This is a genomic window from Polaromonas sp. P1_G2 (assembly GCF_056405515.1).
Map to the genome: position 1 here is coordinate 1 of NZ_JBFUBY010000004.1, position 56612 is coordinate 56612.

Here is a 56612-nt window from a genome sequence, read left to right on the forward strand (position 1 = left end):
GTCATAGCCCTTGGCTTCGCCGCCGAACTTGGACGCCAGAACGGTCGTGATCGCCGCCGTCAGCGTCGTCTTGCCATGGTCCACGTGGCCAATCGTGCCTACGTTGACGTGCGGCTTGGTCCGCTCAAATTTGCCTTTTGCCATTTTTCTCTCCAGATAAAGAACATGCCCGTGTACGGTTTAACGTCTGCACTGTGTTGCTGATTCACTTCGCACGGGTACAAAGTGGCACACAATCGCAGACAAGGAAAAAAGCTGCCAGCCCCACAAGGGACCGGCAGCTGACGTTTTTACTTGGCGCGCGAAGCCATGATGGCTTCCGACACGTTGCGCGGGGCTTCAGAGTAGTGCTTGAACTCCATGGAGTACGTTGCACGGCCCTGCGACATCGAACGCAGCGTCGTCGAATAACCGAACATTTCGGACAGGGGCACTTCTGCCTTGATGGCCTTGCCGCCACCGACCATGTCTTCCATGCCCTGCACCATGCCGCGGCGTGAGGACAGATCGCCCATCACGTTGCCGGCGTAGTCTTCAGGCGTTTCCACCTCAACGGCCATCATGGGCTCCAGGATCACGGGGCTGGCCTTGCGGCAGCCTTCCTTGAAACCGAAGATGGCCGCCATCTTGAACGCGAGTTCGTTCGAGTCCACATCGTGGTACGAACCGAAGTGCAGCGTGACCTTGACGTCGACCACCGGGTAGCCGGCCAGCACGCCGGACGTGACGGCTTCGTTGATGCCCTTTTCCACCGCGGGGATGTATTCACGAGGAACCACACCGCCCTTGATGGCGTCGACAAATTCAATACCCTTGCCGGCTTCGTTGGGTTCAATCTTCAGCACGACGTGGCCGTACTGGCCCTTGCCGCCGGACTGGCGCACAAACTTGCCCTCGGCGTCTTCCACAGTCTTGCGGATGGTTTCGCGGTAAGCCACTTGCGGCTTGCCCACGTTGGCTTCCACGCCGAATTCGCGCTTCATGCGGTCGACAATAATTTCCAGATGCAGCTCGCCCATACCGGCGATCAGGGTCTGGCCGGACTCTTCGTCGGTCTTGACGCGGAAAGAAGGATCTTCCTGTGCCAGACGTTGCAGCGCAATGCCCATTTTTTCCTGGTCGGCCTTGGTCTTGGGTTCCACGGCCTGGGTAATCACAGGCTCAGGGAACACCATGCGCTCGAGCATGACGATGGCATCGGGATCGCACAGGGTTTCGCCGGTGGTCACATCTTTGAGGCCCACGCAGGCCGCAATGTCGCCGGCGCGGATTTCGCTGACTTCTTCACGGTTGTTGGCGTGCATCTGCACGATACGGCCGATACGCTCTTTCTTGCCCTTGATCGGGTTGTAGACGCTGTCGCCCTTTTTCAGGACGCCGGAGTAAACGCGCACGAAGGTCAACTGACCGACAAACGGGTCGGTCATCAGCTTGAAAGCGAGCGCAGAGAACTTCTCTTCGTCGTCAGCCTTGCGGGTAACGGGCGCTTCGTCTTCGTCCATGCCCTTGACGGGTGGAATGTCGATCGGCGACGGCATAAATTCAATCACGGCGTCCAGCATGCGCTGCACGCCCTTGTTCTTGAACGCAGAACCACAGTACATCGGCTGGATTTCGCTGGCGATGGTACGCGTACGGATGCCCAGCTTGATTTCAGCTTCGGTCAGGTCGCCTTCTTCAAGGTACTTGTTCATGAGCTCTTCGGACGACTCGGCGGYGGCTTCGACCATCTTCTCGCGCCACTCCTTGGCCAGCTCGACGAGCTCGGCGGGGATGTCGCTGTAGGTGAACTTCATGCCTTGCGAAGCTTCGTCCCAGATGATGGCCTTCATYTTSASSAGGTCGACCACGCCGGTGAAGTTTTCTTCGGCGCCGATGGGGATGACCATGGGCACGGGGCTGGCCTTCAGGCGCAGCTTCATCTGTTCGACGACCTTGAAGAAGTTCGCACCGGTGCGGTCCATCTTGTTGACGAASGCSAGGCGSGGMACCTTGTACTTGYTGGCCTGGCGCCAGACGGTTTCAGACTGGGGCTGAACGCCGCCCACGGCGCAGTACACCATGCAGGCGCCGTCGAGCACGCGCATGGAACGCTCCACCTCGATGGTGAAGTCCACGTGGCCCGGGGTGTCGATGATGTTGATGCGGTGCTCGGGCAGGGACGTGTCCATGCCTTTCCAGAAGCAGGTCGTGGCGGCGGAGGTAATCGTGATGCCGCGCTCCTGCTCTTGCTCCATCCAGTCCATGGTGGCCGCGCCGTCRTGAACTTCACCAATCTTGTGGTTCACGCCGGTGTAAAAAAGGATCCGCTCGGTGGTGGTGGTYTTGCCGGCATCAATGTGCGCGGAAATGCCGATGTTGCGGTATTGTGAAATGGGGGTAGCGCGGGACATAAATTACTTTCAGTTCGGGGTTACGAACAAAGACTCGTTGAAAGACTGCCCGGCACCCGGGCAGTCTTTCATTTTTTCTACGCGTCTGCCGGCCGGAAGTGATGTTGTGCACGACASCCGGCTGGCAGAAATTGGGGTTGAACCGCCGGCAATCAAGGTGACATCACCTTGAAACCGCCCGGCAACCCGTCAATTCAGCGCAGCAAATACTGCAATCGAAAATTAGAAGCGGAAGTGGCTGAATGCCTTGTTGGCTTCTGCCATGCGGTGAACTTCGTCACGCTTTTTCATGGCACCGCCGCGGCCTTCGGTCGCTTCCATCAGCTCGTTGGCCAGGCGCAGGGACATGGACTTCTCGCCACGCTTCTTGGCGGCTTCCTTCAACCAGCGCATGGCCAGGGCCATACGGCGGACGGGACGCACTTCAACCGGCACCTGGTAGTTGGCGCCGCCGACGCGGCGGGACTTCACTTCAACCATGGGCTTGATGTTGCCGATGGCCATATGGAAGGCCTCGAGCGGATCTTTGCCGGGGTTCTTTTTCTCGATAAAGTCGAGCGCGCCATAAATGATGCGCTCTGCGACGGCCTTTTTGCCGCCTTGCATGATCACGTTCATGAACTTGGCGAGATCAACATCACCAAATTTCGGATCAGGAAGAATTTCACGTTTAGGGACTTCGCGACGACGTGGCATTTTTTCACCTCTTTGCTTCAGTTGGCATTGCCTTTGGCAACACCGCGAGAGTTATCAAAACCCTCACTTACTCGACCGGCACAACTATTTGCGCTTGGGTCACTTCGTTTCAAACACCTGCCAGGGCGAGTGAAACACCTGTTTTTGAAGAACTATCACAGACTTCCGTGACAACTTCTTCTGGCGCGAGCTCTCAGTGAAGAGAAAACCCGAGCCGGTTTGGCTTATTTGGCCTTTGGCTTCTTCGCACCGTACTTGGAGCGCGACTGCTTGCGGTCTTTCACGCCTTGCAAGTCGAGCGAACCACGGACGATGTGGTAACGCACACCGGGCAAGTCCTTGACACGACCGCCGCGAACCAGCACCACGCTGTGTTCCTGCAGGTTGTGGCCTTCGCCGCCGATGTAGGAAATGATTTCAAAACCGTTGGTCAGGCGCACTTTGGCGACCTTACGCAGAGCGGAATTGGGCTTTTTAGGCGTCGTGGTGTACACACGGGTGCACACACCGCGGCGCTGTGGAGAATTCTCCATCGCAGGGCTCTTGGACTTGATCTTTTCGACCTCGCGCCCCTGACGGACTAACTGATTAATGGTTGGCATTGATAACGTCCCTAAACGTCTGAAAACTGATTTACCGTGTTGATACGGCCACAAATATTTCCCGCCGTGAAAGCGGAAAAGCCTTCTAGTATAAACCGGTTAGGGAAAACGCTCAAGCAAAAGGCGACGGGCGCCAAGCCTGTTCGCAGGCAGGCCCTCGCAAACCCAACGCTTTTCCCGGGTTTTGCAGCCCTTACGAGCTCAATCCAGAAGAATGTTAGCGCCCACTCCGATCAAGTTGCCGCAGAAGCTATTTAATCCAGAGCCGGATAGCATCCCAGGCGCGGCCCAGAATGCCGGCCTCTTCCACCGTTTCCAGCGCGACCAGCGGCACTTCGGCCACCGGCGCCGGGTTGTCGCCCAGCATCACCTTGAGTGTGCCGAGTGCCTGCCCTTTGGTGAAAGGCGCCACCAGTGGGTCGGGCCGGGCCACCTGGGTTTTGACCTTGGGCGCGCTGCCGGCGGCGACCGCTACCACGATGGCTTGGGGGCGGCCCAGCTTCACGGTGGACGACTTGCCCTTCCAGACGGACGGCGTAACTACGGCCTGGCCAGCGTCAAACAGCTTCACGGCTTCGTAGGCGGTGTAGCCCCAGTTCAGCAGTTTCTGCGACTCATTGGCGCGGGCGCTGTCGCTGGATGTGCCCAGCACGATGGCCAGCAGGCGCCGCCCGCCCGGCGCGCCGGCAGCGCCCAGGTTGGGAAAGTCGCGCTTGGCCGTGGCGATCATGCAGTAGCCGGCGGCGTCGGTATGGCCGGTTTTGAGGCCGTCCACGGTCGGGTCGCGGAACAGCAGGGTATTGCGGTTGGTGTCATTGGCCACCGGCGTGCCGGGATAGCGGTATTTCTTGATAGCCGAATAGCCGATGTAATCGGGGAAATCCGTCATCAGGCGCGTGGCCAGGATGCTCAAGTCGCGCGCCGTGGTGGTGTGGCCGGGTTCTGTCAGGCCTTCGGGGTTCTTGTAGGAAGTCGATTTCATGCCCAGGGCCTTGGCCTGCTCGTTCATGAGCTGCACGAAATGCTCGGCTGTGCCGCCCACGCCTTCAGCCAGCGCCATGGTGGCGTCATTGCCCGACTGCACCACCATGCCCTTGATGAGGTCCTCGACGGGCACCTGCATTTTCGGGTCGATGAACATGCGCGAGCCCGGCATTTTCCAGGCGCGTTCGCTGACACCGAAGGTCTGCTTGAGGTTGATCTTCTTGGACTTGAGCGCGTCGAACACCAGGTATTCGGTCATCAGCTTGGTCAGCGAAGCCGGTTCGACCGGGGAGTCGATGTCCTTTGCGGCCAGGATCTGGTTGGCCGTGACATCCAGCAGCAAATAGGAGCGCGCGGCGATTTCCGGCGCTTGCGGCACCTGGGCGTGCGCCAGCGGCAGCACCGCGGAGAGAACCAGGAAAACGGCGGTGGTGAAGGCGCGCGGGCCCTGGATGGGTCGGGGAGCCTTGAGGGAAGCTTGCATTGGGGGTATCGCTGAAAAGTAGGAATTGAACGAAAGGACTGGCGGCGCGGGTCAGGCTGGGGGCGAAGACAGGTGGCGAACCACGAGATTTTTCAACAGGGGCAATTGTCCATGAAAGAAATGGCCGCCCCCGGGGACAACCGTAACAGGCAGCGCCTGCGGGCGCGCCCAGTCGAGCACGGCGGAGAGCAGAACGGTGTCGTCCTGCTCTCCATGCACGACCAAGGTCTTGAGGTGCGCAGCCTCGTCGATCGGCGCGGCCGGCGCACGGGTCACGCTGGTACCGACCAGCACCAGCTTTTCGATGTCGCGGCTGGCGGCCAGGCGCTGGAATGCATGGGTGGTGACGAAAGCGCCGAAGGAAAATCCGGCAAGCGCCAGCGGCTGCGCGGCGCTTGCCGGCGCGGCGTGCTCCACCACCGCCAGCAGATCCTCGAGCTCGCCCCGCCCTTCGTCGTGGTTGCCGGCGCTGCCGCCCACACCTCGAAAGTTAAAGCGCACCGCCGTCCATCCGCAGTGCACAAAGGCTCGCGCCAGCGTCTGCACCACCTTGTTGTCCATGGTGCCGGCAAACAGCGGATGCGGATGCGCGATGACCGCCACGCCACGCGAAGCGCCGGCGGGAAGGTCCAGCGCGACTTCAAGCGCGCCCGCCGGGCCTTCGATGAAGGATTTTTGGGTTTGGGAGTTCACGGAAACACTTTCAATCGAGGGGCCTAGCGCCCCAGGTGCGCGGGTGTGAGCAGGCGCTCAACCACCTTGCCGTTCTTGAGATGCGACTCGACGATTTCGTCGATGTCGCTGGCGTCCACATAGGTGTACCAGACTGCTTCCGGGTAGACGACGGCCACCGGGCCGGCGGCGCAGCGGTCCAGGCAGCCGGCCTTGTTGACCCGCACCTTGCCCGGCCCGGCCAGCCCGGCGGCCTTGACCTGCGACTTGCAGCGATCAAAGCCTTCCTGCGCGCGGTGGTCGGCGCAGCAGTCTTCGCCGTTGGCACGCTGGTTCAGGCAAAAGAAGATATGGCGTTCGTAATAGGAATTTTGTTCAGGCATGCAGTGACTTTAGAGGATGTTGTGTTCGATATGTTCCGCAGGCTCAGGCGGCCTCGACGACGAAGGCCGTCGCCTTCCTCACCAGCGGGAGAAGCAGCAGCAAAGTCGGGAAGGCAATGACCCAGGAAATGGCCCAGGCGCCCAGCCAGGTGCGCAGGACGCCGGGCGTGATCCCCACGCCCTTGAGCGTGCTGATGAGGGAGACGATGCAAGTCATGAAAAGCGACAGCAGCAAGGGTGTGACCCAGCGCGCGCTGCGTGCGGGGAGTTTGGAAAAACCGAAAAGGGTACGCGATGAAGATTTCGAAGAGTTCATACATGTTTCCATAAGCCGTCCAGTCAAGGCGCCTTTCCCGCGGCCGGAAGGCCAAAGGGAAAACACACGCCCGGCATGGCCGGCGGTGGTAGGCGCATTGATTGACGTAAACGCTTACGGCAACTCTTGAGGGAGATCGCGCTGCGATAGTAGCAGAAGACGGCGATTGCGRCATCAGGCCCGCGGTTCGCGGCCCGACAGCCGCACCAGCACGTAAAGCAAAGCCGCATACGGCCAGAGCCAGCCCAGCCATTGCACCACCCCGTGAAAACGGATGAAGCGGCCCTGCTCCCAGGTCTGCAGCGTCTGCGCGAAGTAGGGGTCCGCGGGCGCCTGGTTGAGCAGCCCCAGATGGATGGCCAGCGCCAGCAACGTAAGTGCCGCAGCGGCGCGGCGCGGCACTGCCAGCAGCAGCAACGCCAACACGGCCGCCAGGCCAATGCCCGCCTGCACCGGGATGTCCAGCCAGGCCCAGGCGTGGTCAGGCCCGTAACTCAGGGCGGCGGACAGCGCCGACGCGCCAATACCCGCCGCGATCGCCGCCGCCGAGAACGCCGTCCGTTGCCAGAGCGTGCGAATCACGCAATAGCCGAGCAGGCAGGGAATCAGCGCACCCAGCGCCACGCAGATCAGCTCCGCGATGGGCACCAGGGGCTGCAGCTCCACATCGCGCACCGGCATCCACTGCAGGAAAGGCGTGTCCGTCAGAACATCGGCCAGGGCCGCCTCCAGCCGCTCGAACACCTGCCCCAGGCCCATAGGCACGGACGCCGGAAACAGCAGGGCCATCGGCCAGAGCAGCAGCAGCACCAGCGCACCCCGCGCGTCCTGGGCAAACCAGCGCGCCCGAAAGCGGCCCCAGCGGTCCACCACGCCGGTCTTTTCCAGGGCCCAGGCAAAGCACGCGCCCAGCCACGCACCCAGCGTATTGAGCAGCAGGTCGACATTGGAGGGGATACGCGACGGCAGGTAGCTTTGCAGTGTCTCCATCGCCAGCGACAGCAGGCCGCAGGCCAGCACCGCCACCGTCACAGCCCAGGAGACACGCCGGCTGCGCAAGGCCGACAGCGCCAGTAAAAAACCCAGCGGCGCGTAACCCAGCAGGTTGGCGCCCACGTCAAAACCCGTCCAGTACTGCGGCAGCGGCGCCGTCAGGAAGCGAAAGGGAGAAATGCCCTGGTCGCGCCAGTCCGCGAAGGGATAAAGGCTGGCGTAAACAATCAGGCAGATGGCGGCCAGCGCGAGCGGCCAGGCAGTGGTCTTGTGAACACCCCCTGGATGTGGCACACCCCTATCGTTCTCACTGCGCTTCGCTTCGTGTAGTGCCTTTTCCCCTTGCAGGTGACGACGCGAGGCGCCCGGCGAAGCCGGTTCGCCCGCGTCTGCTGGTTTGGGAGGGGCCTTCTTCACTGTTTTGCCCGGTTGTGATCCTAGAAAGGCTTGACCACCACCAGAATGACCGCCGCTAATAACAACAGCACCGGCACTTCATTGAACCAGCGAAACCACTTGTGGCTGCGTGTATTGCGGTTGGCGACGAGCTTTGCCAGCAGGCGGCCGCAGGCGTGGTGGTAGCCGATCACCAGCGCCACCACGGCCAGCTTGGCATGCATCCAGCCGTTGCCCGGCCCGCGGCCTATGCCGTAACCCAGGTACAGCCATAGGCCAAAAGCCAGCGCCGGCACGGCCAGGATGGTCGTGAACCGCATCAGCTTGCGCGCCATCAGGACCAGGCGCTCACGCTCCGCCACACTTTCCGGCGGCACCATCGCCAGGTTCACAAAAATGCGCGGCAAATAAAACAGCCCGGCAAACCAGCTGGCGATAAAAACGATGTGGAGTGATTTGACCCAGAGCATGAGGTAGTTTAGTCCGCAGCTCGTCATCCTCAGTTCCGACGCATCGGAAGTTGAAGCGCAATGTCCGCGCGTTCAGAAATCCGTTTACCGGGATGAAGCGCAAGGCGCCCGGAGCGCAGGACACCGGAATGCACTCCAGTGCATGAGGATTCCGAGCACCGCGCAACGCAGCGATTCGCCCGGCAAACGGATTTATGAATGCGCGGGGGCAAAAAAATGCCCGGGGCGCTGGGCCACCGGGCTGGCAAGCCTTTTTGCTGTCACACGCAAAGGCCCCGCTCAGGGAGGAAAAGCGGGATGTAGCTGCCAAATTGGTAACCACACGTATTAATTCTAACCACCGCCGTCGGCCCTTGGCAATGATTTAATAAGCAACCTAAGAAACTTTCATGTAAAGCTGGGCAAGCGCAACCAAGCAGGGACCGCGCGCCAGGTACTTCATGGCGTTCGTGAAAGCCCTTCCCGGTTTTCACCGGGCCGCGTTTAAACAGTGAACAGCTTGCTAAAGCTTTGGCACAATTTGCCCATGACTTTCCACGCCTCCAACTTCGCCCCCTTTCCGGCGGGCCGCCCCCGTCGCCTGCGTCGCGATGCCTTCACCCGCAATCTGGTGCGCGAGCACACACTTACTCCAAGCGACCTGATTTATCCGGTATTTGTGGTGGACGGCAAACAGCAGCGCCAGCCGGTTGCCTCCATGCCCGGAGTTGAACGCTTGAGCCTGGACTTGCTGCTGCCGGTGGCCGAAGAGTGCGTGAAGCTGGGCATTCCGGTCATGGCGCTGTTTCCGGTGGTGGATGCCTCGCTCAAGACCTATGACGGCAAGGAAGCCACCAACCCGGACGGCTTGATTCCACGCGTGGTGCGCGAACTCAAGAAGAATTTCCCCGGCCTGGGCGTGATGACCGATGTCGCACTGGACCCTTTCACCACGCACGGCCAGGACGGCCTGCCGGACGAAAACGGTTACATCCTGAATGAAGAGACGGTGGCGATGCTGGTCAGGCAGGCGATGTGCCAGGCCGAGGCCGGCGTCGACATGGTCGCGCCCAGCGACATGATGGACGGCCGCATAGGCGCCATTCGCCAGGCACTGGAAGCGAAAAAGCTGATCCACACCCGCATCATGGCCTACAGCGCCAAATACGCGAGCGCCTTCTACGGCCCCTTTCGCGATGCGGTCGGCTCGGCCGGCAACCTCGGCAAGGCCGACAAAAAGGTCTACCAGATGGACCCGGGCAACAGCGACGAAGCCTTGCGCGAGGTGGCCATGGACATCGCCGAAGGCGCCGACATGGTGATGGTCAAGCCCGGCATGCCCTACCTGGACATCGTGCGCCGCGTGAAGGACGAGTTCAAGGTGCCCACCTTCGCCTACCAGGTCAGCGGCGAATACGCCATGATGAAAGCCGCCGCGCAGAACGGCTGGCTGGACCACGACGCCGTCATGATGGAAAGCCTGCTGGCTTTCAAGCGCGCCGGCGCCGACGGCGTGCTGACCTATTTCGCCATCGACGCCGCCCGCAAGCTGCGGCAAGGCTGAGCGGTGCGCGTTTTCACCATCAGCGCCGGCGGCAGCTCGGGGGTCACCGAAACCGACGCCCTGCCGGCCCAGCTGCCCGCCCAGGGCTTTGTCTGGATCGCATGCGCCCGCCGCGAGTTCGAGGTGCTGCAGGCCCAGATCCAGGCCAGCCTGCAACTGCTGTGCGGCACCCAACTGGTGGACCTGCATGTCTCCGACCTGCTGAACAACCAGTTGCCCTCGCACTACGACTACACCTCGCAGTACGACATCCTGGTGTTCCGCCGCCTGGCGGCCGGCCAGACCGAGACCGACCCCAGCCGGCCCGGTGAACCGCTGCAGGAGCGCATGAAACGCGGCGGGCCACCGGTGCTCAAGCGCATAGACACCAGTCCGGTCGGCTTCGCCGTGTTCGACAAGTTGCTGCTGACCGTGCATCCCGCCGATTGCGCGGTGCGCGATGCCTACGCGTCACGGCTGCTGAACGCCACCACGGCCGAGTCCCGCTCCAGCGGCGTCAAGCTGCCCGCCAGCCCCGCCGACATGATGCTGCGCATCGTCAACCAGATCGTGGACGGCTACCTGGAACTCAGGCGCGAACTCACGCGCCAGCTCGACCACTGGCAGTCCGAACTGCTCCGGCCCGGCACGCGCTTTACCAACTGGAGCTCGGTGCTCGACGCGCGGCTGGCCATGCACCAGCTGGACGAAATCTGCGAGGACCAGCGCTCGGCCGTGCAAGACTGGATCGACTCCGTGGAAACCTGGCCCGAGGGTGTGACGCCCGCCGCGGTGCGCGAACGCGAACTGCTCAAGGTGCGCTCGCGCGACGTTCTGGAGCATATCGAGCGCGTGGTCCACCACGTGCGCCGCATGGAGCAGAGCGCCGAGACCGCCGTGCAGATGCATTTTTCGGCGCAAAGCAACCGCACCAACGACATCATGCGCACGCTCACGGCGCTGACCGCCATCTTCCTGCCGCTGAACCTGATCACCGGCTTCTTCGGCATGAATTTCGAATTCATGCCCTTTCTCCACACCAGCAAGGGCTTCTGGTGGACCTTCGGCTTCATGGTCCTGATCGTCGCCGTGGTCGGGACGGTGTTCTGGCGCAAGCAATACATAGCCCGCACCCGCGGCTAGCCGCGCCGCAATCCCCAGTCCATTCGCAGGAGACACCGCCATGCCCGCTGCCTTCATCCGCCTCGTCTTCGCTGGCGCTTCCCTGCCGCGAGCGACCTGGCCGGTCATGCTGGCGGTCTCGGCCCTGCTGGCCGGCTGCGAAAGCCTGAGCCCCGCCGAATGCGCCACCGCCGACTGGCGCCAGCTCGGCGTGCAGGACGGCAGCCGCGGCCGCACCGATCGCGCCGCCGACTACTACGAATCCTGCAGCAAGGCCGGCGTGCCCGTGAATGTGGCGGTCTACCGCGCGGGCCGCACCCAGGGCCTGCAAAGCTACTGCCAGCTGGCCAACGCCCTCAACGAAGGCCTGGCCGGCAACAGTTACGAGGGCGTGTGCCCCGCGCCCATGGACCAGAACTTCCGCAACATCCACGGCATCGCCTGGCGCGACCAGGAGGCCCGGAAAAACCTGGCGCGGCTGCAGCGCGAACAGGACCAGATGGAGGCGGAGCTGCGCGACAGCAAAACCGCCGATGACCGCAAGCGCACGCTGCGCGAGCAGCTCTCACGCTCGGACCGCCGCATTGAAGAAGCCCGCTACGCGGTGCGCGACGCCGGCTACCAACTCGACCGCCTGCGCAGCGACATGCGCCAGCGCGGCCAGTACTGACGCAAGAGTCCCCCATGCAGCCCGGCACCCGGCCCAGCGCAATCGCGGGCGTGCGGGTGGGCTGCGCGGGCTGRAGCCTGCCGCGCGAAACCTGGCCGGAATTTCCCGAACACGGCAGCCACCTGGAGCGCTATGCCGCGCGCTTTAACGCGGTGGAGATCAACTCCTCCTTTTACCGCCCGCACCAGCCGGCCACCTACGCGCGCTGGGCCGGCAGCGTTCCCGCGGATTTCCGCTTTTCCGTCAAGTTGCCCAAGACCCTCACCCATGAAAAACGCCTGCACGGCGGCGAAAGCCTGCTGGATGCCTTCCTCGAGCAGGCCAATTGCCTTGGCGAAAAGCTCGGCTGCCTGCTGGTGCAACTGCCGCCCAGCCTGGCTTTCGACGCAGCCTCGGCCGGCGATTTTCTGGCCGGGCTGCGCCGGCGCCACGCTGGCAACGTCGCGCTGGAGCCGCGCCACGAGAGCTGGTTCACGGCGCCGGTCGACGGTTTGCTGAAAGAACTGAAAATCGCCCGCGTACTGGCCGACCCGGTGCTGTTCGACGCGGGCCGCGCGCCCGGCGGCGACCCGGCCCTGGTCTATGTGCGCTTGCACGGCTCACCGCGCATGTATTACTCGGCCTATGCGCCGGACGTGCTCGATGCGCTGCTTGTCCGGCTCAAACGCGCGGCGGCGTCTGACGCCTCGGCCTGGTGCGTCTTCGACAATACAGCCAGCGGCGCCGCGGTGCCTGACGCCCTGTACCTCGCACGGGGACTGGCGCGGCGCTGATTCCGCCGGCCCGCGCCGCCTGCGAAAGGAGGACACATGAAAAACCGCTTCAGCGGGAAGACCCCGCCCAAGGTCTGCGCGGACGACCTCACCCGCGAAAACGTTCAGTCCATGCGGCGCGTGGAAGAAATGGCGATGGCCAACCGCAGCCGCGCCGACCGCATGGCCGCCTTCATCGCCGGCTTCTGCGGCTCCATGCCTTTTGTCTGGCTGCATGTGGCCGCCTTCGCATGCTGGATTGCCTTCAACACGTGGCCGGGGCTGGGACATTGGGACCCCTACCCCTTCACCTTCCTCACGCTGGTGGTGTCGCTCGAAGCGATTTTCCTGTCGTCCTTCATCCTGATCAGCCAGAACTACGAACTGCGCGTCAGCGACAGGCGCAACCAGCTCGATTTGCAGATCAACTTGCTGACCGAGCAGGAAAACACCAAGATGATCCAGATGCTGGAGCGCATCGCCAAAAAAGTGGGCGCCGACGCCCCCGATCCGGACGTTCGCATCCTCAAGGAAGACACCGACCCGGAAAAGCTGGTGGCCCAGATCGAGCAGGCGCAGAACGAGAACCCGCCGAAGTAGACTCCCCACTCCTAAGAGCCGCTTACAAAATCCAGCGAAGCGGTCCTGGCTAGGCGCGTCGCCGCAGACAGTACACCAGTACGGCAAGGCGGCGCAACAACGCCAGGAGGGTTTTGTGAGTGGCTCCGCCTCAGACCCAGGGCTGGGCCAGCCCTTCGGCCTCGAAGGCCTTGATCACCGCGGGGCGTGCCAGCGCACGCTTCAAATAGGCACCCAGGTGCGTGCGGTCACGCGCCGGCTTGGATGCGAAGTTGCGCGTCCAGCGGCACAAGGTCAGCGTATAGATGTCCACCGCCGAATAGTTCGCGCCTAGCAGCCAGGGCTGGTCCTGCATTTTTTCCAGCCGGGCGAGCTCCGCGTCCAGCTGGTCCAGCATCAGGCCGACCTTGGCCTCGGCATGAGACTTCAGTTCGGCCACGCCCGCGCTGTTGCCCGCATCCATCCAGCGGTCGGTGTAGAAATAAATGATCAAGGTGGATTGCACGGTGTTGGTCAGCCAGACCAGCCACTTGTAGAAATGCGCGCGCTCCGCCGTGCCCAGCGCCGGGGCCAGGCCGGCCTCGGGATGCCTGTCGCACAGGTGCAGGCAGATCGCCGCGGTTTCGTAGAGCACCAGATCGCCATCGACCAGCGTCGGGATCAGGCCATTGGGATTGAGTTTGCGGTAGGCCTCCGAGCGGTGGGCGCCCGTGCTGGTGTCGACCAGGACTTTTTCAAACGGAACGCCCAGTTCCTGAAGCAGGATGTGGGGCGCCATGGCCGCGGAACTTGGAGAGAAGTGGAGTTGGTACATAAACATATTGTGCCCCTAGGGTCGCTCACTTCGTGCAGCGCCCCACCCCCGAGGGGTCGCCCGCCCGCGGCCCGGCCGCCCCCCGGCCCCGCTTGGCTGGAGCCCTCAGGAGCTCTTTAATTTCCAGCCGCCGTCGCAGTCGAGGATGGTGCCGGTGATGAAAGTGTTGGTGGTCAACAGCATTAGCGCTGCCGCCAGGTCTTCGGGCTTGCCGACTCGGCCGGCGGGCACCTTGCTGGCCAGCTCTTCAAACAGTTTGGCTCGTGCGGCCTCCGGCACCCGCGACCACCAGGGGGTATCGACTACGCCAGGCACCAGGGCATTGACACGCAAGGGCCTGAGCTCGGAGGCGAGCACCGGCACCATTGCTTCCAACGCCGCATTGATCGCTGCCAGGCCCGAAGTGCCAGGCTGCAAGGCGCGCGAAGAAATGGCGCCAACGAAGGTGATGGATCCATCCGCTTTCAGGGTCGGCAGGGCAGCCTGGGCGCACTGCAGCTGCGGCCAGAATTTGCCTTCAAAGCCCTTGCGCAACTCGGACAGGTTCAACTCACGGAACAAGCCCGCGCCTGAGGAGCCGGAGACGCTCAGCACCAGATGGTCAAAACCGCCTTCTGCCTTGAAGAACACAGCGCAGGCTGCCGCATCACCGGCATCAAGTTGCCGCGCCTGGACACCCAAGGCCTGCGCGGCGGAAAATTTGGCCGGGTCGCGCCCAGCCACCACCACCTCATGACCGGCGTCCAGCGCCAGCTTCGCGGTCGCCAGGCCGATGCCCGAAGTACCGCCTACAACGATGTATTTCATTCCACTCTCCCTGCGGGCTAGCGCAGCAGTTCGTTGCCGCGCATATTTCCATGAAATTTACAGGCAGCCCAACCACGCCGATAAACCGCCTCTTCAGCCCAGCTTCGCGGCGAAAAAGGCCAGCGAACGCTCACGCGCCAGCTTGGCCGCCGCCTCGTTGTAGGAGCCGCGCTGGTCGCAGTTAAAGCCGTGGTTGGCCGGGTAAACATGCACCTCGACCTCCGGATGCGCCTTGGTGAAAGCCTCAATGCCTTCCATGGGAATCCAGTGGTCCTGGTCACCGAAGTGGGCCATGACGGGGCACTTGGGCTGACGCTCGATTTCTTCCTCGGCCGTGATGCCGCCACCGTAATAGGGGATCGCTGCGGAGAGCCCGTCCAGCAGGCAGGCCGCGCGCCAGGTCAGCAGGCCGCCCCAGCAAAAGCCGATGATGCCGACCTTGCCGCCGCTGGCCTTGGCCGCATGGTCTATCGCCGCCTGCAGGTCTTGCAGCACGCCGGCGCCGGGCAAGGCGCTGACGGCGGTTTTGAGTTCAAAGCCGGCTTTCATGTCTTCTTCGCTGTAGCCCATGTCGACGCCGGGCTTGACGCGTTCAAAGGTGGCGGGCGCCACCGCCAGGTAACCCTGTTCCGCGAAACGGTCGGTGACGGCGCGGATGTGCGAATTGACGCCGAAGATTTCCTGCACCACCACAACACCGCCGCGCGGCTTGCCTTCGGGTTTGGCGACATAGGCCGGCACGGAAAAACCGTCGGCCGCGGTGAGTTGGATGAATTGGCCCATGGCGTGATGCTCCTTCAAGAATGGATGTGCGATAGATGGATGAATCAATCAGCCGGCGAAGCGCCTACGCGCCCGCCATCAGTTTGCGTTCGACGAAATCAAGCCGGTCCTGGCCCCAGAACAGCTCCCCGTCCACGACATAGCTGGGCGCGCCGAACACGCCGGCGTCAATCGCCTGCTGGGTGTTGGCCTCATAGCGCTCCTGTACCGCCTGGCTGAAGGACTGCTCCAGCCGCTCGGCGGGCATGCCGCATTCGGCGAGCAGCTCGGCCAGCACCTTTTCGTCGGCGATGTGGCGTTCACGCACCCAGACGGCGCTGAAGATCGCGCCGCCAATTTTCATCGCGGCCTCGCTGCCGTCATGCATGTCCACCGCGATGATGAGGCGTGAGGCATCGTCGCCGGAGACCGGGAAGTACTTGGGCTTGAGGTTCAGCGGCGCATGCAGGTAGTCCGAATAGCGCTGCAGCTCCAGCAGCCGGTAGGCCTGGCGCTGCGGCGCGCGCTGGCCCAGCGGCAACCCGCCGGAGATCGGGAACACCTTGCCGCCCAGGTCTATGGGCAACACCCGCACGGTGGCGCCCGCCGCGCGGGCAATTTGCGCAAAGCGCTCGTGGCCCAGGTAGGTCCAGGGGCTTTGCGGGGTGAAATAGTAATCAATAGTGGTGCTCAAGTTTGTCTCCGTCAGGGTCTCTGGATGGGGCTCCGCGCCGCCGGGCGGCCGGGCGGCCGGGCGTTGCACAAGGTACGGCTTAGGGTACATTGATCCGCCAAGCCCCTGTTTTTAACCGGGATTGCCATTTTTTGCTGGAGGTGTGGTTTGTCAAAAGTTGTTCTGATCACGGGCGGCTCGCGCGGCATAGGCGCGGCGTCGGCCCTGCTGGCGGCGCGCCAGGGCTGGGCGGTGGCTGTCAACTACGCCAGCAATTCGCTGGCGGCCGATGAAGTGGTGCGGCAGATCCGCCAGGCCGGCGGCCAGGCCATCACGGTCCAGGCCGACGTCGCCGATGAGGCGCAGGTGCTGGCCATGTTCGAGAAAGTGGATGCCAAGCTCGGCCGGCTGGACGGCCTGGTCAACAACGCCGGCGTGGTGGACCGCACCACCCGCGTCGACGCCATGACCCTGGCGCGGCTGCGGCGCATGTTCGAGATCAATGTGTTTGGCTCTTTCCTCTGCGCGCGCGAGGCCGTCAAGCGCATGAGCACCCGCCACGGCGGCGCGGGCGGCTCCATCGTCAACGTCTCCAGCGCGGCGGCGCGGCTGGGCGCCCCGGGCCAGTATGTGGACTACGCGTCCGCCAAGGGGGCCATCGACACCTTCACCGTTGGACTGGCCAAGGAAGTCGCCACCGAGGGCATACGCGTGAACGCCGTGCGCCCCGGCATCATTGACACCGACATCCACGCCTCGGGCGGCCTGCCCGACCGCGCCCGCGAGCTGGCGCCCCAGGTGCCCATGCAGCGGCCGGGTACCGCCGACGAGGTAGCGGAGTCCATTGTCTGGTTGCTCGGCGACAATGCAAGCTATACAACAGGCGCCCTGCTAGACGTAGCAGGGGGCAGGTAGGGATGGCCCCACCGCGCTTGCCACTGAGTTGTCATTAAGGAAGAACGATGGATTTCAAACCGCTTGTCACGCTGCTGGCCATCGTCAACCCGCTGGCCATCGTGCCCTTTTTCATCCACTACACGCAGGATTTTTCCGACGAGCAGCGCCGCCGCACCGTGTTGGTGGCCTCTTTCACGGCCTTTGTCGTGATTGCGATCAGCGCGCTGCTGGGCTTGCAGATCCTCGACTTCTTCAGCATCTCGCTGGCGAGTTTCCAGGTGGGCGGCGGCATGCTGCTGCTGATCAGCTCCATGAACATGCTGAACGCCCAGCCGGCCGAAGCCAAGCCCCAGACCAACGAAATGGAAGACGGCGCGGCCAAGGCGGCGCGCGGTGCCAGCATCGCCGTGGTGCCGCTGACGATCCCGCTGCTGACCGGTCCAGCCACCATGTCCACGGTCGTGATCTATGCCGAAAAAGCCAAGACCGCCCTGCAGCTATCCATGCTGGTCGGCTACGGCATCGTGATCGCCCTGGCCACCGCGATCTGCTTTTCGCTGGCAGAGCCGATTGCCCGCGTGCTGGGCAAGACTGGTATCTGCTTAGCGATGCCCGCGCTCAAATCAGCCGGCAGCCGCCCGACGCCGTGATCCTCGACGTGGGCCTGCCCGACGGCAGCGGCCTGGATTTTTGCCGCGAGCTGCGCGCCGCCGGCAGCCTGCCGGTGCTGATGCTCAGCGCCCAGGGCGAAGAGATTGACCGCGTCCTGGGGCTGGAGCTGGGCGCCGACGACTACGTGAGCAAGCCCTTCAGCCCGCGCGAATTGCTGGCGCGCGTGCGTAGCCTGCTGCGGCGCACGCGCATGCCGGCCCCCGCGCCGGCGCTTGCGGGCAACCCTTTCGAAATCGACCTCGCGGGCCAGCGCGTGAGCCTGCACGGCCGCCCGCTCAACCTGACGCGCCGCGAGTTCGGCCTGCTGGCCGACCTGCTGCGGCATCGTGGCCGCATCCGCTCACGCGATGACTTGCTGGGCGCGGTCTGGGGAACGGACTCGGACAGCACGGACCGCACAGTGGACACCCACATCAAGACCCTGCGGGCCAAACTGCAGGAAATAGCGCCGGGGCATGACTGCATCACAACGCATCGCGGTATGGGCTATTCCTTGGACATAGACCGCGCCAAAGGGAATTGAGATGCGCCTGGGCATACGCCTGCTGTTCGGTTTTTTCCTGGTCACCGGGCTGGCGGCGGTTTTCACGCTGCGCGTCTTTGTGGCTGAAGTGAAACCCAGCGTCCGCGAAGTCATGGAAGACATGATGGTGGACACCGCCAACATCCTGGCCGAGCTGGCCGGCGACGACCTGGCGGCCGGCGCCATTGCCGAAGGCCGCTTTGCCGGCCATGTGCGCAACTACGCCAGGCGGCCGATCGACGCGCAGATCTGGGGCCTGGCCAAGCAGTCGCTGGATTTCCGTGTTTACATCACCGACGCGGGCGGCAAGGTGGTGTTCGATTCCGAGAACGTGGCGACCGGCCAGGATTATTCGCGCTGGCGCGACGTGGCCCTGACCCTGCGCGGCGAATACGGCGCGCGCGCCACCCGCGAGGTGCAGCAGGACGACCGCACCTCGGTGATGTACGYGGCCGCACCGGTGCAGCGGGACGGAAAGATCATCGGCGTGCTGACCGTCGCCAAGCCGATGTCCACCATCCAGGCCTTCATAGACCGGGCCGAGCGGAAAATCCTGCTAAGCGGCGCGCTGCTGCTGGTGCTGTCGCTGGCCATCGGCGTGGCCGTGACGCTGTGGGTGGTGTGGAGCATTCGCAAGCTGCGCCGCTATGCCAACGCCGTCGGCCAGGGCGGCAAACCCGCGGTTCCGCAGATATCGGGCGAGCTTGGCGAGCTGGCCATGGCAGTCGATGCCATGCGCCTGAAGCTCGAGGGCCACGAGTACATAGAAGATTACGTGCGCGCGCTGACGCACGAGCTCAAGAGCCCGATCGCCGCGATCCGCGGCGCGGGCGAGCTGCTGCAGGACGAGCTTCCCGAAGACGCGCGCCGCGAGTTTTCGGGGCAGGTACTGGCCCAGTCCGCCCGCATGCAGGCGCTGGTGGACCGCATGCTCGAGTTGACGAAGCTGGAGCAGCGCCATGCACAGGTAGAGCGCGAGCGCCTTTTGTGGGCCGGCGTCCTCAAGCCCTTTGAGGCGGCGGGCGGCCGGGCCCAGCATGTCGTCAAAATCGTAATCAGCCCGGAACATGCCGGCGTGCATGCGGAGCCCGGCCTGCTGGGCCTGGCGCTGAGCAACCTGCTCGAAAACGCGCGCTCGTTCGCGCCCCAGGGCTCGACCATCACGCTGGAGGCCGGGCCGGATCGCATCGCCGTACAGGACAGCGGCCCCGGCGTGGCCGACTACGCCCTGCCCCGGCTGGGCGAACGCTTCTTTTCGACGGTACGCCCCGACGGCCACACCAAGGGCTCGGGCCTGGGGCTGGCCATCGTGCGGCAGATCATGCAGCTGCATGGCGGCCGCATGGTAGTGCGCAACACCCGGCCCGGCCTGCGGGTCGAGCTGTACTTCTAGCCTGGCCGCGCCCATCACCCTGCCACCTTCGCAGGCCCAGGTTTGGCCGGTTCGGCCTGCTTGAAGCGTGCATACCAGTCCACGCGGCGCGTCAGCATCATGATGGCGGCGAGYACGGCGAACAAGGCCACGGCGCCCAGCAGCAAGGCGGTTTGCTCCATCCGCAGCAAGACAAACAGCATGCCGTACAGCGTGGCGATGCCCAGGCCGAAGGGCAGGCCGCGCGACCAGCGGCCTAGCATGTGGCTGGCGTAAAAGGTGAGCAGCAGCACGCAGGCCGTCGAAGCAATGGCGTAGGCGGTTTCAAAAGGCATGTGCTCCGAGAGGCTCACCAGCAGCAGGAAAAACATGCTCATCGCGGCGCCGACCAGCAGGTACTGGATCGGATGCACGCGCAGCGATTTCATGAACTCGAACAGCCCCACCGCTAAAAAGGTGAGGCCGATGAACAACAGGCCGTACTTGGTGGCCCGGTCACTGAGCGCATAGGTGTTGGAAGGATCGACAAAGGTCACGTTGAAAGCCTCGACGCAACCGCTGGGGACCGAGCCGTCGCTGTAGGACGGGCAAACGGCCTTGCGCTTGCCCGCATCCACTTGCGTCACGTCCTGCTGCGCGGTGCTGGCCAGGGAACTGACGCGCCAACTGGCCTCAAAGCCGTCGTCCGTGATCTTGCGGTCCACCGGCAAAAACTGCCCGCCGAAACTCGGGTGCGGCCAGTTGGAGGTGATCTGCACCCGGGTGTCACCGCCCAGCGGCACGACTGAAATGCTTTCGGTGCCCACCAACTCCAGCGTCAGCTGTGCCTGCAGCGGCGCCGCGCCCACCATGGTGATGGGCAATGGCGCGTGCACGCCGCGCGGGTAGCTGCCGTAAAAAGTACCGGGTTTGAGCACCAACACCTGCTCACCGATTTTCACGCTGGCATGCCGGATGCCGCGCGAGTCGGACACAGCCATCATCAACAGCGGCTGGCCGCAATTCATGCGCGAACCGGCATGCTCGGACACGGGCTTGAGCACTTCGGTGTCGGTCCATTCAGCCACGATGTCGGCTTTGAGGTTAAACACCTGCGTCGCATGCAGGCCGCGGGCGCGCGCCTCGAGCTTGCTGCCGCCCTTGAGCGTGAGGGAGGCCGGTGCCGCCACCAGCAGGAATTCACGGCGCTCGGTCTGCACCTTCTTGCCCTCATACTTGACGTCCCATTCCTCGGTACAAGCCCGATGGATCAGCGGGCCCGTCAAAGTCTGCGGGCCGGCCAGGCTCTGCGCCACGCTCTGGATAGCAATCTGCCGGTAGGTCTGGCGGTCGTGCACCACTCCGCTGATCTGGAACAAGGCGAGGACCAGCAAGACCAGCACCAGTGCCAGCGCGAGGAGTTTTTGTTTCATGGCTTCCTTTCGTTTGAACAACGAGAGGAAGTGTGCAAACCCTGTGTGAGGCCAGGATGAGATCCGGGCCGCCTCTGTGAAGCGAGAGTGAAGAAGCCGGGGAAAGCGTCAGTGCGGGTGCACCTGCTCCGGCGCCTGGGCGGCCGCTTGACGGCGTATCAATTTGACCAGCTGGTTGCTGGTGTTGCGCAGGCGCTGCGCCATCATCTGCGTAATCTTGACCAGCAGCTTGGCGCCCACGCCGGGATGGTCGCGGATCAGCAAGGCGATTTCGTGGCGGCCCCAGACGCCGGCCTCGACCGCCTCGATGGCGGTGCAGGTGGCGTAGCGCGGCTCGCTGTCGAGCATGGACATATCGCCGATCGCCGCGCCGCCGCGCACCACCGCCACGCGCGACACCGCCGCTTCGGCGCCGCCATCAGCCTCGGCCTGGGCTGCATCGGCCGGCGACTCCAGGCGCTTGGTGACGTCGACCGTGCCCTTGAGGATCAGCATCATCCAGTCGCCGGCCTCACCCTCGCGGATCATCACCTGGCCCGGCTCGGCGCGTACCAGCAGCATGGACGCACCCAGGATGTCGGCCTCCGCGGGCGTGAAATCCTGCAGCAGCTGCGAGGTCTGCAGCAGGTCGGGGCCGTAGGCGCTCAGGCGTTCGCAGCAGCCGAAGACGTGCAACCCGGCGGCGTCCAGTTGTTCTTCCAGCGTTTTCATGGCGCAGGGCGCGTCAGCGCGCGGGGGTTTGCTGCAGCCACTGGTCGATCTCCTCGATGGCCGCGTCGGTGGCCGCCGTCAGGGCCTGGACGCCGCCGGGCGCGTCGCTGCTGGGTGCGGGCCGCTGCACGATGACGTTGCGCTGGCCGACCAGCTTGTCGCCGGCCGGCGTGACTTCCACCAGCGTGGCGCGCAGCCGGATCAGGCCGACGCTGGTATTGGGCGCGGTGAACAGGTGGCTGAATTCCTCGAGGTCCAGGCGCAGCAGCAGCGGCAGCACCGCGTTCTGGCTGCGGTTCAGCGCCACACTGGCCCCGGCGTCGAACACGGCGCGGCGCTGGCCCAGTTGCAGGCGCACGCGCTGGCGCACCAGTTGCGCGGGCGGCATGCTCCAGCGCGCCTGCGAATAGGGGCGCAGCTGCTGCGCGTCGGCATAGCTCAGGCGGTATAGCACGGCCATGTTGTCCAGCACGCCGCCCGGGGTCGAGACGTCGTCCAGGGCCAGCGCGGGCAACGGCGCCTGGCGCGTCGTGGGCGGTGTCGCGAGCGGGCCCGGCCCGAAGTCGTACATGGTGGCGCGCGTCGGCTTGTCGGGCAGGCCCGAGCAGGCGCCCAGCGCCAGGGCGGCCAGCAGCGCGCACACCAGGCCGGCGGCCCGCGATGATAGTTTGGAAGACGGTTGAGGAAAAGCGCGCATCATTTTTTCACTCCAGAGGCGGAAAAGCCGGGTTCGCCCGGCCCGGGCACAGGCGGGCCGTTGCCGAAGATCAGCGACTGCGGGTTGTCGTCGACCGCGCTCACGGTGCGGCGCAGCTGGCGCATGGCGCGCGCGGTTTCGTCGGCGACCTCCCCGAGCTTGGGCAGCGTGCCGGCGCTGAAGGTTTCCACGCCCGCGGCCAGCGCGGTCCCTCCTTCGGACAGCTTGTCGAGCGGCCCGCCTTTTTCATTGAGGCGCGTGGCGGTCACACTGATGTCGTCCGCGGCGGTCTTGACGGAGTTCAGCGTGGCCGTGGTGTTGCGGGACAGGGCCGGCAAGGAGGCCACCGTCGGCTCCAGGCCTTTGGCGACACGGTCTATGCTGCCGGCGGCATCGCCGAGCTGCTTGACGGCCGCCGTCAGGGCCTGCTGGTTGTCGTCGGACAGCAGCTTGTTCAACCGCGTGCTGGCTTCCTCAACCTGGTTGAAGATCACCTCGCTTTGCTTGAGCAGCTTGTCCAGGCCGCCGGGCTTGAGCGGGATACGCGGCGGATCGTCATCGTTGACGGCCAGGCGTTCGGCCGACTTGCCGTCGTCGTCGAGCTGGATGAAACCCAGCCCGGTGACGCCCTGCGAGGCCACGGTGGCGAAAGTGGACTTGGTGACGGGCGCGCTGCGGTCTATGGACACGCGGATCAGCACATTGCCCTTGACCTTGGTATCGAAGCCTATGAGCTCGACCTTGCCCACCGGCACGCCGCGAAAACGCACCGCCGCCTGCGGCTGCAGGCCGGAGACGGTTTCGCCGGTGCTCATGTCGTAGAGGTCGCGCTGGGTGTTGTCGCGCGTGAGCCAGATCGCCAGCAGGGCCAGCAGGRCGGTGACCACCAGTACAAATGCACCGGCGGCCATGGCATGGGCTTTGTTTTCCATGGTCAATGCCTCTCTTCAAATTGAGGATGTGTGCTCATACAGTAAAGGGATACTCGCGCAGTAACTCCATCGCGCGCTGCCCCCTTTCGCCGAGGAAAAATTCGTGGATGAAGGGGTGCGGAAAAGCCACCACCTCCTTGGGCACATCGTTGACGATGACCTTCTGCTCGGCGAGCACCGCGATGCGGGTGCTGAGCTCGAACAGCGTGTCCAGGTCGTGCGTCACCATCACCACCGTGAGTTCCATGTCGCGGTGCAGTGAGCGCAGCAGCGAGACGAAGCTGTCGGAGCTTTCCGGGTCCAGCCCGGCGGTGGGCTCGTCGAGCAGCAGCAGCGGCGGGTCCATGATCAGGGCGCGTGCCAGCGCCACCCGCTTGACCATGCCGCCCGAGAGGTCGCTGGGCATCTTGTCGGCCGCGTCGGGGCCCAAGCCCACCATCTGCAGCTTGACCATGGCCGCCTCATGGACCAGCGCGCGCGGCAAAGTCTTGAGTTCGCGCAGCGGAAAGGCGATGTTCTCCAGCACGGTGAAGGCCGAGAACAGCGCCCCCTGCTGAAACAGCATGCCGACGCGGCTGGCCGCGCCCTGCTTGCCGAGCTCGGCCGCCGGCCGGCCCAGCACGGTGATCTCGCCCTGCGTCGGCTTCTCCAGGCCCAGCATCTGGCGCAGCAGCACTGTCTTGCCGGTACCCGAACCGCCGACCAGGGACAGCACCTCGCCGCGCTGCACGCTGAGGTCCAGGTCCTTGTGCACCACGGCTTTTTTCTCGCCGTTGGGGAACACGGTCCAAAGTTTTTTGATGTCGACGATGGCTTCACTCATATACCGACACTTTTAAAGAGAACGGCGAACAGAGCATCGACCAGGATCACGACGGTGATGGAGGTCACCACCGAGGCCGTCGTCCCCTGCCCCAGGCTTTCGGTGTTGGGCTTGACGCGCAGGCCGTAGTGGCAGCCGATCAGCGCGATCAGCACGCCGAACACCACCGACTTGGCTGTGGCCAGCGAGAGGTTGGCCACGTCGACCGCGGCCGGCAGCGAATTGATGAAGTAGGCCGGTGTGACATCCATCGAAATGTCGGCCGCCAGCATGCCGCCCAGCAAGGCGGCGATGGTGGTCCAGACGCTGATCAGCGGCATCACCACCGCCAATGCCAGCGCGCGTGGCATGACCAGGCGAAAGCCGCGCGGGATGCCCATGACGCGCATGGCATCGAGTTCCTCGGTGACGCGCATCACGCCGATCTGCGCGGTAATGGCCGAGCCGCTGCGCCCGGCGATCAGGATGGCGGCCAGCACCGGACCGAGTTCGCGGATCAGCGAGATGCCCAGGATGTTGACGATGAAGGCGTCGGCGCCAAACTGGCGCAGCTGCTGCGAGATCAGGTAGGCCAGCACCACACCGATCAGGAAGCCCACCAGCGCGGTGATCGGCAGCGCGGTGGCGCCGATATGAAACAAGTGGCCCGAGAGGTCGCGCCAGGGACCTTCATGCGGACGCCGTACCAGGCGGATGATGTCCAGCAACAGCTGCCCGATCAGGCGCACCAGGCCCTTGAGGTGGTCCAGCAACCGCAGCACGCGGGTGCCCAGCAGGATGAAGGGTTCGCTCCAGTCGGTCTTTCGGGGTTTGGGCGGGTCGGTGCTGAATTTGGCGACGGTTTCCAGCACCGCGCGCTGGCTGGGCTCGGCCTGCAGCTGCGCCGGCCAGTTACGGCCCCAGTGGTTCCACAGCACCTGCGCGCCCAGGTGGTCGAGTTTGCCGACCTGTTCAAGATTCCAGCCAGCCTGAGAAGAGGAGGCGCCGCCGAATCCCTGGAGCTGCACGGTCAGCGCTTCCCACACGGCCTCACCGGTGAGGCCGGCGGCCGTCCACGCACCTTGCACGACAAACAGCCGGCCTTGCGGCGTGTCCTGCTGTTCGATGCGGGGCGTGGAGTCTTCCATAAGCATTCAGTCAAGCCAGGCGCGAACCGGCAGTTTGCAATGTACGAAACACAAAGTTGCATGGTAACTGCTGAAAACACCATTGCCGACCGTGCGCCAACCGCTGTCGCCTTGGTCCTACACCAGGACTCGGCCCTCATCTGCGCGGCGCTCTTGGTCCCTCCCCCACTGGGGGAGGGCGGGGTGGGGGCTGGCGGCTTCAAAACACCTCCGGCGCGATATCAAGCGCCGCCGGGGGTGCCACAATCGGCCATGCTGCGGCGGTCAGCCCCGCGTTAGGCTGGGCTGGCAGGATGGGGCCACGCAGCGTGTTTCGGCCGCTGCCGCCAACCCGGCTTCCGCGAAAAACACCGCCTAGAACAAAGAGACAAGACACCCATGCAAGACGAAAGCCAGGTTTTTGACTACATCATCATCGGCGCCGGCACGGCGGGCTGCCTGCTGGCCAACCGCCTGAGTGCCGACGCGTCCAAGCGGGTGCTGCTGATCGAGGCAGGCCGCAAGGACGACTACCACTGGATTCACATCCCGGTGGGCTACCTGTACTGCATAGGCAACCCGCGCACCGACTGGCTTTACAACACCGAGCCCGACGCCGGCCTCAACGGCCGGGCGCTGCGCTACCCGCGCGGCAAGACCCTGGGCGGCTGCTCCAGCATCAACGGCATGATCTACATGCGCGGCCAGGCGCGCGACTACGACCAGTGGGCGCAGCTGACCGGAGACATGGCCTGGCGCTGGGAAAACTCCCTGCCGCATTTCAAGCTGCACGAAGACCACCACAAGGGCGCCGACGCGATGCACGGCGCGCGCGGAACGGCGCCCGAGCTGATGCAGGACAAGAGCCAGCCCTACCAGAAGCTGCTGCGCCATCACAACTCCGGCGGCGAGTGGCGCGTGGAAAAGCAGCGCCTGCGCTGGGACATCCTGGACGCATTCGCCGAAGCCGCGCAGCAGGCCGGCATACCGGCCACCAGCGACTTCAACCGCGGCGACAACGAAGGCGTGGGCTACTTTGAAGTCAACCAGAAGAACGGCTGGCGCTGGAACACCGCCAAAGCCTTTTTGCGGCCCGCCTGTTATGCACGCCCCAACTTTGAACTCTGGAACAACGCCCAGGTCTGCAAGCTGGTGGTCACGCCGCAGCCGGACGGCAGCCAGCGCTGCACAGGCGTTGAAGTGTGGGCGGGCGATGAGCGCGTAACCGCGCATTCGACGCGCGACTCAGGGCACATGGGTGAGGTCATCCTCTGCGCGGGCAGCATAGGGTCGCCGCAAATCCTGCAGCTCTCGGGCATAGGCCCGGCGGCCCTGCTGCAACAGCACGGCATCCCGGTGCTGCAAGACCTGCCCGGCGTGGGCGCCAACCTGCAGGACCACCTGCAGATCCGCTCGGTCTACAAGGTGCAGGGGGACAAGCGCTGGGGCCTGTCGCTCAACACCATGGCCAACACGCTCTGGGGCAAGGCCCGCATCGGGCTGGAATACGCACTGCGCCAGACCGGGCCTATGAGCATGGCGCCCTCGCAGCTGGGCGCGTTCACGCGCAGCTCACCCGACCAGCCCTATCCCAACATCGAGTACCACGTGCAGCCGCTGTCGCTCGAGGCTTTCGGCGAGCCGCTGCACGGTTTCAACGCCTTCACCGCCAGTGTCTGCAACCTCAACCCGACCAGCCGGGGCACGGTGCACATCAAGAGCGGCCGCTTCGAGGATGCGCCGGCGATTGCGCCCAACTACCTGAGCACGGCGGAAGACCGCAAGGTGGCGGCCGATTCGCTGCGCGTGACGCGCAACATCGTGGGCCAGAGCGCGCTAGCCAAATACCAGCCCGAGGAGTACAAACCCGGCGTGCAGTTCCAGACCGACGAGGAACTCACGCGGCTGGCCGGCGATATCGCCACCACCATCTTCCACCCGGTGGGCACGACGAAGATGGGCAAAGAGGACGACCCGATGGCGGTGGTGGATTCGCACCTCAAGGTGCGCGGCATTCGCGGCCTGCGCGTGGTCGATGCCGGCGTAATGCCGCTGATCACCAGCGGCAACACCAACTCGCCGACGCTGATGATCGCGGAAAAAGCGGCGGCCTGGATCCAGGCCGGAATCTGAGCAAGGGCCGCCGGGGGCCCGATGTGCTTCAGCGGTAGATTTTTTGCAGAAGGCGCATCAGCGTCTTCTTTTCCGTCGGGCTCAGGCGCTGGGTCGCTTCTGTTTCAAGGCTGACGGCGGTGCCTTCCGCTTCGCGCATCAAGGCCTGGCCCGCATCGGTCAGGTAAAGCCCCACGGCACGGCCGTCCTGCGGGTGCGGCCTGCGGTGCACTAGCTCGCGCTTTTCCAGCGCGACGATTTTCCCGACGAGATTGGGCGGCAGGATGCTCAGCGCGCCGCACAGCTGGCGCGAGGTGATGCCGGGGTTGTGCGTGATCAAGGACAGGATCGAAAAATCCACATGCCGGAGGTCGTAGAYCGCCATGCGCTTGCTGAACAATTCAATGACCTTGAGGGAGGCGCGCGTGGCGTTGTAGCCCATCAAGGTTTCGAGATAGGAGGTATCAACCTCCTCTACCGCCGGAGCGGGTTTGGGCGACGCGGGCATAAGGGATCAGGGCGCTTTCGTTATCTGGCAACGCTGCTGCACAGGCATGATGCCAGGCTAGCCCCGATTATGCCAATGCCGCCCGGACCGGCCCGCCAGGGCCGGGGTATCAGGATTCCGCGGTGAAGCCGACTTTTTTGATCAGCGGGCCCCAGCGATCAAACTCGCGCTTCTGGCTGAACGCCATGTCGTCCGCGGTGCCGCCGTAGGGAATCAGCCCGACCACCGTGAGCGAATCGATGACGGATTTGTCGCGGATGGCGGCATTGATGGCGGCGTTGGCCGCGGCCACCATGTCGGCGGGCGTTTTCGCGGGTGCGTAGAAACCGAACCACTCCTCCACCGTCAGGTCGGCAAAACCCTGCTCGGCGAAGGTTGGCACTTCAGGCACGAAGGGCGAGCGCTGCTTTCCCGAGGTGGCCAGGATGCGCAGCTTGCCGGCCTTGTGGTTGGGGATGAAATCGCCGTGAGGCGTGACCATCGCGGCGAGCTGGCCGCCGACCACATCCGTCACGCCGGGCACCGAGCCGCGGTAGGGCACGTGCTTGAGCTCCACCTGGTTGTTCAGGCCCAGCAAGGCGCCGATGAAGTGCGGGGTCGACCCGGCGGCGGGCGAGCCGTAGCTGGCATCCTTCGGGTTGGCCCGGGCCCAGCCGAGAAAGTCATGCACGGTCTTGACCGAGGCCGGCACCAGCGGCCCGACGGCCAGCCCATGGTGGATCATGGAGGCGGTCCCCACCGCGACGAAATCCGAGGGGTCGTAGGACAGCTTTTTGTAGATGTGCGGGTACAGCGACAGGCAGGAGAACGGCGTCATCGCCAGCACGGAGCCGTCCGCCGGCGCCGTCTTGAGCAACTCCAGCGCGATACGCCCGCCGGCGCCGGTCTTGGTTTCGACGATGCCGTTATTTTTGGAATAGGCGGTGCCGCCGAAACGGTCGCCCACACGGCGCGCGCAGATGTCGCCCGCGCTGCCGGCCGGAAAGCCGTAGAGGATCTTGACCTGTTCGAGCGCCCGCGCCAGCGCCGGGAAAGGCGCGAGGGCGGCCGCCGAGAGCGCCGCGGCGCCCTGTACGAAATGACGACGTGTTTGCATGAGATGTCTCCTTGTAGTAGTTAAGTCCACGGGTCGAAAAGCAAAATCCAAGAAGCACCAGGGGCCGTGCACCCCGGGCGCGTCAGCTGCGCCCGCTCAACTGCATTGGCCGCGGATGTCGGGGGGCACGGCTATTGCCTTCATACGGTCCGGTTTGTCGGGATGGCGTATGCAGAAGGCGCGGGTTTCCAAGCCCTCGCAGATCAGGTCCTCACCGCGCCGGATCACGTGTTTCTGGATAAACACCTTGTCCCGCCACTCCTGCACGCTGGTGTGGATGCTCAGCGTTTCGCCGTAGGTGGCGGGCTGGCTGAAGCGGGTGTTGATCTCCAGCAGGGGCGTGCCGACGATGCCGGTGGTCTTGACCAGCTCCCGCCAGGGCGGCACGCCGCATGCGGCGAAAAAATTCAGCGAGGCGGCGTCCATCCAGCGTGAGAAGTTGGGGAAAAACACGATCCCCGCGGGATCGCAGTCGCCGAACGCGACCTTCACTTCATAGACCACGGTTTTTTCCATGGGGCTCACCTTGGCGCCATGCGCAGCGCACCGTCCAGGCGGATCACTTCGCCGTTCAGGTGGTCGTTGTTGACAATATGCACGGCCAGTTGCGCGAACTCTTCGGGCTTGCCCAGGCGCGGCGGAAAGGGAATGCTGGCGGCCAGCGAAGCCTGGACGGCTTCGGGCAATTGCGCCATCAGGGGCGTGGCGAACAGGCCGGGCGCCACCGTGCAGACGCGGATGCCGTGCTGCGCGAGGTCGCGCGCCATGGGCAGCGTCATGCCGGCCAGCCCGGCCTTGGAGGCGCTATAAGCCTGCTGCCCGACCTGGCCGTCGAAGGCGGCGACCGACGCGGTGAACATCATGACGCCACGCTGGCCGTCCTCCAGCGGGAGCAGTTTGGCGCAGGCTGCTGCAAACAGGCGGCTCGCGTTGTAGGTGCCCACCAGGTTGATGGTGATGACCTTGGCAAAGTCCTCCAGCGGCGCAGGGCTGCCGTCTTTGGCCACCACACGTTTTGCCGAACCGATGCCGGCGATGTTCATCAGGATGCGCGCCGGGCCGTGCGCGGCGGCAGCCTTGTCCAGCGCGGCCTGCATGCTGGCGCTGTCGGTGATGTCGCAGTGGCAAGCCAGTGCGGCGTCGGCGCCATGGGCCGCGCGTATGCTTTCGGCGACCTTTTCCGCATTGGCCAAGTTGATGTCCAGCACGGCGACCTTGCCGCCCAGGCGCGCGAGTTCCCGGGCGGTAGCTTCGCCCAGCCCCGAGCCGCCGCCCGTCACCAATGCCGCGAGTCCTTGAATGTTCATGTCAGTGTTCCGGAATCTGTTGGGGCAGGCTCACGCCGCCTCGGGGTTTTCAAGCAGCAGCGCGATGCCCTGGCCGCCGCCCACACAGGCGGAGGCAATGCCGTAGCGCACGCCCGCCCGCCGCATTTCCCGCGCAACGGTGATGGTGAGGCGCACACCGGTGACCGCCAGCGGATGGCCCATGGCGATGGCGCCGCCGTTGACATTGAGCTTGCCCAGGTCCAGTTCCAGCTCGCGGGCCACCGCCAGCGTCTGCGCGCCCTGGGCTTCGTTGATTTCAAAACGGCCGACCTGGTCCAGCGTCAGGCCGCAGCGCTCCAGCAGCAGGCGGATCGCGGGGGCCGGGCCTATGCCCATGATCTCGGGCGGCACACCGACCACCGCGGCGGCCACCACGCGCGCGAGGGGTTTGCCGCCCTGCGCTTTCACGTAGGCGCCGGAGGCCACCACGGCGGCCGCGGCCGCGTCCACCAGCGCAGCGCTGTTGCCGCCGGTCTGCACCCCGCCGGCATGGACCGCCCTGAGTTTGGCCAGCACCTCGACGGGGGACAGCCGCGCGTGGGTGTCCTGCGCGACTTCCGTGGCCTTGCCCTGCAGGCGTATGCCGCGCGCGGCATAGCCGGGAAGCTCAAACGCCTCGGTGACCACCGGCACGATTTCACCGGCGTGAAACCCCGCCTCCCGCGCCGCCACCGCTTTCGCAAACGAGCTGGAGGCAAATTCATCGACCGCCTCACGCGTGATGCCGTATTTCTTCGCAAGGTTTTCCGCGGTCTGGATCATGTCGATGCCGGCGGCCGAATCCTTGAGAGCCTCCCACATGAAGTCCTTGAAGCCGACCGGCGCGCCCAGCTTGAAGCCGGTTCGGTGCTCGAAGGCGGCGATCGGGTTGCGCGTCATGCTTTCGGCGCCGACCACCAGCGCCACATTCGCCGCGCCGCTCTGGATCTGCTCGCCGGCCTGCCGGAACAGCTCGAAGCCTGTGCCGCAGATGCGCTGCACCATGATGGCCGGCACTTCCACGGGCACCCCGGCATACAGGCCGATGTGGCGCGGCAGCATGAATTGTTCGAAGTCGCCCGGGGCCATGTTGCCGGCGATCACCGAGTCGATGTGGCCGGCGCTGACGCCCGAGCGCTGCAGCACGGCGCGCGCGGCCTTGATGCCGAGGTCGGTGGGCGACACGTGGCCGATGGCGCCGCAATAGTCGACCATGGGYGTTCTTACGCCGTCGAGCATCCAGACGTCCTGGAAGGCAGAGAAAAATCCTTTGTGCTGCATGCAAATCCTGCTGTGTCTATATGTATGTCGGGTGTCAGCGCGCGCGTGGTTTCAGGACGGGATGGGCGGTGTCGCCGTGCAAGGCTTCCACCAGCGCCGCGCGCTGCGTGAGGACGGCGCGCTGGTTGATGGAACCTTTGTCGGTGACCTCGCCCTTGTCGAAAGAGGGCGGCTCATGCATCAGGTGCAGGCGCGCGATGCAGCTGGCACTGCCGGTGGCACAGAGGGCGAGCTGGTCCAGCACCTCCTGGAAATGCGCCAGCACCGGCGCGCTGTCGAGCACCTGGCGCCAAGGCGCATCCGGCGGCAGCCCGGCCAGCGCGCGCACGGCCTGTGTCGGGAACACCAGCGCGCCCACCTCCTTGAGGTTGATGCCGGTGAGCACCGCGTCCTGCACATAGGGCGTACCGGCGGCGACGATCTTCGCGCGCAGGGGCCCGACGCTGACAAAGGTTCCGGTGGCGAGCTTGAAGTCCTCGGCGATGCGGCCGTCGAACTTCAGGCCCCGGTGGATGTCCGCGTCATCTATCCACTTCACGGCGTCGCCGGTGCAGAGGAAGCCGTCTTCATCGAAGGCCTGCGCCGTGTCCTGCGGCGCGCGCCAGTAGCCGGGGGAAACGTTGGGGCCCTTGTAGCGCACCTCGGTCTTGCCCTGCATGTCGACCAGCTTGAGCTCCATGCCGGGCGTGGGCACGCCCAGGTCACCGGACTTCACCTCGGGGCTGGTCACGAAGATGGCAAAGGGCGCGGACTCGGTCATGCCCAGGCCGGTCACCATGACAATGCGCTCCCCGATTTCCTTTTCCTGCGACTCGTAGAGGCTGTCCCAGACGGACTGGGCCAGCGCGGCGCCCGCGTAGAAAAACATCTTCACGCGCGACAGCAGCTGGCGCCGCAGCTGCGCGTCCGTCTTCATGGCATGGGCGATGGCCTCAAAGCCGGTCGGCACGTTGAAGTACACCGTGGGAGCGATCTCGCGCAGGTTGCGCAGCGTCTCGTGCATCAGCGCCGGCGTGGGCTTGCCGTCGTCGATGTAAAGCGTTCCGCCGTGGAACAGCACCATGCCGAAGTTGTGGTTGCCGCCGAAGGTGTGGTTCCACGGCAGCCAGTCGACCAGCACCAGCGGCTCCTCCTGCAGCACCGGCATGGACTGCGCCATCTGCTGCTGGTTGGCGCACCACATGCGCTGGGTGTTGATCACCGCCTTGGGCATCTTGGTCGATCCGCTGGTGAACAGGAACTTCACGATGGTGTCCGGCCCGGTGGCCTGCATGGCGCGCTCCACCGCGGCTGTCGCCGGTGTCGCGGCCAGGTCCGCAAAGCGCGTGCTGGCGCGCCCCTCCATCTGCCCGGCGGCCAGCACCACCTCGACGCCGGGCTCCACCGCGGCCTGGATGGCCTTGGCATAACGCTCGGCATCGGCAGCAAACACCAGGCCCGGCGTCACGGTCTTGAGCACATGGCGCAGCTTGTCGTAATCCTGGCTGACCAGCGAATACGGCGGCGACACCGGCACAAAGGGCACGCCGGCCATGAGGCAGCCCAACGCCAGCTGCGCGTGCTCCAGGCCGTTTTCGGAAAGTATCACCACGGGCCGCTCGGCGCTCAGGCCGCGGTCCAGCAATCCCTGGGCGATGCTGCGGGCCGCCGCCCAGGCCTGGGCGTAGCTGAGGTGGCACCAATCGCCCGTCGTGCCGTCCGCGAGTTTTTCGCGCCGCGCCATGAAGCTGCGTTCGGGTGCGGCCTGCGCCCAATGCCGCAGCCGGTCGGTGATGCGGGCGGGGTAATCTTTCAGGTCCTGGTCGGCACGCAGGTAGCCGACGCCGGGTGCGCCTTCGCGCAGGACGGCACGGGTCACGCCAAAGCGCAGGGGGCGGAATTTGAGGGCGCTCATGATGGTGTTGTCTCTTCTGTCTCTTTGTCTTTTCGGCTCTTTGGCTTTTCGTCTCTTTCCCGCCGGACCCTCACGCGGGCCCACCGGTGCCGCTCAGTCTTTTTTCACCTTGGCGGCCTTGCCGTCCAGGAAGTCCCTCACGCGGCCCTTGGCCTCGGGCGCGCTTTGCGCGATCGCCGCCATTAATGCTTCGGTAAAGAAGCCTTGGTCCGCGGGCTGTTCCGCGATGCGCGGCAAGGCATGCATCAGGGCATAGTTGGTCAAGGGCGCATTGGTCGCCACGCGGGTCGCCAGTTCGAGCGCCTTGTCGAACGCCTGCCCCTGCGGCACCAGGTACTGCGCCAGGCCTACACGTTCGCCGTCCTGGGCGTTGTAGACGCGGCCGGTCAGCATCATGTCGGTCATGCGCGCCGCGCCTATCAGCCGGGGAATGCGCACCGCGCCGCCGCCACCGACAAAGATGCCGCGCGAGCCTTCGGGCAGCGCGTAAAAAGTGCTCTCGTCGGCCACCCGGATGTGGCAGGCGCTCGCCAGCTCCAGGCCGCCGCCGACCACGGCGCCGTGCAGCGCGGCAATCACCGGCACGGGCCCGTACTGCAGGCGGTCCAGCGCGGCATGCCACATGCGCGAGTGGTGCAGGCCCTGGCTGGCGTCGCGCTCCTGGAGTTCACCCAGGTCGAGCCCCGCGCAGAAGTGGTCTCCTTCGCCGTGCAGCACGGCGGCGCGGGCGCCGGCGGGCAGGTTTTCAAACAGGTCGCGCAGGGCCAGCACCTGGGCGTCGCCCAGCGCATTGCGTTTGGCGGGGCGCGCCAGGCGGATCACGGCAACGTCGCCGCGCATTTCGAGTTGGAGGTGTTTTTGGGTCATTTGGAGATTTTCAGTGAGGTCGATTATGGTTATGAATGATAACTAATGCAACGAAGCGAGGCCGCTTTTTTTCAGTGAAAACCCTAGGGTTTGAGCGGGCTCGGCCAGCGGCACGGCTGACGCCGGCGCGCGGTGCAGGGTGTTGACGAGGGAAGGCGGCGGCCCGTGCCGGGCCAGGAAGACAGCAGCGGCAGCTGGGTGMCGCGCCGGAAACTGGACCTGGCTAGGCTAAATGTTCAGCCACTTGAGCAGCTCGCGCATGCGGGCTTCCGACGTGGTGTCGAACTGTTCGACGCCGATGCGTTTGAGCACGTCCTTGCCGGCATCGCTGCCGGGCAGGGCCAGCAGCTCCTCCTGGATGGCCTTGAGCTGCTCGGGCTTGATGCGCTTATGGGCCACCATCGGGAAGTAAGGCTGCGCCACGCTCTTGTGGATGATGCGGCCGCCGTCTTTTTCCCATTTCTTGGCGATGCCCGAATAAGAGGCCACGCCGCCCACGTCGGCGAACTTGTTGTCCAGGTAGAAACCGACGGCGGCCTGTTCGCGCACGAACTGCACGTTTTCCTTGTCCACCAGGATGCCCTTGTCACGCAGTTCGGCGGCGCAAAAGCGGGACATGTAGGCGATCTGCTCGGGCAGGGCGATGCGCTTGCCCTTGACGTCGTTGATGGTCTTCAGCTCGGATCCCTTGGGGGCGATGATGAAGCACTGCCCGTCGGGCTTGGTGCTGGCGATGTAGCTGTAGCCGTAGTCGCGCATGCCGCGCGCCGGGTAGTCGCTGGGGCGGGCCATCACCAGGTCGAAACGGCCGGTCTGCATGCCTTCTTCAAGCTGCTTGAATTCGCGCGCGAACACCACGCTGACCTTGGCTTTCATGGCCCGGCCTATCACCTCGGCCAGGCCCTGGTATTTGGCAATCACTTGGGCATGGTCCAGGCCGCCCGAAGTGCCTTCGCTGATGCCCAGCACCAGCTGCTGGGCCGGAGCCGGGGCCTGGGCTAGCGCGGGACCGGATCCCAGCAGGCTTGCCGCCAAGGCCAAGGTCAATGCCGTGGATGTCATTGCAGTGCGCGCCATAAGCTCCCCCTTGGTTATTGAGTTGCATGCTAAGGCTTGCGTTTGCAGCAGGCCAGTTGTGCTTACCCTTAATCGATTTTCCTTACATCCTTGCTGCGTGGCACCTGCCGCCTGGGTTCATGCGCCGATGACACAATGCGGCGCATGAAGCCGCTTCCCTCATCCTTTCCGCTGATCACCGCCCTGCTCCTGGCCCTGCCCGCCTGCAGCTCGGCGCCCAGGGCCAGCCATGACCCGCTGTCGATCGCCCGCGCGCCAGTGGCAGCCGCCATCAACGACTACCAGCGCTGCGCGGACAAGGCCCTGCTGCCGCTGAAGGACGATGCGGCCCGGTCCGTCTTTGTGCTCGCTGACACGGCTCTGGCCGCCTGCGACACCGGCCTGGAGCAGGTGCGGCGCAGCATCCTGGCGGACAACGCCGGCCACCCCTATGTGGCGGCCTTCGCGGACGAGGCCAGCGCCAATATCCGCGCGCGCACCCGCAACATGCTGGCGCACAGCCTGAACCGCGCACGGGAAGCTCGGCCGGCGCAATAAGCCGACAGATTCAGCGCAGCCCCTTCACATAGCGCGGCGCGTTCGGGTCGCGGTGCCTGCGCTCGCGCTGACCCTCTTCGCCGAAGATCGCGCCAAAGGTGGATTCGATAAAACCGGACTCCGGGTAGACCTCTTCCTCGGTGTCTATCGAGCGCGCGCTCTGGCGGTCCGGCTGGGGCGGCGGCGCCATGGCGGGTGCGGCGCGCTCCTTCACCGCCTCCGACACCAGCTGGACCAGCGGCAGGCGCGGCTTGGGGTCGGGCACGGCCATGATTTCCTCGAGCCTGTCGGCCCAGACGGCCAGGTCGGGGTGCCCCTCTTCGGCCGCCTTCTCGCGCGCAAAGCGCGCGATCTCGGCCGCGTACTCAAGGTTGCCGGCCATCCACTCGGTGTCGGTCACCCGGCCGGTCTTGCGGCGCAGCAACACGTGGAGATGGGCGGCGATGGCGATTTTTTCGCTGGAAGGCATGGTGTGTGTCCTTCAAAGTGAATGCCGGCACATCAGGTGCCAAGGCGTTCGGCATGCTGGGTGATGTCCAGGCCGTCGCTCTCCGAGGCCTCGCTGACGCGCAGGCTGACGACCAGCGAGGTGACCCACAAAGCCAGCGCCGTCATGAACAGGCTGTACAGCATGACCGCGCCCGCGCCTATGGCCTGCGTCAGCACACTGCCTTCCGCGCCCGAAATCGCCTTGCTGGCGAACACGCCCGTGAGCAGTGAGCCGACGATACCGCCCACCCCGTGCACGCCGAACACGTCCAGCGAGTCGTCGGCGTTGAGCAGGCGCTTCAGGCCGGTGGCGCCCCAGTAGCAGGCCAGCCCCGCGGCCACGCCGAACACCAGCGCCGCGCGCGGCGAGACAAAACCGGCCGCCGGCGTGATCGCGACCAGGCCGGCCACCAGGCCCGAGCACAGGCCCAGCAGCGAGGGCCGGCCGCGCACCGCCCACTCGGCCGCCATCCACGACAGCGCGCCGGCCGCGGCCGCGATGTGCGTGACCGCCATGGCCAGGCCCGCCCGGCCGTCGGAAGCCACCGCGGAACCGGCGTTGAAGCCGAACCAGCCCACCCACAGCATGCCGGCGCCGGCCATGGTCAGGCCCAGGTTGAAGGGTGTGAAGGGCTCGCGGCCGTAGCCGTGGCGCGGCCCGAGCACGTAGGCGCAGACCAGCCCGGCGATGCCGGCATTGATGTGCACCACGGAGCCGCCGGCGAAATCCAGCGCGCCCATGCGGGCCAGCCAGCCGTTGGGCTCCCAGACCCAGTGGGCGATGGGGGCATACACAGCGACCGTCCACAGCGACATGAAGATCAGCATGGCGGAAAAGCGCATGCGTTCGACGAAGGAACCGACCACCAGCGCCGCCGTGATGATGGCGAAGGTCAGCTGGAACATCGCATAGACCGATTCCGGGATGTTGGGCGCGACGTGGCTGACCGCGACCTTCTGCGCGTCCTTCACGTAATCCAGCCCGGCGAACCAGAAGCGCTCGGTGCCGCCGAAGTAGTGGCCCCAGGCACTGCTGCCGGGGGTGAAAGCGATCGAATACCCCACGGCGAACCACAGGAGGCTTACCACCGCACAAATGGCGACAACGCAGGCCATGACGTTGAGCACGCTCTTTTTGCGCACCATGCCGCCGTAAAAAAGGGCGATGCCCGGCAGCGTCATGAGCAGCACCAGTGCGGTAGAGGTCATCATCCAGGCGGTGTCGGCGCCGCTGAGGGTCTCCGCCCCCACCAGGCCCGGGCGGGTCAGGGGCGCGGGCGGCGGGGCGGATGCCGGTGCGGCGGGAACCGAAACCGCAGCCGCTGCCGCGAGAGCCGCCGGCGGTGGCGCGGGAGCGGCAACGGGCACCGGAACTTCGGTAACCACGCCGGAAGCCGCCACCGAGGGAGCGGCAGCCGGCGCGGCAGGCGCCTGCGCCATGGCCTGCTGGCAGGCTATGCCCATCCAGATCGACAAGCCCCACGCCATAACACTCTTCAGGTGCATACATGCCCGCCTTTCTTGCAGCCAGCCAACAATTGGTAACAGTCAGAAGGCAGCAGGCATAACTCATGCCAGCACTTAATAGGGAAGATTTGGGCGGTTTTCAGTGCAAATGCGTATACGCGGTGCACGCCGGGCGCCATGCTATGGCACGCCGCACCAGGGACCGTAGCCGCCCATCCGCAAAATCCCGGGGGCGGGAAACCCCCAATGCACTATGTCAGTGCGCGGGCTACATTGGACGACTTGCTGACGAGCCTTGCTGCTCGCAACGCGAGGAGCCGWGGAGACACGAGAGAGCCATTAGAAGTACACACAGGCAACAAGGCATTCCACAAGATGCCCTGCTGCAAAAAGCGCTGGTAACCCCAGCGCTTTTTTTATGCCTGTCGTTTTCCGGGGTGCCCGGCAGCCGGGAGTTCAGTCGGGATTGATGCCGGCCGCAGCCATGGGCGGGACCAGCTTGCTGAGCGCTTCGGCGATGGCCGCTGCCTTGGCCTTGGCGGCCGCCGCTGCGGCGGCGGTGGTGGGCCCGGAGGTCGGGGCTGAAAGCAGGCTGGCCATCTCGGCCGCCTGGCGCGGCTTGCCGACGGGAGCGGCGGCCAGGCCTTTTTGCACCGCCACCATGTCTTCTTCGCTGGGGTACTGGCCCAGCAGCACGTAGTCAAATACCCGGCGCGCGATGGGCGCTGCCACGCCGGCGCCCCAGCCGGCGTTTTCCACGATCACGGCTAGCGCGATCTTCGGGTCCTCGGCCGGCGCGAAGGCCATGTACACCGCGTGGTCGCGCTGGTGCTCTTCCATCTTGGCGCTGTTGTACTTGTCTTTCTGGCCTATGGTCACGGYCTGGGCGGTGCCGGTCTTGCCGCCCGAGAGGTAACCCGCGCCGGCAAACACCCGCGCCGAGGTGCCCTCCTGCGTGACGCCGACCAGCGCCTTGCGCACGATGGCCACGTTCTCCGGCTTGTAGCCCAGGTCCTCGGGCGGGCTGGCCTGCAGCGGGTGCATCACCCGCGTGACCGGGTCCTGCGTGCCGATGACCAGGCGCGGCTTGTGCTTGACGCCGCCGTTGGCCAGCGCCGCCGTGGCCTGCGCCAGCTGCAGCATGGTGAAGGTGTTGTAGCCCTGGCCTATGCCCAGGGAAATCGTTTCACCGGGATACCACCTTTGCTGCTCGGGCCGCTTGTAGGCCTTGCGCTTCCATTCCTGGCTGGGCAGCACGCCGCGCACCTCGCCGTTGATGTCGATACCCGTGATCTGGCCGAAACCCAGCGGCTTCATGAAGTCGTGCATGGCGTCCACGCCGAGCTCATTGGCCAGCGAGTAGTAATACACATTGCTGGACTTGACGATGGACCGGTACATGTCGACCGCGCCCAACGCGATGTCGCCGTGGCTGCGGAAGGTGTGGCCGCCGAAAGTCCAGGAGGCGTTGTCGTTGACGATGAAGGTCGGCGAGCGCTTGCCGGTCTGCAGCGCGGCCATGGCCATGAAAGGTTTGTAGGTCGAGCCCGGCGGGTAGGTGCCGCGCAGCGCGCGGTTGAGCAGCGGCTTGTCGATGGACTCGTTGAGCGCCTGCCAGCTCTCGGTGTCTATGCCGTCGACGAAGAGGTTGGGATCGAAGGTCGGCTTGCTCACAAAAGCCAGGACGTCGCCGGTTTTCGGGTCCAGCGCCACCAGCGCGCCGCGCCGGTCGCCGAACATGTCTTCCACCAGCTTCTGCAGGCGGATATCGAGCGACAGCATCACCGTGTTGCCTGGCGTGGCCGGGTTGCTGGCCAGCTTGCGCACCGCGCGCCCGCCGGCCGAGGTCTCCACCTGTTCGACGCCGGTGGTGCCGTGCAGCTGCTGCTCGAAGCTTTGCTCGACACCGAGCTTGCCGATGTAGTCGGTGCCGCGGTAGTTGCCCTCGTCGTCGCTGCCCTCGATGTTTTCCTTCTCGGCCTGATTGATGCGGCCTATGTAGCCGACCACATGGCTGCCGAGTTCGCCGTAGGGATAGCTGCGGAACAGCCTGGCCTTGATGTCGACGCCAGGAAAGCGAAAGCGCTGCGCCGCGAAACGCGCCACTTCCTCGTCCGTCAGCCGGGTGCGTATGGGCAGTGACTCGAAATTCTTGGACTCCTCGCGCAGGCGCTTGAAGCGCCGCTTGTCGCGCAGCTGGATATCGACCACCTTTTCCAGCGCGGCAATGGTTTCCTCGAGGTTCGCGACCTTGGACGGCGTGATCTCCAGCGTGTAGGCCGAATAGTTGGTCGCCAGCACGATGCCGTTGCGGTCCAGGATCAGGCCGCGATTCGGCACGATGGGCACGATGGCCGTGCGGTTGCTCTCGGCCTGTTCGTTCAGGTCGGCATGGCGGTACACCTGCAGGTACACCAGCCGCGCCGCCAGCAAGGCAAACGCGCACAACACCACCAGGCTGGCCACCAGCACCCGCGCGCGAAAGCGCGACAGGTCGGCTTCAACGTTGCGCAACTCAGTCATGGTGGTCCGACTCTACAACCGCCACAAAGTGCCCGCAAGACGCGCGGTTACCCCCGGAAAAGCAAAGGCGATGCGAAGCGAGCCGCCCAGGCCAACAGGGGCCGCGGGACTGGCTTTGCCAGACCGCAGGCGCAGCGGCCCCCTCGGGGGGCAGCGCATTACACGAAGTGAAAAGCGTGGGGGCCCACATCTACAGCGGTCTGTTCTGATCAGGGTCAGGCGCTCGCCGCTGCGGCACCAGCAGCAGCACGCTCACGACGGGCCACAGCAGCGCCTCGATCAAGGGCGCCAGCAGCATGACCCATCCGGGGAAAATTCCGCCGCCTATCATGCGGATCACGAGCTCCACGCCGTGTGCCATGGCGAACAGCGGCAGCACCTGCAGGGCTTGCGAAGGCACGGTGAACCAGAGCAGCCGGCGGTGGATCATGGTGGCGAAAAAGCTCAGTGCCGTATACGACAGCGCGTGCTGGCCCAGCAGCGAGGACTGGTGCACATCCATGCCCAGGCCGAACATGAAGGCCACGCCTATGCCCACGCGCAGCGGCTGGTGCACGTTCCAGAACACCAGCACCAGCGCCAGGAAGTCGGGCATCCAGGGCACGCGGCCCAGGGGCAGCATGTCCAGCAGCAGCGCCGCGATCAGGCTGCACCAGATGAACACCGGGTTGGCGGGCAGCAGCAGCTGCTGGCCGGAGCGCATGATCATTTAGCGGCCCCTTTCTTCTTGGGCGCGGCTTCAGGCGCGTCGGGCTCGGGCCGCGGCGGGATCAGGCCCGTGCCGGGCTTGACCACCATGACGTGCCGCGCGCCGGTCACCAGCGCTTGCGGCGTGCAGAAAATCTTGGCGAAAGCCGACTCGGCGCGCCGCTCGATGCGGCTGATCTTGGCCACCGGCAGGCCGGCCGGGTAGACGCCGTCCACGCCGCTGGTGGTCAGCAGGTCGCCCTGCTGCACGTCCGAGTTGCTGCCCATGAAACGCAACTCCAGGCCGCTGCCGGAGACGGTGGGGTCGCCATAGGCCACGCTGCGCGCGCCGGTGCGCACGTTGAGTACGGGAATGGCCAGGTCGCGGTCCACCAGCAGGGTGACTTCGCTGACCAGGGGGTGCACGCGCGTGACCTGCCCCAGCACGCCGGACTCGTCCAGCACCGGCGAGCCCAGGTCCACACCCTGCGCCATACCCTTGTCGATGATCACTTTTCGGGTGTAAGGGTCGGCCGCGTCATACAGCACCTCGGCGGCCATGACCGGTGTGTTGAGCTGCTCGCGCAGGCCCAGCAGCTTGCGCAAGCGGTTGTTTTCCTGGAGGAGCTGCTCTACCTGGCCGGCGCGAAGCGACTGAAGCGCCAGCTTCTTGCCGGCTTCGTCGCTGGCGGTTTTGGCCTGGTTCAGGGTGGTGAAGTACTCGCCGCTGCCGCGGACGGCGCGCACCGGCTGCAGCGCCAGCCATTGCACCGGGTACAGCGCGGTGGCCAGCACGGCGCGCACCGGCTGGGTGATGCGAAAACGGGTGTCAGCGACCATCAGGAACAACGACAAGGCGCTGAAGAACATCAGCTTGGACAGCGCCGACGGCCCCTGCTTGAAAAAGGGCGGCGGGGATCTGTCAAGGGTTCCTAAGGGCATGGTTCGCTGTCAAGCTGGCCCCGCTCCATGCCGGCGCGCGGCATGAGATACGGCGTTGCGCTTATTCCGAAGTGAAGATGGAACCCAGGCGATCCATGCGCTCCAGCGCGATCCCGCAACCGCGCACGACGCAGGTCAGCGGGTCTTCGGCCACCAGCACAGGCAGGCCGGTTTCCTCGGCCAGCAGGCGGTCCAGGTCGCGCAGCAAGGCGCCGCCGCCGGTCAGCATCATGCCGCGCTCGGCGATGTCCGCGCCCAGTTCGGGAGGGGTCTGCTCCAGCGCGTTCTTCACGGCGCTGACGATGTTGTTAAGCGGGTCGGTCAGGGCTTCGAGGATTTCGTTGCTGGAGATCGTGAAGCTGCGCGGCACGCCTTCGGAGAGGTTGCGGCCCTTGACTTCCATTTCCTTGACTTCGGAGCCGGGGAAGGCCGAGCCGATGCTTTTCTTGATGGCCTCGGCCGTCGGCTCGCCGATCAGCATGCCGTAGTTGCGGCGGATGTAGTTGATGATGGCTTCGTCGAAGCGGTCACCGCCGACGCGCACGCTGCCCTTGTAGACCATGCCGCCCAGCGAGATCACGCCGACTTCGGTGGTGCCGCCGCCGATGTCGACGACCATGGAGCCGCTGGCTTCCGACACCGGCAGGCCGGCGCCGATGGCCGCGGCCATGGGTTCTTCAATCAGGTAGACGTCGCTGGCGCCGGCGCCCAAGGCGCTTTCGCGAATCGCGCGGCGCTCGACCTGGGTGGAGCCGCAGGGCACGCAGATGATGATGCGCGGGCTGGGCTTGAGCAGGCTGCGCGGGTGCACCATCTTGATGAACTGCTTGAGCATCTGCTCGGTCACGGTGAAGTCGGCGATCACGCCGTCCTTCATCGGCCGGATGGCTTCGATGTTGCCGGGCACCTTGCCGAGCATGGCCTTGGCTTCATGGCCGACAGCCTGGATGGTCTTCTTGCCTTGGGGGCCGCCTTCGTGGCGGATGGCGACGACGGAGGGCTCATCGAGCACAATGCCTCGGTCGCGTACGAAAATCAGGGTGTTGGCGGTGCCAAGGTCAATGGCCAGGTCGGTGGAAAAATACCGACGGAATGCTTCAAACATATGCAGGGGTCCAGTTGGGGCATGAGCGAACTTCGTTGCTCCATCGCCTTTTTATTGATCAGCAATTATGGGGAAGTTGGGCCAGAGGCGCTCTGAAATCTGCTTCTGGCACCTAAAAAGCACCTAAAGCCCGCATCCAACCCTGATTTCACACCAAAGGCGGGATAATAACGCATCCCCTATAGATCAATAGCTTTAGCAAGCCCGTTTTTTGAGCTTTACACCTCGTTTCAGCCCCTGTTTTCTGGTTTATTTTCTCCCGTATTTCCTTCATCTCTACCCCATGGCATTGACACCCCAAGACATCGCCCGCGTCGCCAACCTGGCGCGGCTGGAATTGCGTCCCGACGAAACCGAGCACACCCTGGCCCAACTCAACGGCTTTTTCGCCCTGGTTGAGCAGATGAACGCCATCAATACCGACGGGGTGGAGCCATTGGCCCATCCAGCCGCCGTGATCGGCGAAGTCGCCCTGCGCCTGCGCGAGGACATCGCCAGCGAACCCAACCAGCGCGAGGCCAGCCAGGTGAGCGCGCCCGCCGTGGAAATGGGCCTGTTCCTCGTGCCCAAGGTGATCGAATGAGCAGCCCCCTGAAAAACACCGCCCTGCACGACCTGAGCGTCGCGCAGCTGGCCGCGAAACTGGCCGCGCGCGAAGTCTCCAGCGTTGAAGCCACGCAGCACTTCCTGGCTCGCGTCCAGCACGAAAACCTGGGCGCCTTCCTGGCCACCGACGCGGACGTCTCGCTGGCGCAGGCCAGGGCCGCCGATGCGCGCCTGGCCGCCGGCGAACGCACGCCGCTGCTGGGCGTGCCGCTGGCGCACAAGGACGTGTTCGTCACGCGCGATTTCCCGACGACGGCCGGCTCGAAAATCCTGGAAAACTACCGCAGCCCGTTTGACGCCACGGTGGTGGGCAAGCTGGGGCCGCAGGGCGCCGGCATGGTCACACTGGGCAAGCTCAACTGCGACGAATTCGCCATGGGTTCGGGCAATGACAACAGCGCCTACAAGCCGGTGAAAAACCCCTGGGACACGAGCCGCATTCCCGGCGGCTCCTCGGGCGGCTCGGCCGCCGCTGTCGCCGCGCGCCTGGTGCCCACCGCCACCGGCACCGACACCGGCGGCTCGATACGCCAGCCGGCCTCGTTGACCGGCATCACCGGCATCAAACCCACTTACGGCCGCTGCTCGCGCTACGGCATGGTGGCCTTCGCCTCCAGCCTGGACCAGGCCGGCCCGATGGCGCGCAGCGCGCTTGATTGCGCGCTGCTGCTGTCGGCCATGGCCGGGCCAGACCCGGACCGCGATTCGACCTCGCTGGACCTGCCCGCCGCCGACTACGCGGCGGACCTGCTCGCCGCGCGCCCCGCCGCCGCCGGCGACAAGCCGCTCAAGGGCCTGCGCATAGGCCTGCCCACGCAGTTCTTCGGCGCCGGCTGCGCACCCGACGTGCTGGCCGCCGTGCGCGGCGCGCTGGCCGAGTATGAAAAGCTGGGCGCCACGCTGGTGGACGTGAGCCTGCCGCTGACCGAGCTGTCGATCCCGGTGTACTACGTCATCGCGCCGGCCGAGGCCAGCAGCAACCTGAGCCGCTTTGACGGCGTGCGCTACGGACACCGCGCAGCGCACTACACCAACCTCGACGACATGTACAAAAAGTCGCGCAGCGAAGGCTTCGGCGACGAGGCCACGCGCCGCATCATGATCGGCACCTATGTGCTGTCGCACGGCTACTACGACGCCTACTACCTCAAGGCGCAGAAAATTCGCCGCCTGATCGCGCAGGATTTCCAGACCGCCTTCACGCAGTGCGACATCGGCAACTACTTCAAGGAAGCGCAGCTGCTGGGCGCGGCCCACCAGTTCCAGCTCGCGACCGACTGGCACCTGCGCCAGCCCCCAAGCCTTTAAGTGATTTGACATGAGCCAGACCCAACCCACCGTCAACCCCTTCGCCGAAATGCAGGCCGGCCGCCCCACCGGGCCGCTGGTGCAGGGCTACGAAGTCATCATCGGCTTTGAGACCCACACGCAGCTCACCACACAATCGAAAATCTTCAGCCGCGCCTCCACCGCCTTCGGCGCCGAGCCGAACACGCAGGCCTCCGCCGTGGACTTCGCCCTGCCCGGCGCGCTGCCGGTGATGAACAAGGGCGCGGTGCAGCGCGCCATCGAGTTCGGCCTGGCTGTCAACGCGCACATCGCCGAACACAGCGTGTTCGCGCGCAAGAACTACTTCTACCCCGACCTGCCCAAGGGCTACCAGATCAGCCAGTTTGAAATCCCCGTGGTGCAAGGCGGTGTCGTCGAGTTTTTCCTCGACGGCGAAAAACGCTCGGTGCGCCTGGTGCGCGCCCACCTCGAGGAAGACGCCGGCAAGTCGCTGCACGAGGACTTCATCGGCATGAGCGGCATAGACCTGAACCGCGCCGGCACGCCGCTGCTGGAGATCGTGACCGAGCCCGACATGCGCTCCACGGCCGAGGCCGTGGCCTATGCCAAAGAACTGCACAAGATCGTCACCTGGATCGGTATTTGCGACGGCAACATGCAGGAAGGCAGCTTCCGCTGCGACGCCAACGTCTCGGTGCGCAAGCCGGGCGAGCCACTGGGCACGCGCCGCGAAATCAAGAACCTGAACAGCTTTCGCTTCATGCAGCAGGCCATCGACTACGAGGTACGCTGGCAGATCGCGCAGTTGGAGGACGGCCACGCCATCCAGCAGGCCACCGTGCTGTTCGACCCGGATACCGGCGAAACGCGCAGCATGCGCACCAAGGAAGACGCGGCCGACTACCGCTATTTCCCCGACCCCGATTTGCCGCCGCTGGTGATCGCGCGCGACTGGGTGGAAAAAACACGTTCGGAAATGTCCGAGCTGCCGCGCGTGATGGCGGCGCGTTTCGTCAAGGACTAYGGGCTGTCCGAATACGACGCCGGCCAGCTCACGCAAAGCAAGGCGACCGCCGCATTTTTTGAAGCCGTGGCCGAGGCCAGCCAGCAAGCCAAGCTGGCCAGCAACTGGGTCATGGGCGAGCTGTCGCGGCGCCTGAACATCGAGGAAAAATCGATCRAGGCGTCGACCGTCAGCGCTGGTCAGTTGGCCGCACTGATAGGCCGCATCGCCGACGGCACGATCTCCAACAACGCTGCGAAGCAGGTGTTCGACGCACTGTGGACGGGCGAAGGCACGGACGTAGACGCCGTCATCGAGGCCAAGGGCCTCAAGCAGATGAGCGACACCGGCGAGCTTGAGAAGATCATCGACGACGTGCTGGCCGCCAACGCCAAAAACGTCGAAGAGGTGCGCGGCGGCAATACCAAGGCCATGAACGCGCTGGTCGGCCAGGCCATGAAAGCCACCAAGGGCAAGGCCAACCCGGCGCAGGTCAACGAGTTGCTGAAGAAAAAACTGGGCTGATGGTTTGAGATAAAGCCGGGCGGCCCGCCCGGCCGCTCAGTTTTTGGCTGTGGGCGCCGAGCCCGTAGGGGCTTCTCTCATGGCCCACACCTGCTTGAGCTTGACCAGTTCTTCGTCAAAGCGCTGGTTCACGCGCTTTTTTTCCTGTTCCTGGTCCTGAATGAATTTTTTCTGGACAGCCGAGCTGTGGTCGTTTTCCTCGAGCTTGCGCTTGAGCGAAGGCGGGGCCTTGCCGGGGTCTTTTGCGTAGAACTCGAATTCGGCCTGGATGGCTTTGCGCTGCTCGGCCAGTTCCGCCGTCCGCTTGTTGGAAGCCTTGATGACTTCGTCGACCTGGGCCAGCGCGGTGACGCGCTCCTGGTCGTGCACGGCACGAGTGGGGTAACGCAGCAGCAGGGCGCGGTCCCGGCGCTTGTCCTCGGCCTCGCGGGCCCGCGCTTCGGCGGCGAGCTTGTCCTTTTCTTCCTGCACCGCGCGTTCCTGCGCGGTCAGCGAAGGGCCCACCACGCGCCTGACCGTACCTGAGCGGTTCAGTTCCTGCTGGGTGCGGTCCGTGCACTCGGCGATGGGACGGTCGGCCGTGAGCTTGCGTCCTTTGCCGTCGACACAGGTGTAGATGTTCTGGGCCGCGGCATGGTTCGCCGCGAACGCGGCCGACATCGCAATGACCGTAAGTGCTGTTCGCAAGAGCAAATCGACTCCTTAACCCACGCCGTAGCGGTCCCGATAGGCCAGCACGGCTTGGTAGTGCGTTTTCAGCGACATCGCATCGGCCCCGTTGGCCCCCGGCGTGTCGCCTTGTGTGGAGAGATATTGCAGCAAGTCGGTCAGCCGCGCAATCGCGCAAACCTGCAAGCCCAGATGTTTCGTAACATATTGCACGGCACTATGGCTCACATCCACGCCGTTTTCCGTGGCCTTCTCCTGGCGGTCCAGGGCCAGCGCCACCGCKTGGGGAACGGCGCCCGCGGCCTGGATGATGGCGATCGACTCGCGCGCCGCCGTGCCTGCGGACATCACGTCGTCAATGATGAGCACGCGGCCCTTGACGGGCGCGCCGACCAGCGTACCGCCTTCGCCGTGGTCCTTGGCTTCCTTGCGGTTGTAGGCGAACGGGTAGTTGCGCCCCAGCCGCGCGAGTTCGATGGCCACCGCCGCGGCCAGTGGAATGCCCTTGTAGGCCGGCCCGAAAATCATGTCRAAAGCCAGGCCCGTGCGCTTTTCCTCGGCCAGCAGGTGGCGCGCATAGAATTGCGCCAGCCGTCCCAGCTTGGCGCCGTCGTCGAACAGGCCGGCGTTGAAAAAATACGGGCTCATGCGCCCGGCCTTGGTCTTGAATTGCCCGAAGCGCAGCACCCCCGCCTCCACGGCGAACTGCACGAATTCCTGTGCCAGCGCGCCGTCCGCGGAAACTGCCCCGTCCCTGTTGTCCTGTTGTTGCCCTGCCGTGCTCATTGGAAGTCCCATGTTTAAATTGACCAGCCTCAACCTCAACGGTATCCGCTCCGCGGCCAGCAAAGGCCTGCAGGACTGGGTTTTGCAGTCCATGCCGGATTGTATTTGCGTGCAGGAGCTCAAGGCCCAGGCAGCCGACATGAGCGGGCGCTTCGAGGAAATCGCCGGCCTCAAGGGGCACTTTCATTTCGCCGAGAAAAAAGGCTACTCCGGCGTGGGCGTCTATACGCGCCATGAACCCAGCGACGTGATCGTGGGCTACGGCTCGACCGAATTCGACGCCGAAGGGCGCTACGTGGAGCTGCGCTTCGACCGGCCCGGGCGCAAGCAAAGCCCCAAGCTCTCCATCATCAGCTGCTACTTTCCCAGCGGCTCCTCGGGCGAGGAGCGCCRGGCCGCCAAGTTCCGCTTCCTGGCCGAGTTCTACCCGCGCCTGCTGGCCCTGAAGGAAACGCGCGACTTCGTGCTGTGCGGCGACGTCAACATCGCGCACCAGGAAATCGACCTCAAAAATTTCAAGGGCAACCGGAAGAACAGCGGCTTCCTGCCCGAAGAGCGGGCCTGGATGACCGAATTGCTGCGCGACGCGGAACTCGCCAATGAAGCGGCCGATGAGCTGACGGAACGCACCGGACCCTCGGTCAGAGGCGGCGGCATGGTCGACGTCTACCGCAAGCTGCAGCCCACGGCGACCGACGCGGCCTACACCTGGTGGAGCAACCGCGGCCAGGCCTACGCAAAGAACGTGGGCTGGCGCCTGGACTACCACCTGGCCACCCCGGCCTTCGCGGCACTGGCCCGCAGCGAACACATCTACAAAGACCAGCGCTTTTCCGACCACGCGCCCATGAGCGTGGACTACGAATTCAAGCTCTGACCCCCGTTCAGACTCACTGCGTGTAGTCTGCTCCCCCCTTCTAGGGGGCGGCGCCTGCGGTCTGGCAAAGCCAGTCCCGCGGCCCCTGCTGGTGGAAAGCCTCCGTCGCTAGTCCCACCCACAGAATTCTTCAAGCCAGCATGAGCCGTGGAACCGGCTTTGCCGGGCCACAGGCGGGCGGCCCCCTCGGGGGGCAGGAAGCGACACGAAGTGCGCGACCGTGGGGGCCACATCCAGCGTGGGGGCTTTATCTCTGTGCCCAGATCCGCTGGATCTGCGTGGACAACTCCATCGGGTCGAAGGGCTTGGGAATCACTTCCAGCGCGCCCAGCCCCTTGTACACCGCCACCTCGGCGGCCTGCACCTTGGCGGTCATGAAGATCACCGGGGTGTCGGCGGTGGCCGGCAGCTGGCGCAGGCCCTTGAGCGTTGTCGGCCCGTCCATGCCGGGCATCATGACGTCCAGCAGCAGCAGGTCGGCGCCGGCGCCCGGCGCGGCGTCCAGCGCTTCCTGGCCGGAGGCGCAGGCAATCACGGTGAAGCCGCCCACGGCTTGCAGCGCCATCTGCGCCACCATGCGGATATCGGGCTCGTCTTCAACATAGAGGATGCGGTTCAGTGGTGTGGTCATGATGGTTCAGTTCAAGGTTTGGGAACGGACGGGGCCCGGGTCGCCGGGAATCTGCAGGACTCGCTGGATTGTATTGAGCAGTTCGGTGTTTGAGGTATGGGCCTTGACCAGGACCGCGTCGGCCTGCCTGCCGTCCGCCGGGTCCACGTCGCCGGCCGAGAACACGATCACCGGCGGGCGCGGGTCCAGCGCGTCGATGTCCTCGAACAGGTCCCAGCCCGAATGGCTGCCCAGCGCCAGGTCCAGCAGCACCAGGTCAAAGGGGTGCTCGCGCAGGCGGTCGCGGGCTTCGTCCAGCGTGGCAGCGAATTCAAAGCTTGCGAAGTCCTGGGCGATGGCGGCGGTGATGCGCTGGATGTCCAGGTCGTCCTCCACATGCAGGATGCGCGGTTTGCCGGAGTCCAGGCTGGCGACGGCCCGGCGCAGGCTGTGCACCAGCAGGTTTTCGTCGATGGGTTTCTTGAGCCAGTCAGACACCGTGTGCGGCTTGCGGYTGAACTGCAGCTGGCCCTGCTCGGCCATGGCCGAGATCACCACGACGGGCAGGTTGCGCGTCCCCTCGTCCTCGCGCAGCTGGCCGATGAAGGACACGCCGTTCTGGCCGGGGAGCTTGAGGTCCACCGTCACCGCATCGTAGGTATTGGAGGCCAGGCAGGCCAGCGCCTGCTCGGCGCTGAAGGTCATGTCGGAATCAAAGCCGGCCTTGCCCAGCATCATGCTGATCAGCTTGGCCACGTCGGGGTCGCCTTCGCAGATCAGGATGCGCGGGCGCGAGGAAATCGCGGGCGGCCTCAGCGGCTTGAGCAGCGGCACCGGGTTGGTCCATTCGGGCATTTCAAAAAAGAAGGTCGTGCCCGCGCCGAGCTTGCTGGAGAAGCCGATGGTGCCGCCCATTTTTTCGACCAGGGCACGGGAAATATTCAAGCCCAGGCCGGTTCCGCCTTTCTGGCGGGTGTCGGACGAATCGGCCTGCGAGAACTTCTGGAAGATGCGGCTACTGAACTCCTCCGGAATGCCGGGGCCGACGTCGACCACCTCGGTCCGTACCTTTTGCCCGGTGCGCGAGAGCCTGACTTCCACCGGGCTGCCCTTGGGCGAAAACTTCACGGCGTTGGACAGCAGGTTGGTCAGCACCTGGGTCATGCGGTCGCTGTCGATGCGCACGTGCAGCGCCGTGTCGGGCGCCCGCATCACCAGGCTCACGCCGTGCTGACTGGCAAAGCCCTCATTGGAGACCAGCGCCTGCTGCACCAGCTGCTTGAGGTCCACCACCTGCAGGTCCAGGCGCAGCTTGCCGGATTCGATTTTTTCGCTGTCCAGGATGTCGTTGATCAGCCGGATCAGGCGCTCGCAGTTGTTTTGCGCAATGCCCACCAGGCTCTTGACGGCTTCGGGCAACTGGCCGGCCACGCCGCCCGAGATCAGGCCCAGAGAACCACGTATCGACGTCAGCGGCGTGCGCAGCTCGTGGCTGACGGTGGAGACGAACTCGGTCTTCATGCGGTCTATGCGCTTGAGTTCGGTGATGTCGGTGCCCAGCGAGAAAAAGCCGATCACCTTGTCCGCGCTGGTGCCTTCGCCGTAACGCGGGAAGTACTGCATCGCGTAGTGCCTGCGCTCGCCCTGGGGCGTGATCTGCGTCCGCTCATAACGCACCATATGCCCGCTCAGGACCTCATCCACCTTTTCCCGCACCGTCTCATAGACCTGCGGGCCCAGCACGTCGGCCAGCGGCTTCCCGTCGATCTGCTCGTAGCTCAGGCCGAAGTTGTCCTCATAGGCCCGGTTGTGGAAGCGAAAGCGCTGGTCGGTGTCCAGGTAGGCGATCAGGGCCGGCACGGTGTCGGTGACCTGGCGCAGTTGCGACTCGCTGGCTCGCAAGGCTTCGGTGGTGCGTTTGCTTTCGGTGATGTCATGCATCACGGCGGTGAACAGGCGCCTGCCGCCCACCTCCACGTCGCCGAAGGACACGCTGACCAGGAATTCGCTGCCGTCCCTGCGCAGGGCGCGCACCTCGCGCCCGGCGATCCGGAAGGCTTCAGGCCGCGCGCGCATCATGCCGGTGAATTCCTTGTACTGGCGGCGCAGGCGTTCCGGCACCAGTTCCGAAACATCGCGCCCCACCAGTTCGTCGCGCGCATAGCCAAAGAGTTGCAGGGCGGCGGCATTGGCCTCCAGGACGATGTCATCGGCGCTGGTGGTGATCACGGCCTCCACCATGCCTTCGGTGATGCTGCGGCTCATGGCCTCGCTGTCGCGCAACTGGGCTTCGCCGCGTTTTCGCACCTGCTCGTAATGCTTGACCACATAGCCCACCCAGCCCAGCATGGCAAAAAACAGCATGCTGCCGGCGATGATGAAGCCCTGCGCCCACTGGGCGCTGCGTTCGGCCACGGCCTGCGCGTCGCGCCACCTGTAGACCTCGCGGTTGCGCGCGTTTTCCAGCAGGCCGTTGGTGCGCAGCCGCAACTGCCGGCTGGCATCGCTGCCGAGAACGGCGGCCGCCGCTTCGGGGCCGGCCGCCTTGCGCGCCGCGATGGACTGGTTGGCGATCAGGGCACGCTGGTTGATCAATTCATCAAACTCCGCCGCCTCCTGCAGCACGTTGGCGCTGCGCGTGCGGGCCCTGATGGTGCGCAGCTCAACCCTGGCAGCCTGGAAGGCTTCCAGATCGTCGGCGTTGCCGCTCAGCAGGTACTGCCGCAGCGCCGATTCGGTCGACCGCAGGCTGGAATCCACGCGCTCCAGCATGACCAGCGTGTCTTCGGTGCGCACGCGGGACTGGGCTGTTTCAAGCAGGCGGCTGATGGTCAGGTAGGACGCCGCGCCCACCACCGTCATCAGCACCACGCCGGCCGCCACCGCGAGTTTGATCTTGGACAGGAAGGCGGCGGAGGCAGGCATGGGCAATCCGTTCGGGCGGTGTCAGCTTGCGCCGTGAAAGCGCTGCTGCAGTTCTTCGACGGCCTTGCCGAGCTCGGCACGGGCCTCGGGCGCCAGCGCCTGATCCTTGCCGACATGGGGTTCCAGGGCCAGCTCCAGCGCCTGCGCGGCCAGCCCGAGGTCCGCCCAGCCGAAAGTGGCCGCGGAACCCGCCAGGCTGTGCGCGTGGCGCTCCAGCGTCGGCAGGGCCTGGGCCAGGTCCTCGCCCCTCAGGATCTGCTGCCAGAGCAAGCCGACCTGTTCCAGGCGACGCGGCAGGGAACGGGTGTAATCGGCGCGCTGCTCCTCCAGGAATGCGAGCRGGGCCGGGTCGGTGCTCTTCATGGCTTGGGGATGGAGGGCACCCGCCCTGGACCCATGCCCCGCAGCGGCGGGGAAAAGGCAGTTAATCCTGGAGCATGGGGAGAGCTCATGCGGACCATCTTAAGGCGCAAGTATCAAAAAGCAGCGTAGGACAAGTACGAGTAGTCACCGCACGGCACGCTGATTCGGCATGCGCCACCAGATGGGAAATCCRCCTCCGCCTTGCCTGCTAGGTCTTATGGCTTTATTCGCAACGAAGGATGCGAAAAATCCGCTCGCACATGAGTACCTTCGACCTCATGCTTGAAGCATCCCGCCGCGTGTCAGGCGGCCGGGTCGGCGGCGCGTCCCAGTGCGGCGACCAGATCCGACTGGGTAATAATTCCGACCAGCCGTTCGCCCTCCCCGATGATGGGAATGTGGTGGTGGCCCGTGCTGCCGAACAGCGGCACCAGCTCCACCAGCCGGCGTTGCCGGCCGGCCACGCGCACATTGCGGGTCATGATCTGCCCCACGACCTCCGGCTTTTCCGAATACACGCTGCGCGTGCTGCGCACCAGCTGCCTGAGCTTGGCGTCAAAGCCGTCGTACAGGTCCAGGTCTGCGGCCCGCATGAAATCCGCGACCGTGATGATGCCCGCGATGCGAAAGCCGCGGTCGACCACCGGCAGCGCCTTGATGCGGCGCTCCCTCAGCAAGGCCCAGGCGTCCTCCAGCGGCGTGCCGAACTCCACCGTCACCACGTCGCGCGACATGATGTCTTCACAGCGCACCTCGGCCAGCTTTCGGTCGTAGGCGCGCAGCCGCGTTTCCGCCAGCAGGACCTTGAGGTCGTCGCGGCTCACGTCCAGCACCTGGTTGTAGCGTGCCAGCACCGCGTCCAGGTCGGCGTCGAGCTGCCGGTCTTCGGCCGAGGGCGCTGCGCCCGGTGGCGGCAGCTGCGTGTGCGGGTAGGCCCGGCGCGTCGCGTTGTTGTAAAGGATGCCCACGGCCACCAGCAGCACCGAGTTGAGCATCACAGGATAAAAAGCGAACACCGGGCTGGAAATGCCGCCCAGCACCATCATGAGCGCCGTGGCGCCACCAGGCGGGTGCAGGCAACGCAAAGCCAGCATCAGCGCGATGGCGGTGGCCACCGCCAGGGCCGCGGCCAGTTCGGGGGAACCCAGCAGGTGCACGCCGTGCACCCCGGCGATGCCGGCCAGTGCCGACAGCGTGTTGCCGCCCACCACCGGCCAGGGCTGCGCCATGGGGCTCGCCGGTACGGCAAAGACCAGCACCGCGCTGGCCCCCAGCGGCGCCACCAGCCAGGGCAGGCCGGGCACGACCCGGCCTGCCAGGTGGCACAACAAACCCGTCAGAAAAATTCCCAGCAGCGAGCCCGCCACCAGGCGCAGGCGTTCGCGCGTGTTGATGCGGGTGCGCGCGGGGCGAAAGGACCGCCACCACGCGCGCGAGAAGAATGCAGCGCGCTGCGTCAAACCGGTCACCAGGGGCGGCCTGCCAGCTTAGCCGCGGGCGCGTTGGTATAGGCCCTGGACCTTGGGCACGTTGGCTTGCAATTGCTGGATGCGCTCGGGGCCGGAAGGGTGAGTCGAAAGAAAGCTAGGGCCACCGGCACCGCCGCCGGCCTGTCCCATTTTTTCCCAGAGGCTGACGGACGCCTGCGGGTTGTAGCCGCCGCGCGCGGCCAGTTCCAGGCCCACCAGGTCGGCGTCGGTTTCGTCCTCACGGCTGAAGCGCAGCGTCAGCAGCTGCGTGCCTATGCTGGCGGCCAGGTCGCCCATCTGGCCCCAGCCCAGCAGTTGGGCGCCCAGCGACAGCAGGGTGCCGGTGCCCTGGCTTTTGGCGATGCGCGCGCGGGCGTGTTCGCGCAGCGCGTGGGCCATCTCATGGCCCATGATCATGGCCGCCTCGTCGTCGGTCAGCTTGAGCTGGTCGAGGATGCCGGTATAGAAGGCGATCTTGCCGCCCGGCATGCAGAACGCATTGATCTCCTTGCTGCCCAGCAGGTTGACTTCCCAGCGCCACTGCTTGGCGCGGTCGTTCCATTGGGCGGTCTGCGGCACCAGCTTTGCGGCAATGGTGCGCAGCCGTTGCAGTTGCGGGTGGCCTTGCGGCGCCAGTGAGCCCTTGGCGCGGGCCTCGGCAAGCAGCTTGCTGTATTCCTGGGTGGCGGCGGTTTCAATCTCGTCGGCGGGTACGAGGTTGCGCAGCTGGGATGAGGGCCCGACATCCACCTGCRCGCGCAGCGGCAGGGTGGCAGCCGTCGCCGCGGTGCCGGCGGCGGCCAGCAGGAATGCCCGGCGGCCGGGCCAGGCGGAATGTTTTGCGTCGCATAAAAAGCACATGGGTGAATAATAGTCACAAATCGAAATGGCCATGTCAGACAAAACCCCCTCATCCGCCCTGGCACCGGGCGCCTCCTCCTCCCTCCCCGAATCCACCAGCACCGCACCGGTATCGTGGGCCAGCGTCTGGCGCGTGTACGCCGAGCGCGCCACCCTGCGCATGCTGCTGCTCGGATTCTCGGCGGGCCTGCCGCTGTTGCTGGTTTTCGGCACGCTGAGCTTCTGGCTGCGCGAAGCGGGCATCGACCGCACCACCATCGGATTTCTGAGCTGGATCGGCCTGGCCTACGGCTTCAAATGGGTGTGGGCGCCGCTGGTGGATCGCCTGCCGATACCGGTGCTCACACGCCTGCTGGGGCGCCGCCGCAGCTGGTTGCTGCTGGCGCAGTTCACCATCATCGGCGCGTTGTGCGGCATGGCGCTGAACGACCCCAAGTTGTCCCTGCAGCCCATGGTGTGGTGCGCGCTGGCCGTGGCGTTTGCGTCAGCCACGCAGGATATCGCGCTCGATGCCTTTCGCATCGAGTCCGCGGATGCCAAACGCCAGGCGGCGCTGGCGGCGGCCTACCAGACCGGCTACCGCATCGCAATGATCTGGGCCGGTGCCGGCGTGCTGTGGATCGCCGCGCGCGCCGAAGTCCCCAACGCCGCGGCTTACCAGCCTGGAGCGTGGCAAGCCGCCTACCTGGTGATGGCCTTCTCCATGCTGCCGGGAATCATCACCGTGCTGTTTTCATCGGAGCCTGCCGAGCGCGCCCGCGCCGAAAGCGACGCTGAAACCGCGGCGACCCGCGCACGCTTTGCCGCCACCGGCATTCCCCTGTATGGCGCAGTGCTGTTCGCGACGCTCGCGCTCCTTGTGCTGTTGCTGCTGATCGCACCCGGCATGGTCTTGCTGGGCTACTACCTGGCCCTCAGCGCCTACCTGTTGCCAGCGCTCATCTACGTGCTGGCCGTCATCGGCCTGGCCAAAACAGGTATTCGCGTCGCGCTGCCGGTGCGGCTGGTGCCGGCAGCCGTCTGGTTCGACCATGCTTTTTACCTGCCGTTCGCCGAGTTCCTCAAGCGCTACGGCAAGCAGGCCATCGTGATCCTCGCGCTGATCGCCATCTACCGCATCAGCGACGTTGTCATGGGCATCATGGCCAACCCGTTTTACGTGGACATGGGCTACACCAAGGACGAGGTCGCCGCCGTCACCAAGATCTACGGCGTCATCATGACGCTGGTGGGCGCCTTCATCGGCGGTGCCATGGCCATGCGCCTGGGCGTGATGCGCGTGCTGATGCTGGGCGCCGTGCTGAGCGCCGGCAGCAACCTGCTGTTCGCCTGGCTGGGCACGCGCGGCCATGACGTCAACGCGCTGGTCTTCGTGATCTCGGCCGACAATCTCTCCAGCGGCATCGCCTCGGCGGCTTTCATCGCCTACCTGTCCAGCCTGACCAACGTCAACTATTCGGCCACCCAGTACGCGCTTTTCAGCTCCATGATGCTGCTGCTG

At 65.2% G+C, this 56612-nt stretch carries 57 protein-coding genes (1 of these 57 running past the window's edge); 16 read left to right on the forward strand and 41 right to left on the reverse strand.

Annotated features, from left to right (window positions below; translation table 11 throughout):
* The 10 genes from AC1D0P_RS00825 to AC1D0P_RS00870 all read right to left on the reverse strand — a co-directional run.
* On the reverse strand, positions 1–144 hold a 144-nt coding region (locus AC1D0P_RS00825), incomplete at its 3' end, for a GTP-binding protein (protein WP_477664961.1).
* 146 nt (positions 145–290) lie between these two features.
* Entirely contained in the window at positions 291–2393 is a 2103-nt protein-coding gene (gene fusA, locus AC1D0P_RS00830) for an elongation factor G (RefSeq protein WP_477674936.1), read from the reverse strand.
* Positions 2394–2615: 222 nt separating this feature from the next.
* On the reverse strand, positions 2616–3089 hold the full coding sequence (gene rpsG, locus AC1D0P_RS00835) for a 30S ribosomal protein S7 (protein ID WP_011481226.1): 474 nt from the start codon (positions 3087–3089) through the stop codon (positions 2616–2618).
* A gap of 224 nt (positions 3090–3313) precedes the next feature.
* Entirely contained in the window at positions 3314–3691 is a 378-nt protein-coding gene (gene rpsL, locus AC1D0P_RS00840) for a 30S ribosomal protein S12 (protein ID WP_092130055.1), read from the reverse strand.
* A gap of 250 nt (positions 3692–3941) precedes the next feature.
* Positions 3942–5159 (reverse strand): D-alanyl-D-alanine carboxypeptidase family protein, encoded by a 1218-nt coding sequence (locus AC1D0P_RS00845; RefSeq protein WP_477674937.1) that lies wholly within the window; start codon positions 5157–5159, stop codon positions 3942–3944.
* A gap of 51 nt (positions 5160–5210) precedes the next feature.
* The gene (locus AC1D0P_RS00850) at positions 5211–5852 is read right to left on the reverse strand and encodes an alpha/beta hydrolase (protein ID WP_477674938.1); all 642 of its coding nucleotides are present in this window, start codon (positions 5850–5852) and stop codon (positions 5211–5213) included.
* 23 nt (positions 5853–5875) lie between these two features.
* Positions 5876–6214 (reverse strand): (2Fe-2S) ferredoxin domain-containing protein, encoded by a 339-nt coding sequence (locus tag AC1D0P_RS00855; protein WP_477654288.1) that lies wholly within the window; start codon positions 6212–6214, stop codon positions 5876–5878.
* Between the two features lie 43 nt (positions 6215–6257).
* Positions 6258–6530: a DUF2798 domain-containing protein gene (locus AC1D0P_RS00860; RefSeq protein WP_477674939.1), complete on the reverse strand. Its 273-nt coding sequence runs from the start codon at positions 6528–6530 to the stop codon at positions 6258–6260.
* 174 nt (positions 6531–6704) lie between these two features.
* Positions 6705–7817: a VanZ family protein gene (locus AC1D0P_RS00865; RefSeq protein WP_477674940.1), complete on the reverse strand. Its 1113-nt coding sequence runs from the start codon at positions 7815–7817 to the stop codon at positions 6705–6707.
* A 143-nt stretch (positions 7818–7960) separates the two neighbouring features.
* Positions 7961–8389: a CopD family protein gene (locus AC1D0P_RS00870; protein ID WP_477674941.1), complete on the reverse strand. Its 429-nt coding sequence runs from the start codon at positions 8387–8389 to the stop codon at positions 7961–7963.
* A gap of 526 nt (positions 8390–8915) precedes the next feature.
* On the opposite strand from AC1D0P_RS00870, the gene hemB reads away from it, so the two are divergent.
* The 5 genes from hemB to AC1D0P_RS00895 are packed head-to-tail and all read left to right on the forward strand — an operon-like array spanning position 8916 to position 13055.
* A complete protein-coding gene (gene hemB / locus AC1D0P_RS00875; RefSeq protein ID WP_477674942.1) occupies positions 8916–9932 on the forward strand; it encodes a porphobilinogen synthase in 1017 nt (338 codons plus the stop codon).
* Positions 9933–9935: 3 nt separating this feature from the next.
* Positions 9936–11054, forward strand: coding sequence for a magnesium transporter CorA family protein (locus AC1D0P_RS00880; protein WP_477674943.1), 1119 nt, complete (start codon positions 9936–9938; stop codon positions 11052–11054).
* Positions 11055–11094: 40 nt separating this feature from the next.
* On the forward strand, positions 11095–11703 hold the full coding sequence (locus AC1D0P_RS00885; protein WP_477674944.1) for a DUF2799 domain-containing protein: 609 nt from the start codon (positions 11095–11097) through the stop codon (positions 11701–11703).
* Between the two features lie 14 nt (positions 11704–11717).
* On the forward strand, positions 11718–12476 hold the full coding sequence (locus AC1D0P_RS00890) for a DUF72 domain-containing protein (protein ID WP_477674945.1): 759 nt from the start codon (positions 11718–11720) through the stop codon (positions 12474–12476).
* A gap of 36 nt (positions 12477–12512) precedes the next feature.
* Positions 12513–13055, forward strand: a complete 543-nt coding sequence (locus AC1D0P_RS00895; RefSeq protein ID WP_477674946.1) for a DUF1003 domain-containing protein — start codon at positions 12513–12515, stop codon at positions 13053–13055.
* A gap of 130 nt (positions 13056–13185) precedes the next feature.
* On the opposite strand, the gene AC1D0P_RS00900 is transcribed toward AC1D0P_RS00895, so the two are convergent.
* The 4 genes from AC1D0P_RS00900 to AC1D0P_RS00915 all read right to left on the reverse strand — a co-directional run bounded on the left by AC1D0P_RS00900 (position 13186) and on the right by AC1D0P_RS00915 (position 16111).
* Positions 13186–13848, reverse strand: coding sequence for a glutathione S-transferase family protein (locus tag AC1D0P_RS00900; protein ID WP_477675008.1), 663 nt, complete (start codon positions 13846–13848; stop codon positions 13186–13188).
* Between the two features lie 105 nt (positions 13849–13953).
* Positions 13954–14655 carry an SDR family oxidoreductase gene (locus AC1D0P_RS00905; RefSeq protein ID WP_477674947.1) on the reverse strand — a complete coding sequence of 234 codons (702 nt, stop codon included), beginning with the start codon at positions 14653–14655 and terminating at the stop codon, positions 13954–13956.
* A 93-nt stretch (positions 14656–14748) separates the two neighbouring features.
* Positions 14749–15438: a dienelactone hydrolase family protein gene (locus AC1D0P_RS00910; protein WP_477674948.1), complete on the reverse strand. Its 690-nt coding sequence runs from the start codon at positions 15436–15438 to the stop codon at positions 14749–14751.
* 64 nt (positions 15439–15502) lie between these two features.
* On the reverse strand, positions 15503–16111 hold the full coding sequence (locus tag AC1D0P_RS00915; protein ID WP_477674949.1) for a DsbA family protein: 609 nt from the start codon (positions 16109–16111) through the stop codon (positions 15503–15505).
* Positions 16112–16258: 147 nt separating this feature from the next.
* On the opposite strand from AC1D0P_RS00915, the gene AC1D0P_RS00920 reads away from it, so the two are divergent.
* Genes AC1D0P_RS00920 through creC form a run of 4 tightly spaced genes read left to right on the forward strand, consistent with a single transcriptional unit; the run spans position 16259 to position 19575 of the window.
* Complete coding sequence (locus tag AC1D0P_RS00920) at positions 16259–17005, forward strand: SDR family oxidoreductase (protein ID WP_477674950.1); 747 nt, start codon at positions 16259–16261, stop codon at positions 17003–17005.
* 47 nt (positions 17006–17052) lie between these two features.
* Positions 17053–17637 (forward strand): MarC family protein, encoded by a 585-nt coding sequence (locus tag AC1D0P_RS00925; RefSeq protein ID WP_477674951.1) that lies wholly within the window; start codon positions 17053–17055, stop codon positions 17635–17637.
* On the forward strand, positions 17535–18182 hold the full coding sequence (locus tag AC1D0P_RS00930; RefSeq protein ID WP_477675009.1) for a winged helix-turn-helix domain-containing protein: 648 nt from the start codon (positions 17535–17537) through the stop codon (positions 18180–18182). Before AC1D0P_RS00925 ends, AC1D0P_RS00930 begins: the two co-directional genes overlap by 103 nt.
* A gap of 1 nt (position 18183) precedes the next feature.
* A complete protein-coding gene (gene creC, locus AC1D0P_RS00935; RefSeq protein WP_477674952.1) occupies positions 18184–19575 on the forward strand; it encodes a two-component system sensor histidine kinase CreC in 1392 nt (463 codons plus the stop codon).
* A gap of 14 nt (positions 19576–19589) precedes the next feature.
* Here creC and creD read toward each other — a convergent pair whose 3' ends face one another.
* The 6 genes from creD to AC1D0P_RS00965 all read right to left on the reverse strand — a co-directional run bounded on the left by creD (position 19590) and on the right by AC1D0P_RS00965 (position 25262).
* Entirely contained in the window at positions 19590–20966 is a 1377-nt protein-coding gene (gene creD, locus AC1D0P_RS00940; protein WP_477674953.1) for a cell envelope integrity protein CreD, read from the reverse strand.
* Between the two features lie 108 nt (positions 20967–21074).
* Complete coding sequence (locus AC1D0P_RS00945) at positions 21075–21677, reverse strand: Crp/Fnr family transcriptional regulator (protein ID WP_477674954.1); 603 nt, start codon at positions 21675–21677, stop codon at positions 21075–21077.
* 13 nt (positions 21678–21690) lie between these two features.
* Positions 21691–22374, reverse strand: coding sequence for an ABC-type transport auxiliary lipoprotein family protein (locus AC1D0P_RS00950; RefSeq protein ID WP_477675010.1), 684 nt, complete (start codon positions 22372–22374; stop codon positions 21691–21693).
* On the reverse strand, positions 22374–23306 hold the full coding sequence (locus tag AC1D0P_RS00955; protein WP_477674955.1) for an MlaD family protein: 933 nt from the start codon (positions 23304–23306) through the stop codon (positions 22374–22376). Before AC1D0P_RS00955 ends, AC1D0P_RS00950 begins: the two co-directional genes overlap by 1 nt.
* A gap of 34 nt (positions 23307–23340) precedes the next feature.
* The gene (locus AC1D0P_RS00960; RefSeq protein ID WP_477674956.1) at positions 23341–24129 is read right to left on the reverse strand and encodes an ABC transporter ATP-binding protein; all 789 of its coding nucleotides are present in this window, start codon (positions 24127–24129) and stop codon (positions 23341–23343) included.
* Positions 24126–25262, reverse strand: a complete 1137-nt coding sequence (locus AC1D0P_RS00965) for an MlaE family ABC transporter permease (RefSeq protein WP_477674957.1) — start codon at positions 25260–25262, stop codon at positions 24126–24128. The genes AC1D0P_RS00960 and AC1D0P_RS00965 overlap by 4 nt, the downstream gene beginning before the upstream one ends.
* Positions 25263–25634: 372 nt before the next feature.
* Between AC1D0P_RS00965 and AC1D0P_RS00970 the strand changes: the two genes are divergently transcribed.
* Complete coding sequence (locus tag AC1D0P_RS00970) at positions 25635–27368, forward strand: GMC family oxidoreductase (RefSeq protein ID WP_477674958.1); 1734 nt, start codon at positions 25635–25637, stop codon at positions 27366–27368.
* Positions 27369–27396: 28 nt separating this feature from the next.
* Here the strand turns inward: AC1D0P_RS00970 and AC1D0P_RS00975 are convergent, their stop codons facing one another.
* The 8 genes from AC1D0P_RS00975 to AC1D0P_RS01010 all read right to left on the reverse strand — a co-directional run bounded on the left by AC1D0P_RS00975 (position 27397) and on the right by AC1D0P_RS01010 (position 35362).
* On the reverse strand, positions 27397–27855 hold the full coding sequence (locus tag AC1D0P_RS00975; protein ID WP_477674959.1) for a MarR family winged helix-turn-helix transcriptional regulator: 459 nt from the start codon (positions 27853–27855) through the stop codon (positions 27397–27399).
* Between the two features lie 109 nt (positions 27856–27964).
* The gene (locus tag AC1D0P_RS00980; protein WP_477674960.1) at positions 27965–28951 is read right to left on the reverse strand and encodes a Bug family tripartite tricarboxylate transporter substrate binding protein; all 987 of its coding nucleotides are present in this window, start codon (positions 28949–28951) and stop codon (positions 27965–27967) included.
* A gap of 96 nt (positions 28952–29047) precedes the next feature.
* Positions 29048–29467, reverse strand: coding sequence for an acyl-CoA thioesterase (locus AC1D0P_RS00985; protein WP_477674961.1), 420 nt, complete (start codon positions 29465–29467; stop codon positions 29048–29050).
* A gap of 5 nt (positions 29468–29472) precedes the next feature.
* Complete coding sequence (locus AC1D0P_RS00990; protein WP_477674962.1) at positions 29473–30258, reverse strand: SDR family NAD(P)-dependent oxidoreductase; 786 nt, start codon at positions 30256–30258, stop codon at positions 29473–29475.
* Between the two features lie 30 nt (positions 30259–30288).
* Positions 30289–31539 (reverse strand): thiolase family protein, encoded by a 1251-nt coding sequence (locus AC1D0P_RS00995; protein WP_477674963.1) that lies wholly within the window; start codon positions 31537–31539, stop codon positions 30289–30291.
* Between the two features lie 34 nt (positions 31540–31573).
* Entirely contained in the window at positions 31574–33433 is a 1860-nt protein-coding gene (locus tag AC1D0P_RS01000) for a feruloyl-CoA synthase (RefSeq protein WP_477674964.1), read from the reverse strand.
* Positions 33434–33526: 93 nt separating this feature from the next.
* Positions 33527–34300, reverse strand: a complete 774-nt coding sequence (locus AC1D0P_RS01005; RefSeq protein ID WP_477674965.1) for a crotonase/enoyl-CoA hydratase family protein — start codon at positions 34298–34300, stop codon at positions 33527–33529.
* Between the two features lie 228 nt (positions 34301–34528).
* Positions 34529–35362: a phosphate/phosphite/phosphonate ABC transporter substrate-binding protein gene (locus tag AC1D0P_RS01010; protein ID WP_477674966.1), complete on the reverse strand. Its 834-nt coding sequence runs from the start codon at positions 35360–35362 to the stop codon at positions 34529–34531.
* A 159-nt stretch (positions 35363–35521) separates the two neighbouring features.
* On the opposite strand from AC1D0P_RS01010, the gene AC1D0P_RS01015 reads away from it, so the two are divergent.
* Complete coding sequence (locus AC1D0P_RS01015) at positions 35522–35914, forward strand: hypothetical protein (RefSeq protein WP_477674967.1); 393 nt, start codon at positions 35522–35524, stop codon at positions 35912–35914.
* Between the two features lie 10 nt (positions 35915–35924).
* Here the strand turns inward: AC1D0P_RS01015 and AC1D0P_RS01020 are convergent, their stop codons facing one another.
* The 6 genes from AC1D0P_RS01020 to AC1D0P_RS01045 all read right to left on the reverse strand — a co-directional run bounded on the left by AC1D0P_RS01020 (position 35925) and on the right by AC1D0P_RS01045 (position 43127).
* Positions 35925–36383, reverse strand: a complete 459-nt coding sequence (locus AC1D0P_RS01020) for a hypothetical protein (RefSeq protein ID WP_477674968.1) — start codon at positions 36381–36383, stop codon at positions 35925–35927.
* A 32-nt stretch (positions 36384–36415) separates the two neighbouring features.
* Positions 36416–37909, reverse strand: a complete 1494-nt coding sequence (locus AC1D0P_RS01025; RefSeq protein WP_477674969.1) for an ammonium transporter — start codon at positions 37907–37909, stop codon at positions 36416–36418.
* Positions 37910–38326: 417 nt separating this feature from the next.
* Positions 38327–40393, reverse strand: coding sequence for a penicillin-binding protein 2 (mrdA, locus tag AC1D0P_RS01030; protein WP_477674970.1), 2067 nt, complete (start codon positions 40391–40393; stop codon positions 38327–38329).
* A gap of 190 nt (positions 40394–40583) precedes the next feature.
* Positions 40584–41102, reverse strand: a complete 519-nt coding sequence (mreD, locus tag AC1D0P_RS01035; RefSeq protein WP_436155764.1) for a rod shape-determining protein MreD — start codon at positions 41100–41102, stop codon at positions 40584–40586.
* Positions 41099–42022 carry a rod shape-determining protein MreC gene (gene mreC, locus AC1D0P_RS01040; RefSeq protein ID WP_477654324.1) on the reverse strand — a complete coding sequence of 308 codons (924 nt, stop codon included), beginning with the start codon at positions 42020–42022 and terminating at the stop codon, positions 41099–41101. Before mreC ends, mreD begins: the two co-directional genes overlap by 4 nt.
* Before the next feature lie 61 nt (positions 42023–42083).
* Complete coding sequence (locus tag AC1D0P_RS01045; protein ID WP_007872262.1) at positions 42084–43127, reverse strand: rod shape-determining protein; 1044 nt, start codon at positions 43125–43127, stop codon at positions 42084–42086.
* 283 nt (positions 43128–43410) lie between these two features.
* On the opposite strand from AC1D0P_RS01045, the gene gatC reads away from it, so the two are divergent.
* Genes gatC through gatB form a run of 3 tightly spaced genes read left to right on the forward strand, consistent with a single transcriptional unit; the run spans position 43411 to position 46551 of the window.
* Positions 43411–43710, forward strand: coding sequence for an Asp-tRNA(Asn)/Glu-tRNA(Gln) amidotransferase subunit GatC (gene gatC / locus AC1D0P_RS01050; RefSeq protein WP_477674971.1), 300 nt, complete (start codon positions 43411–43413; stop codon positions 43708–43710).
* On the forward strand, positions 43707–45041 hold the full coding sequence (locus tag AC1D0P_RS01055) for an amidase family protein (protein WP_477674972.1): 1335 nt from the start codon (positions 43707–43709) through the stop codon (positions 45039–45041). Before gatC ends, AC1D0P_RS01055 begins: the two co-directional genes overlap by 4 nt.
* Positions 45042–45090: 49 nt before the next feature.
* Complete coding sequence (gatB, locus tag AC1D0P_RS01060) at positions 45091–46551, forward strand: Asp-tRNA(Asn)/Glu-tRNA(Gln) amidotransferase subunit GatB (RefSeq protein ID WP_477675011.1); 1461 nt, start codon at positions 45091–45093, stop codon at positions 46549–46551.
* A gap of 36 nt (positions 46552–46587) precedes the next feature.
* Here the strand turns inward: gatB and AC1D0P_RS01065 are convergent, their stop codons facing one another.
* Together AC1D0P_RS01065 and pyrE are read right to left on the reverse strand one after the other, a co-directional pair.
* Positions 46588–47211: a DUF4124 domain-containing protein gene (locus tag AC1D0P_RS01065; protein WP_477675012.1), complete on the reverse strand. Its 624-nt coding sequence runs from the start codon at positions 47209–47211 to the stop codon at positions 46588–46590.
* A 42-nt stretch (positions 47212–47253) separates the two neighbouring features.
* Complete coding sequence (gene pyrE / locus AC1D0P_RS01070) at positions 47254–48006, reverse strand: orotate phosphoribosyltransferase (RefSeq protein WP_477674973.1); 753 nt, start codon at positions 48004–48006, stop codon at positions 47254–47256.
* Between the two features lie 10 nt (positions 48007–48016).
* Between pyrE and AC1D0P_RS01075 the strand changes: the two genes are divergently transcribed.
* Positions 48017–48883 carry an exodeoxyribonuclease III gene (locus AC1D0P_RS01075; RefSeq protein ID WP_477674974.1) on the forward strand — a complete coding sequence of 289 codons (867 nt, stop codon included), beginning with the start codon at positions 48017–48019 and terminating at the stop codon, positions 48881–48883.
* A 247-nt stretch (positions 48884–49130) separates the two neighbouring features.
* Here AC1D0P_RS01075 and AC1D0P_RS01080 read toward each other — a convergent pair whose 3' ends face one another.
* The 5 genes from AC1D0P_RS01080 to AC1D0P_RS01100 form a co-directional block, all read right to left on the reverse strand.
* Entirely contained in the window at positions 49131–49514 is a 384-nt protein-coding gene (locus AC1D0P_RS01080) for a response regulator (protein ID WP_477654330.1), read from the reverse strand.
* A gap of 6 nt (positions 49515–49520) precedes the next feature.
* Entirely contained in the window at positions 49521–52418 is a 2898-nt protein-coding gene (locus tag AC1D0P_RS01085; protein ID WP_477674975.1) for a PAS domain S-box protein, read from the reverse strand.
* Positions 52419–52439: 21 nt separating this feature from the next.
* Entirely contained in the window at positions 52440–52781 is a 342-nt protein-coding gene (locus tag AC1D0P_RS01090; RefSeq protein ID WP_477674976.1) for an Hpt domain-containing protein, read from the reverse strand.
* 302 nt (positions 52782–53083) lie between these two features.
* Positions 53084–54241 (reverse strand): HPP family protein, encoded by a 1158-nt coding sequence (locus tag AC1D0P_RS01095; RefSeq protein WP_477675013.1) that lies wholly within the window; start codon positions 54239–54241, stop codon positions 53084–53086.
* 27 nt (positions 54242–54268) lie between these two features.
* Positions 54269–55111, reverse strand: a complete 843-nt coding sequence (locus AC1D0P_RS01100; protein WP_477674977.1) for a M48 family metallopeptidase — start codon at positions 55109–55111, stop codon at positions 54269–54271.
* Positions 55112–55136: 25 nt separating this feature from the next.
* Here AC1D0P_RS01100 and AC1D0P_RS01105 point away from each other — a divergent pair, with 25 nt between their 5' ends.
* Positions 55137–56612: the 5' portion of an AmpG family muropeptide MFS transporter gene (locus AC1D0P_RS01105; RefSeq protein WP_477674978.1), read on the forward strand. Its footprint extends 144 nt past the window's final position; only the first 1476 of its 1620 coding nucleotides appear in the window; its start codon is at positions 55137–55139; the stop codon falls past the right edge of the window.

Excerpts from the sequence above, each read along its gene's own strand:
- AC1D0P_RS01025 (WP_477674969.1), bottom strand. The coding sequence starts at position 37,909 with ATGCACCTGAAGAGTGTTATGGCGTGGGGCTTGTCGATCTGGATGGGC.
- rpsL (WP_092130055.1), bottom strand. The coding sequence starts at position 3,691 with ATGCCAACCATTAATCAGTTAGTCCGTCAGGGGCGCGAGGTCGAAAAG.
- AC1D0P_RS00900 (WP_477675008.1), bottom strand. The coding sequence starts at position 13,848 with ATGTACCAACTCCACTTCTCTCCAAGTTCCGCGGCCATGGCGCCCCAC.
- AC1D0P_RS00885 (WP_477674944.1), top strand. The coding sequence starts at position 11,095 with ATGCCCGCTGCCTTCATCCGCCTCGTCTTCGCTGGCGCTTCCCTGCCG.
- AC1D0P_RS00845 (WP_477674937.1), bottom strand. The coding sequence starts at position 5,159 with ATGCAAGCTTCCCTCAAGGCTCCCCGACCCATCCAGGGCCCGCGCGCC.
- AC1D0P_RS00980 (WP_477674960.1), bottom strand. The coding sequence starts at position 28,951 with ATGCAAACACGTCGTCATTTCGTACAGGGCGCCGCGGCGCTCTCGGCG.
- AC1D0P_RS00905 (WP_477674947.1), bottom strand. The coding sequence starts at position 14,655 with ATGAAATACATCGTTGTAGGCGGTACTTCGGGCATCGGCCTGGCGACC.
- rpsG (WP_011481226.1), bottom strand. The coding sequence starts at position 3,089 with ATGCCACGTCGTCGCGAAGTCCCTAAACGTGAAATTCTTCCTGATCCG.
- AC1D0P_RS01055 (WP_477674972.1), top strand. The coding sequence starts at position 43,707 with ATGAGCAGCCCCCTGAAAAACACCGCCCTGCACGACCTGAGCGTCGCG.
- AC1D0P_RS00855 (WP_477654288.1), bottom strand. The coding sequence starts at position 6,214 with ATGCCTGAACAAAATTCCTATTACGAACGCCATATCTTCTTTTGCCTG.
- AC1D0P_RS01010 (WP_477674966.1), bottom strand. The coding sequence starts at position 35,362 with ATGACATCCACGGCATTGACCTTGGCCTTGGCGGCAAGCCTGCTGGGA.
- hemB (WP_477674942.1), top strand. The coding sequence starts at position 8,916 with ATGACTTTCCACGCCTCCAACTTCGCCCCCTTTCCGGCGGGCCGCCCC.
- AC1D0P_RS01005 (WP_477674965.1), bottom strand. The coding sequence starts at position 34,300 with ATGACCCAAAAACACCTCCAACTCGAAATGCGCGGCGACGTTGCCGTG.
- AC1D0P_RS00970 (WP_477674958.1), top strand. The coding sequence starts at position 25,635 with ATGCAAGACGAAAGCCAGGTTTTTGACTACATCATCATCGGCGCCGGC.
- mreD (WP_436155764.1), bottom strand. The coding sequence starts at position 41,102 with ATGATCATGCGCTCCGGCCAGCAGCTGCTGCTGCCCGCCAACCCGGTG.
- AC1D0P_RS00945 (WP_477674954.1), bottom strand. The coding sequence starts at position 21,677 with ATGAAAACGCTGGAAGAACAACTGGACGCCGCCGGGTTGCACGTCTTC.
- mreC (WP_477654324.1), bottom strand. The coding sequence starts at position 42,022 with ATGCCCTTAGGAACCCTTGACAGATCCCCGCCGCCCTTTTTCAAGCAG.
- AC1D0P_RS01015 (WP_477674967.1), top strand. The coding sequence starts at position 35,522 with ATGAAGCCGCTTCCCTCATCCTTTCCGCTGATCACCGCCCTGCTCCTG.
- AC1D0P_RS00895 (WP_477674946.1), top strand. The coding sequence starts at position 12,513 with ATGAAAAACCGCTTCAGCGGGAAGACCCCGCCCAAGGTCTGCGCGGAC.
- AC1D0P_RS00910 (WP_477674948.1), bottom strand. The coding sequence starts at position 15,438 with ATGGGCCAATTCATCCAACTCACCGCGGCCGACGGTTTTTCCGTGCCG.
- AC1D0P_RS00990 (WP_477674962.1), bottom strand. The coding sequence starts at position 30,258 with ATGAACATTCAAGGACTCGCGGCATTGGTGACGGGCGGCGGCTCGGGG.
- AC1D0P_RS01080 (WP_477654330.1), bottom strand. The coding sequence starts at position 49,514 with ATGACCACACCACTGAACCGCATCCTCTATGTTGAAGACGAGCCCGAT.
- AC1D0P_RS00950 (WP_477675010.1), bottom strand. The coding sequence starts at position 22,374 with ATGCGCGCTTTTCCTCAACCGTCTTCCAAACTATCATCGCGGGCCGCC.
- AC1D0P_RS00925 (WP_477674951.1), top strand. The coding sequence starts at position 17,053 with ATGGATTTCAAACCGCTTGTCACGCTGCTGGCCATCGTCAACCCGCTG.
- AC1D0P_RS01045 (WP_007872262.1), bottom strand. The coding sequence starts at position 43,127 with ATGTTTGAAGCATTCCGTCGGTATTTTTCCACCGACCTGGCCATTGAC.
- gatC (WP_477674971.1), top strand. The coding sequence starts at position 43,411 with ATGGCATTGACACCCCAAGACATCGCCCGCGTCGCCAACCTGGCGCGG.
- AC1D0P_RS00960 (WP_477674956.1), bottom strand. The coding sequence starts at position 24,129 with ATGAGTGAAGCCATCGTCGACATCAAAAAACTTTGGACCGTGTTCCCC.
- AC1D0P_RS00870 (WP_477674941.1), bottom strand. The coding sequence starts at position 8,389 with ATGCTCTGGGTCAAATCACTCCACATCGTTTTTATCGCCAGCTGGTTT.
- AC1D0P_RS00985 (WP_477674961.1), bottom strand. The coding sequence starts at position 29,467 with ATGGAAAAAACCGTGGTCTATGAAGTGAAGGTCGCGTTCGGCGACTGC.
- AC1D0P_RS01000 (WP_477674964.1), bottom strand. The coding sequence starts at position 33,433 with ATGAGCGCCCTCAAATTCCGCCCCCTGCGCTTTGGCGTGACCCGTGCC.
- AC1D0P_RS01065 (WP_477675012.1), bottom strand. The coding sequence starts at position 47,211 with ATGTCGGCCGCGTTCGCGGCGAACCATGCCGCGGCCCAGAACATCTAC.
- AC1D0P_RS00965 (WP_477674957.1), bottom strand. The coding sequence starts at position 25,262 with ATGCTTATGGAAGACTCCACGCCCCGCATCGAACAGCAGGACACGCCG.
- AC1D0P_RS01020 (WP_477674968.1), bottom strand. The coding sequence starts at position 36,383 with ATGCCTTCCAGCGAAAAAATCGCCATCGCCGCCCATCTCCACGTGTTG.
- AC1D0P_RS00860 (WP_477674939.1), bottom strand. The coding sequence starts at position 6,530 with ATGAACTCTTCGAAATCTTCATCGCGTACCCTTTTCGGTTTTTCCAAA.